Source organism: Rhizobium sp. YTUHZ045 (assembly GCF_051124255.1).
Classification (GTDB): domain Bacteria; phylum Pseudomonadota; class Alphaproteobacteria; order Rhizobiales; family Rhizobiaceae; genus Rhizobium.
In genome coordinates this window covers 55,936-111,165 of sequence record NZ_CP101432.1, presented here as the reverse complement: position 1 = coordinate 111,165, position 55,230 = coordinate 55,936, and the positions used below count along the sequence as shown (strand labels likewise).

55 protein-coding genes, 1 tRNA gene and 2 pseudogenes (1 of these 58 only partly in view) are annotated in these 55,230 nt (G+C 62.3%); 23 read left to right on the top strand and 35 right to left on the bottom strand.

Annotated features, from left to right (window positions below):
• The first annotated feature begins 531 nt into the window (after positions 1-531).
• The gene (gene otsA / locus NMA58_RS00560; RefSeq protein WP_434711962.1) at positions 532-1,947 is read left to right on the top strand and encodes an alpha,alpha-trehalose-phosphate synthase (UDP-forming); all 1,416 of its coding nucleotides are present in this window, start codon (positions 532-534) and stop codon (positions 1,945-1,947) included.
• A 260-nt stretch (positions 1,948-2,207) separates the two neighbouring features.
• Here the strand turns inward: otsA and NMA58_RS00555 are convergent, their stop codons facing one another.
• From NMA58_RS00555 to NMA58_RS00545, 3 genes are all read right to left on the bottom strand, one after another.
• A complete protein-coding gene (locus NMA58_RS00555; protein ID WP_430961074.1) occupies positions 2,208-3,134 on the bottom strand; it encodes a carbohydrate kinase family protein in 927 nt (308 codons plus the stop codon).
• 62 nt (positions 3,135-3,196) lie between these two features.
• A complete protein-coding gene (locus NMA58_RS00550) occupies positions 3,197-3,886 on the bottom strand; it encodes an orotate phosphoribosyltransferase (RefSeq protein ID WP_085776794.1) in 690 nt (229 codons plus the stop codon).
• Positions 3,887-3,955: 69 nt separating this feature from the next.
• Positions 3,956-4,612: a TetR family transcriptional regulator gene (locus NMA58_RS00545; protein WP_430961076.1), complete on the bottom strand. Its 657-nt coding sequence runs from the start codon at positions 4,610-4,612 to the stop codon at positions 3,956-3,958.
• 96 nt (positions 4,613-4,708) lie between these two features.
• Between NMA58_RS00545 and NMA58_RS00540 the strand changes: the two genes are divergently transcribed.
• Complete coding sequence (locus NMA58_RS00540) at positions 4,709-5,191, top strand: DUF1772 domain-containing protein (RefSeq protein WP_430961077.1); 483 nt, start codon at positions 4,709-4,711, stop codon at positions 5,189-5,191.
• A gap of 95 nt (positions 5,192-5,286) precedes the next feature.
• Here the strand turns inward: NMA58_RS00540 and NMA58_RS00535 are convergent, their stop codons facing one another.
• The 6 genes from NMA58_RS00535 to NMA58_RS00510 form a co-directional block, all read right to left on the bottom strand.
• Entirely contained in the window at positions 5,287-6,465 is a 1,179-nt protein-coding gene (locus tag NMA58_RS00535) for a GGDEF domain-containing protein (RefSeq protein WP_434711961.1), read from the bottom strand.
• 185 nt (positions 6,466-6,650) lie between these two features.
• On the bottom strand, positions 6,651-7,691 hold the full coding sequence (gene pyrC / locus NMA58_RS00530; RefSeq protein ID WP_434711960.1) for a dihydroorotase: 1,041 nt from the start codon (positions 7,689-7,691) through the stop codon (positions 6,651-6,653).
• Positions 7,692-7,859: 168 nt separating this feature from the next.
• Positions 7,860-8,492 (bottom strand): nucleoside triphosphate hydrolase, encoded by a 633-nt coding sequence (locus NMA58_RS00525; protein WP_434711959.1) that lies wholly within the window; start codon positions 8,490-8,492, stop codon positions 7,860-7,862.
• A complete protein-coding gene (locus NMA58_RS00520; protein ID WP_064707825.1) occupies positions 8,489-9,271 on the bottom strand; it encodes an ATP-binding cassette domain-containing protein in 783 nt (260 codons plus the stop codon). Before NMA58_RS00520 ends, NMA58_RS00525 begins: the two co-directional genes overlap by 4 nt.
• A gap of 2 nt (positions 9,272-9,273) precedes the next feature.
• Positions 9,274-10,338, bottom strand: coding sequence for an ABC transporter permease (locus NMA58_RS00515; protein ID WP_085776788.1), 1,065 nt, complete (start codon positions 10,336-10,338; stop codon positions 9,274-9,276).
• 151 nt (positions 10,339-10,489) lie between these two features.
• Entirely contained in the window at positions 10,490-11,509 is a 1,020-nt protein-coding gene (locus tag NMA58_RS00510) for a sugar ABC transporter substrate-binding protein (protein WP_085776787.1), read from the bottom strand.
• Between the two features lie 312 nt (positions 11,510-11,821).
• On the opposite strand from NMA58_RS00510, the gene NMA58_RS00505 reads away from it, so the two are divergent.
• Positions 11,822-13,069, top strand: coding sequence for an ROK family transcriptional regulator (locus tag NMA58_RS00505; protein WP_434711958.1), 1,248 nt, complete (start codon positions 11,822-11,824; stop codon positions 13,067-13,069).
• The gene (locus NMA58_RS00500) at positions 13,053-13,526 is read left to right on the top strand and encodes an RbsD/FucU family protein (RefSeq protein WP_434711957.1); all 474 of its coding nucleotides are present in this window, start codon (positions 13,053-13,055) and stop codon (positions 13,524-13,526) included. The genes NMA58_RS00505 and NMA58_RS00500 overlap by 17 nt, the downstream gene beginning before the upstream one ends.
• Before the next feature lie 18 nt (positions 13,527-13,544).
• On the opposite strand, the gene NMA58_RS00495 is transcribed toward NMA58_RS00500, so the two are convergent.
• Together NMA58_RS00495 and NMA58_RS00490 are read right to left on the bottom strand one after the other, a co-directional pair.
• On the bottom strand, positions 13,545-14,027 hold the full coding sequence (locus NMA58_RS00495; protein WP_097599390.1) for a RidA family protein: 483 nt from the start codon (positions 14,025-14,027) through the stop codon (positions 13,545-13,547).
• Between the two features lie 92 nt (positions 14,028-14,119).
• A complete protein-coding gene (locus NMA58_RS00490; protein ID WP_430958269.1) occupies positions 14,120-14,554 on the bottom strand; it encodes a cupin domain-containing protein in 435 nt (144 codons plus the stop codon).
• Positions 14,555-14,670: 116 nt separating this feature from the next.
• On the opposite strand from NMA58_RS00490, the gene NMA58_RS00485 reads away from it, so the two are divergent.
• Both NMA58_RS00485 and NMA58_RS00480 read left to right on the top strand, forming a co-directional pair.
• Complete coding sequence (locus tag NMA58_RS00485) at positions 14,671-16,203, top strand: winged helix-turn-helix domain-containing tetratricopeptide repeat protein (RefSeq protein WP_434711956.1); 1,533 nt, start codon at positions 14,671-14,673, stop codon at positions 16,201-16,203.
• Between the two features lie 88 nt (positions 16,204-16,291).
• A complete protein-coding gene (locus tag NMA58_RS00480; RefSeq protein WP_183706621.1) occupies positions 16,292-16,648 on the top strand; it encodes a nuclear transport factor 2 family protein in 357 nt (118 codons plus the stop codon).
• A 161-nt stretch (positions 16,649-16,809) separates the two neighbouring features.
• Here the strand turns inward: NMA58_RS00480 and NMA58_RS00475 are convergent, their stop codons facing one another.
• Positions 16,810-16,998: a hypothetical protein gene (locus tag NMA58_RS00475; RefSeq protein WP_434711955.1), complete on the bottom strand. Its 189-nt coding sequence runs from the start codon at positions 16,996-16,998 to the stop codon at positions 16,810-16,812.
• 32 nt (positions 16,999-17,030) lie between these two features.
• Here NMA58_RS00475 and NMA58_RS00470 point away from each other — a divergent pair, with 32 nt between their 5' ends.
• Positions 17,031-18,578 (top strand): putative bifunctional diguanylate cyclase/phosphodiesterase, encoded by a 1,548-nt coding sequence (locus NMA58_RS00470; RefSeq protein ID WP_434711954.1) that lies wholly within the window; start codon positions 17,031-17,033, stop codon positions 18,576-18,578.
• 192 nt (positions 18,579-18,770) lie between these two features.
• Here the strand turns inward: NMA58_RS00470 and NMA58_RS00465 are convergent, their stop codons facing one another.
• From NMA58_RS00465 to NMA58_RS00430, 8 genes and pseudogenes are all read right to left on the bottom strand, one after another.
• On the bottom strand, positions 18,771-19,808 hold the full coding sequence (locus NMA58_RS00465; protein ID WP_434711953.1) for a 4-hydroxyproline epimerase: 1,038 nt from the start codon (positions 19,806-19,808) through the stop codon (positions 18,771-18,773).
• Between the two features lie 136 nt (positions 19,809-19,944).
• Entirely contained in the window at positions 19,945-21,195 is a 1,251-nt protein-coding gene (locus NMA58_RS00460) for an NAD(P)/FAD-dependent oxidoreductase (protein ID WP_434711952.1), read from the bottom strand.
• 81 nt (positions 21,196-21,276) lie between these two features.
• Positions 21,277-22,554: an alpha/beta hydrolase gene (locus NMA58_RS00455; RefSeq protein WP_183706618.1), complete on the bottom strand. Its 1,278-nt coding sequence runs from the start codon at positions 22,552-22,554 to the stop codon at positions 21,277-21,279.
• 619 nt (positions 22,555-23,173) lie between these two features.
• Positions 23,174-24,055, bottom strand: coding sequence for an aldo/keto reductase (locus tag NMA58_RS00450; protein WP_097599398.1), 882 nt, complete (start codon positions 24,053-24,055; stop codon positions 23,174-23,176).
• 325 nt (positions 24,056-24,380) lie between these two features.
• Positions 24,381-25,043, bottom strand: coding sequence for a class I SAM-dependent methyltransferase (locus NMA58_RS00445; RefSeq protein WP_434711951.1), 663 nt, complete (start codon positions 25,041-25,043; stop codon positions 24,381-24,383).
• A 249-nt stretch (positions 25,044-25,292) separates the two neighbouring features.
• On the bottom strand, positions 25,293-25,592 hold the full coding sequence (locus tag NMA58_RS00440) for a hypothetical protein (protein WP_434711950.1): 300 nt from the start codon (positions 25,590-25,592) through the stop codon (positions 25,293-25,295).
• A gap of 152 nt (positions 25,593-25,744) precedes the next feature.
• A pseudogene (locus NMA58_RS00435) lies at positions 25,745-26,116 on the bottom strand (cell surface protein).
• 189 nt (positions 26,117-26,305) lie between these two features.
• Entirely contained in the window at positions 26,306-26,626 is a 321-nt protein-coding gene (locus NMA58_RS00430) for a hypothetical protein (protein WP_434711949.1), read from the bottom strand.
• Positions 26,627-26,771: 145 nt separating this feature from the next.
• Here NMA58_RS00430 and NMA58_RS00425 point away from each other — a divergent pair, with 145 nt between their 5' ends.
• Both NMA58_RS00425 and NMA58_RS00420 read left to right on the top strand, forming a co-directional pair.
• Positions 26,772-27,188 carry a hypothetical protein gene (locus NMA58_RS00425; RefSeq protein WP_430958259.1) on the top strand — a complete coding sequence of 139 codons (417 nt, stop codon included), beginning with the start codon at positions 26,772-26,774 and terminating at the stop codon, positions 27,186-27,188.
• A gap of 217 nt (positions 27,189-27,405) precedes the next feature.
• The gene (locus NMA58_RS00420; protein ID WP_430958258.1) at positions 27,406-27,651 is read left to right on the top strand and encodes a DUF982 domain-containing protein; all 246 of its coding nucleotides are present in this window, start codon (positions 27,406-27,408) and stop codon (positions 27,649-27,651) included.
• A gap of 388 nt (positions 27,652-28,039) precedes the next feature.
• Here NMA58_RS00420 and NMA58_RS00415 read toward each other — a convergent pair whose 3' ends face one another.
• Positions 28,040-28,288 carry an amino acid transporter gene (locus tag NMA58_RS00415; protein WP_434711948.1) on the bottom strand — a complete coding sequence of 83 codons (249 nt, stop codon included), beginning with the start codon at positions 28,286-28,288 and terminating at the stop codon, positions 28,040-28,042.
• A 168-nt stretch (positions 28,289-28,456) separates the two neighbouring features.
• Here NMA58_RS00415 and NMA58_RS00410 point away from each other — a divergent pair, with 168 nt between their 5' ends.
• Entirely contained in the window at positions 28,457-29,647 is a 1,191-nt protein-coding gene (locus NMA58_RS00410) for a helix-turn-helix domain-containing protein (protein WP_434711947.1), read from the top strand.
• A gap of 43 nt (positions 29,648-29,690) precedes the next feature.
• Here the strand turns inward: NMA58_RS00410 and NMA58_RS00405 are convergent.
• The 3 genes from NMA58_RS00405 to NMA58_RS00395 all read right to left on the bottom strand — a co-directional run bounded on the left by NMA58_RS00405 (position 29,691) and on the right by NMA58_RS00395 (position 33,741).
• A tRNA-Arg gene (locus tag NMA58_RS00405) sits at positions 29,691-29,767 on the bottom strand.
• A gap of 122 nt (positions 29,768-29,889) precedes the next feature.
• Positions 29,890-31,407, bottom strand: a complete 1,518-nt coding sequence (locus NMA58_RS00400) for an ATP-binding protein (protein ID WP_434711946.1) — start codon at positions 31,405-31,407, stop codon at positions 29,890-29,892.
• A gap of 336 nt (positions 31,408-31,743) precedes the next feature.
• Entirely contained in the window at positions 31,744-33,741 is a 1,998-nt protein-coding gene (locus NMA58_RS00395) for a methyl-accepting chemotaxis protein (protein ID WP_434711945.1), read from the bottom strand.
• A 416-nt stretch (positions 33,742-34,157) separates the two neighbouring features.
• Between NMA58_RS00395 and rpmH the strand changes: the two genes are divergently transcribed.
• The 4 genes from rpmH to yihA all read left to right on the top strand — a co-directional run bounded on the left by rpmH (position 34,158) and on the right by yihA (position 37,302).
• Positions 34,158-34,292 (top strand): 50S ribosomal protein L34, encoded by a 135-nt coding sequence (gene rpmH, locus NMA58_RS00390; protein WP_008524438.1) that lies wholly within the window; start codon positions 34,158-34,160, stop codon positions 34,290-34,292.
• A 21-nt stretch (positions 34,293-34,313) separates the two neighbouring features.
• Positions 34,314-34,715: a ribonuclease P protein component gene (gene rnpA / locus NMA58_RS00385; RefSeq protein ID WP_434711944.1), complete on the top strand. Its 402-nt coding sequence runs from the start codon at positions 34,314-34,316 to the stop codon at positions 34,713-34,715.
• The gene (gene yidC, locus NMA58_RS00380) at positions 34,715-36,508 is read left to right on the top strand and encodes a membrane protein insertase YidC (protein ID WP_434711943.1); all 1,794 of its coding nucleotides are present in this window, start codon (positions 34,715-34,717) and stop codon (positions 36,506-36,508) included. Before rnpA ends, yidC begins: the two co-directional genes overlap by 1 nt.
• A gap of 140 nt (positions 36,509-36,648) precedes the next feature.
• Positions 36,649-37,302 carry a ribosome biogenesis GTP-binding protein YihA/YsxC gene (yihA, locus tag NMA58_RS00375; RefSeq protein ID WP_434711942.1) on the top strand — a complete coding sequence of 218 codons (654 nt, stop codon included), beginning with the start codon at positions 36,649-36,651 and terminating at the stop codon, positions 37,300-37,302.
• Positions 37,303-37,462: 160 nt separating this feature from the next.
• On the opposite strand, the gene NMA58_RS00370 is transcribed toward yihA, so the two are convergent.
• Together NMA58_RS00370 and NMA58_RS00365 are read right to left on the bottom strand one after the other, a co-directional pair.
• Positions 37,463-38,182, bottom strand: a complete 720-nt coding sequence (locus tag NMA58_RS00370) for an anti-sigma factor (protein ID WP_434711941.1) — start codon at positions 38,180-38,182, stop codon at positions 37,463-37,465.
• Positions 38,179-38,713, bottom strand: a pseudogene (locus NMA58_RS00365) (sigma-70 family RNA polymerase sigma factor). Before NMA58_RS00365 ends, NMA58_RS00370 begins: the two are co-directional and overlap by 4 nt.
• 145 nt (positions 38,714-38,858) lie before the next feature.
• On the opposite strand from NMA58_RS00365, the gene argB reads away from it, so the two are divergent.
• The 3 genes from argB (at position 38,859) to NMA58_RS00350 (ending at position 41,920) form a co-directional block, all read left to right on the top strand.
• Positions 38,859-39,746 carry an acetylglutamate kinase gene (gene argB, locus NMA58_RS00360; RefSeq protein WP_011423809.1) on the top strand — a complete coding sequence of 296 codons (888 nt, stop codon included), beginning with the start codon at positions 38,859-38,861 and terminating at the stop codon, positions 39,744-39,746.
• Between the two features lie 544 nt (positions 39,747-40,290).
• Positions 40,291-40,662 carry a VOC family protein gene (locus NMA58_RS00355; RefSeq protein ID WP_285191869.1) on the top strand — a complete coding sequence of 124 codons (372 nt, stop codon included), beginning with the start codon at positions 40,291-40,293 and terminating at the stop codon, positions 40,660-40,662.
• A gap of 109 nt (positions 40,663-40,771) precedes the next feature.
• Entirely contained in the window at positions 40,772-41,920 is a 1,149-nt protein-coding gene (locus NMA58_RS00350) for an alpha-hydroxy acid oxidase (RefSeq protein WP_221127696.1), read from the top strand.
• 64 nt (positions 41,921-41,984) lie between these two features.
• Here the strand turns inward: NMA58_RS00350 and NMA58_RS00345 are convergent, their stop codons facing one another.
• Entirely contained in the window at positions 41,985-42,755 is a 771-nt protein-coding gene (locus NMA58_RS00345; protein WP_183700480.1) for an isocitrate lyase/PEP mutase family protein, read from the bottom strand.
• Complete coding sequence (locus NMA58_RS00340; RefSeq protein ID WP_183700482.1) at positions 42,752-43,825, bottom strand: bifunctional transcriptional activator/DNA repair enzyme AdaA; 1,074 nt, start codon at positions 43,823-43,825, stop codon at positions 42,752-42,754. Before NMA58_RS00340 ends, NMA58_RS00345 begins: the two co-directional genes overlap by 4 nt.
• Positions 43,826-43,929: 104 nt before the next feature.
• Between NMA58_RS00340 and NMA58_RS00335 the strand changes: the two genes are divergently transcribed.
• Positions 43,930-44,646, top strand: coding sequence for a pyrimidine 5'-nucleotidase (locus NMA58_RS00335; RefSeq protein WP_085776758.1), 717 nt, complete (start codon positions 43,930-43,932; stop codon positions 44,644-44,646).
• Positions 44,647-44,754: 108 nt separating this feature from the next.
• Positions 44,755-45,372 (top strand): calcium-binding protein, encoded by a 618-nt coding sequence (locus tag NMA58_RS00330; RefSeq protein ID WP_221127693.1) that lies wholly within the window; start codon positions 44,755-44,757, stop codon positions 45,370-45,372.
• Positions 45,373-45,428: 56 nt separating this feature from the next.
• On the opposite strand, the gene NMA58_RS00325 is transcribed toward NMA58_RS00330, so the two are convergent.
• Positions 45,429-46,310, bottom strand: coding sequence for an LOG family protein (locus NMA58_RS00325; RefSeq protein WP_221127692.1), 882 nt, complete (start codon positions 46,308-46,310; stop codon positions 45,429-45,431).
• Positions 46,311-46,504: 194 nt separating this feature from the next.
• Here NMA58_RS00325 and dapD point away from each other — a divergent pair, with 194 nt between their 5' ends.
• The 3 genes from dapD to NMA58_RS00310 all read left to right on the top strand — a co-directional run bounded on the left by dapD (position 46,505) and on the right by NMA58_RS00310 (position 49,243).
• The gene (gene dapD, locus NMA58_RS00320; RefSeq protein ID WP_097599424.1) at positions 46,505-47,365 is read left to right on the top strand and encodes a 2,3,4,5-tetrahydropyridine-2,6-dicarboxylate N-succinyltransferase; all 861 of its coding nucleotides are present in this window, start codon (positions 46,505-46,507) and stop codon (positions 47,363-47,365) included.
• A gap of 101 nt (positions 47,366-47,466) precedes the next feature.
• Positions 47,467-48,660 carry a succinyl-diaminopimelate desuccinylase gene (gene dapE / locus NMA58_RS00315; RefSeq protein WP_434713469.1) on the top strand — a complete coding sequence of 398 codons (1,194 nt, stop codon included), beginning with the start codon at positions 47,467-47,469 and terminating at the stop codon, positions 48,658-48,660.
• Positions 48,647-49,243, top strand: a complete 597-nt coding sequence (locus tag NMA58_RS00310; protein WP_085776754.1) for a hypothetical protein — start codon at positions 48,647-48,649, stop codon at positions 49,241-49,243. The genes dapE and NMA58_RS00310 overlap by 14 nt, the downstream gene beginning before the upstream one ends.
• 21 nt (positions 49,244-49,264) lie before the next feature.
• Here NMA58_RS00310 and truA read toward each other — a convergent pair whose 3' ends face one another.
• The 6 genes from truA to NMA58_RS00280 form a co-directional block, all read right to left on the bottom strand.
• Positions 49,265-50,062, bottom strand: coding sequence for a tRNA pseudouridine(38-40) synthase TruA (truA, locus tag NMA58_RS00305; protein WP_183700488.1), 798 nt, complete (start codon positions 50,060-50,062; stop codon positions 49,265-49,267).
• The gene (gene fmt, locus NMA58_RS00300; protein WP_434711940.1) at positions 50,062-50,997 is read right to left on the bottom strand and encodes a methionyl-tRNA formyltransferase; all 936 of its coding nucleotides are present in this window, start codon (positions 50,995-50,997) and stop codon (positions 50,062-50,064) included. The genes truA and fmt overlap by 1 nt, the downstream gene beginning before the upstream one ends.
• Before the next feature lie 20 nt (positions 50,998-51,017).
• Positions 51,018-51,440: a type II toxin-antitoxin system VapC family toxin gene (locus NMA58_RS00295; RefSeq protein WP_183700490.1), complete on the bottom strand. Its 423-nt coding sequence runs from the start codon at positions 51,438-51,440 to the stop codon at positions 51,018-51,020.
• The gene (locus tag NMA58_RS00290) at positions 51,437-51,721 is read right to left on the bottom strand and encodes a plasmid stabilization protein (RefSeq protein WP_434711939.1); all 285 of its coding nucleotides are present in this window, start codon (positions 51,719-51,721) and stop codon (positions 51,437-51,439) included. Before NMA58_RS00290 ends, NMA58_RS00295 begins: the two co-directional genes overlap by 4 nt.
• A 62-nt stretch (positions 51,722-51,783) precedes the next feature.
• The gene (gene def / locus NMA58_RS00285; RefSeq protein WP_430958244.1) at positions 51,784-52,299 is read right to left on the bottom strand and encodes a peptide deformylase; all 516 of its coding nucleotides are present in this window, start codon (positions 52,297-52,299) and stop codon (positions 51,784-51,786) included.
• A gap of 98 nt (positions 52,300-52,397) precedes the next feature.
• Positions 52,398-53,894: a methyl-accepting chemotaxis protein gene (locus tag NMA58_RS00280; RefSeq protein ID WP_434711938.1), complete on the bottom strand. Its 1,497-nt coding sequence runs from the start codon at positions 53,892-53,894 to the stop codon at positions 52,398-52,400.
• Between the two features lie 181 nt (positions 53,895-54,075).
• Between NMA58_RS00280 and NMA58_RS00275 the strand changes: the two genes are divergently transcribed.
• A protein-coding gene (locus NMA58_RS00275; protein ID WP_434711937.1) for a DNA recombination protein RmuC crosses the window boundary here: on the top strand, positions 54,076-55,230 show its 5' portion. It continues 69 nt past the right edge of the window; only the first 1,155 of its 1,224 coding nucleotides appear in the window; its start codon is at positions 54,076-54,078; its stop codon lies beyond the right edge, outside the window.

Genomic DNA, 55,230 nt, shown 5'->3' with positions numbered 1-55,230 from the left:
AACCCTCTCCCCGTAAACGGGGCGAGGGGACGTGCCCTGTGAAAACTGGGTGGGGGACGGAGAGGTCGCGGCATGTTCCCTTCTCCCCGCGGGCGGGGGTCCGAAGGACGGGTCGAGACCCGTGGCTCGACCCCGGTCGGTGCCGGCAGGCGGATGAGGGGCGGCCGCCAGATCGTCAAAATGGCCGCAAATGATTAGATTGATTTCGGCGGGCTTGGCGCCGCTGCCCTGCAAAAACCGGATTGAATGTTCTACTAATAGAAAATTGTAGAAAGAATTCTTTCAATTCGCCGCCATCGCCCTAGATTCAAGCAAAATCTGTGCGCATGGTACTTCCGACGACATGACCTATCAAACCGGGGACGATACCCCGTTCCACTGTTTCCGCTGGTCTATACCCCGGGCAATTCGCATCCGGATCTGCTCTTTTGATGGCGGCGCCTGCCCTGCATTAGCCTTGCCCCGCCCCGGAGGCTCCCCGGCACCCTGGCACAGAGCGTTTTCCCGATCCATCTTTGCTAAAGGAAGCTCATGAGCCGTCTTATCGTCGTTTCCAATCGTGTTCCCATGCCGGCCAAGGATGGGAGTGCTGCGGCCGGTGGCCTCGCCGTCGCGCTGCAGGCAGCCCTGCAGGCGCGCGGCGGCATCTGGATGGGATGGTCGGGAGAGTCGAGCGGAGACAGGGAGCCCAGCGCGCTGTCGCTGCTGCAGAAGGGCAACATTACCTATGCGCTGACCGATCTCACCGACACCGACGTCGAGGAATATTACCGCGGCTTTGCAAACCGCGTTCTCTGGCCGATCTGTCATTACCGCCTCGATCTCGCCGAATATGGCCGAAAGGAGATGGCCGGCTATTTCCGCGTCAACCGCTTTTTCGCGCATCGACTGGCGCCGATGATCCAGCCGGACGACGTCATCTGGGTTCATGATTACCATCTCATCCCGCTGGCCGCCGAACTGCGGCAAATGGGGCTGAAGAACCGGATCGGCTTCTTCCTGCACATTCCCTGGCCGCCCGCCGATATTCTCGTCACCATGCCGGTCCATGAAGAAATCATGCGCGGCCTTTCTCATTACGACCTCGTTGGCTTCCAGACCGACTACGACCTGCAGAACTTCGCCGGTTACCTGAGACGGGAGGGCATCGGCGACGACCTCGGAAACGGATTGTTCGATTCGCACGGGCGGATCTTCAAGGCCGGTGCCTATCCGATCGGCATCGAGACCGCAGCCTTCGCCGAATTCGCAGAGCGAGCCGCAGACAATGTCATGGTGCAGAAGACCCGGCGCAGCATCGAAGGCCGCGACATGATCATCGGGGTCGATCGCCTCGATTATTCGAAGGGCATTATCCAGCGTCTGGAAGCGTACGAACGCTTCCTCACCAGCAATCCGGCCTATCAGAACAAGGTCACCTATCTGCAGGTCACGCCGAAATCGCGATCGGAAGTCCCCGAATACGAGCACATGCAGAAAATGGTCGCCGAACAGGCCGGCCGCGTGAACGGCGCGATCGGAACGGTCGACTGGGTGCCGATCCGCTATGTCAACCGATCGATCAGCCGCACCGTGCTCGCCGGTCTCTACCGCCTGGCGACGATCGGGCTCGTCACGCCGTTGCGCGACGGCATGAACCTCGTCGCCAAGGAATATGTCGCCGCCCAGGATCCGGATCGCCCGGGCGTCCTGGTGTTATCGCGCTTTGCCGGCGCGGCACGGGAGCTGAAGGGGGCGCTGCTGGTCAATCCCTACGATGTCGAGGGCACGGCCAATGCGCTTGCCAGAGGGCTAGCCATGTCGCTCGAGGAGCGCCGCGACCGCTGGAGCATGATGATGGAACATCTGCTCTCTCACGACGTCTCGCTCTGGTGCGAAACCTTCCTGCGGGACCTGATGACCGCTCCAGAGCTCGGCGGTAGCGTGGCTCCCCAGGCAGCCTCCTGATCGATCCGCATCCGCATGAAGGCCTCGACGCAAGGGCTGGCTGCGGCGCTGGCGAAGCGTTAAAAATGCTCCTCACCCTAACCCTCTCCCCGTAAACGGGGCGAGGGGGACGTGCCACACGCAATGTCGGCGGCGGAACGGAGAGGTCGCGACTATCCCCCTTCGCCCCGCAAGCAGGGGTCCGAAGGACGGGTCGAGACACGTGGCTCGACCTCGGTCGATGCCGGCAGGCGGATGAGGGGCTGATGCTCGCTTAAGCCTTAAAGCCCGATCTCATGCGCCCAGGGCGGATTGGCGCCGGCGCGGGAAACGGTGACGGCGGCGGCCTTGGCGCCGAGCGTCAGGGCGTTGCGCACCGCCTGTTCATCGAGCGAGGCGACCCGCTCTTTGGTCAGCAGATTATCCCTCTTCAGCGAGGCAAGCACGCCGGCGTCGAAGGTATCACCGGCGCCGACCGTGTCGACAACGGCAACGCGCTCGCTCGGCACCGTCACCTTGCGATCCCTGGTGTAACCCGAGGCGCCTTCCGCGCCCTTGGTGATGACGACGAGCTTGGCGCCCTCAGCCAGCCAGTGGGCGGCGAGCGCGTCATGGTCGCCTGAAAGACCGAACCAGTCGAGATCCTCGTCGGAGAACTTGACGATGTCGGACTTTGCCGCCATGCGCCGGATGCGGGCCATATGAGCCTGCTTGTCCTTGATGAAGCCCGGGCGGATGTTGGGGTCGAGCGAAATGACGCGGCGGGCCGCTTCCCGGTCGAGCAGTGCTTCGTAGGTTTCGCCGCAGGGGCTCGGGATCAGGCTGATCGCGCCGAAATGCAAGGCTTCGCAATCATCGCCGAGAACAGGCAGGTCGGCCTCGGTGATCATCCGGCCGGCTGTGCCCTCATCGTAGAAGGCATAGGTCGCCTGGCCGCTGACCAGCTTGACGAATGCGATCGTCGAAGGGCGCGGGGTGATGGCGCATGGGCTGTAATCGACATTGCTCGCCTTCAGTGTCGCCAGCAGGATTTCTCCCATCATGTCGTCGGCGATGCCGGTGAAGAAGGCGGTGGGAATGCCGAGGCGGCCGAGCGCGATGGCGGTATTGAAGATCGCGCCGCCGGCATAGGGCGCAAAGCCCTTCTCACCAAGGGTGGTGTCCCTCGGCAGCATGTCGATCAGGGCTTCGCCGCAGCACAAAATCATCGGATTCCTCCCAACAGCATTTCTATCTTCATCAAGCGCTTAAGTGAGCTTTTGTCAACCGATTAGAGCGAAAGCTCACTCACTCCACCATTCCTCGCCGACCACGCCAATGGCGCATCGAGAAAGGCCTCGACCTCTGCAAGCGTCTTGTCGTCGAAAAGCTTCTCTGCCCTGGCAACCGCAAGGACGCTGCGCCAGGTGGCGATGTGATGCAGCCTCACCTTGCCGTCGGCAAAACGCTGATCGCCGAAAATGCCGTAGAAGAACAGCGCGATACCGTGATCGACGATGCCGCCGGCGGCGCGAATGGCGTCGATGAACTTGAACATGCTGCCGCCGGCCGTCGTCAGGTCCTCGATGACGAGCACGCGCGAACCTTCGGGCATATTGCCTTCGATCTGGGCGTTGCGGCCGTGGCCCTTCGGCTGCTTGCGGACGTAGATCATCGGCAGGCCGAGGCGATCTGCGAGCAGGGCAGCGAAGGGAATGCCGGCGGTCTCGCCGCCGGCGATGCAATCGAACTGCTCGAAACCGGCATCGCGCAGCAGAGTGCTGGCGGCAAAATCCATCACCGTCGAACGGATGCGCGGATAGGACAGGAGCTTACGGCAATCGATATAGACCGGGCTCGCCATGCCGGAGGAGAGCTTGTAAGGCTGAGCCGCATTGAAATGCACCGCTTTGATCTCCCAGAGCATCTTGGCCACCAATTCGGCCATCAGGGCGCGGTCGGGAAATGCGGTCTGGATCATCGGGCTCTCCTTCGGTTTTGCGTCTCCGGCAATAGCAGCAAGCGCCCACCGTTTCCAGACGCAGGCGATCTATTCCAGCAAGAGACGGCCGATATCGGGTCCCTGCATCTTCTTGAACAAGGCAATCGTCCGGTCGCCCTCCTCTGCATCCAGCGAGACGGCATAACGCACGGCGGCGGCAAGCAGCTGCATCGTCAACCGGGCGATCGCCTGAAGTTCGCTGCGGTCCCGATCCGGCCAGAGGCGCACGAGCACGGCGAGAAATGCCTGGGTATGGAATTCCATGTCTTCGGCATCGACCTGCTGCAGCAGCTTGTCGGTGTGGGTCGCATGCCAGATATCGCGCATCACGGGCTCGCGGCGGAAGAACGCATAATATTCGTCGACGATGTTGGCGAGCGCGGCCGGCAGGGCGGCGGCGTCGACGACCTTCGCCAGTTCCGCCTCGACACAGCGCCTGCCCTCTTCGTTGAAGCGCTCGGCCAACGTCCGGATAATCGCGCTCTTGTCGGGGAAATACTGGTAGAGGGCGCCGAAGGAAAGGCCAGCCTTTTCAACGATCCCGCTCATCTTCAGGCCGTCGCTGCCATGGCTTTCGATCAGTTCGGCGGCGACGGCGAGGATTTTTTCGAAACGCTCGCGGCCGCGCTGCTGGCGCGGGATGCGGCGCGGCTGGCCGCCACGGTCCTGCTGGCGTCTGCGCGTTGCGCGTTTCTGCTCCGACATCGGCTCTCCTTCACGTTGACAAACAAAATAAGAGAGTTTATCTCATATGGCAAATCCGAGAGTCTCTCTTATTTCATTCCCGCAAGGAGCTTCGGCATGCAGATCGTCCTCATCCTTTCCCTCGTCGCCGCGGCGATCGGCAGCGGCCTCGTCGCCGGCATCTTCTTCGCCTTCTCGACCTTCATCATGACCGCCTTCTCACGCATCCCGGCCGAACAGGGCATTGCGGCGATGAACTCGATCAATGTGACGATCGTCCGCTCGCCCTTCATGGGCCTCTTCGTGCCGACGGCGATCCTCTGCCTCGTCATCGCCGTCCTCGCGGTGATCGACTGGCGCGGCGGCGCGTCCGCGCTGATGCTGGCGGGTGCAGCCATTTATGTGTTTGCCTCCTTCCTCTCGACGATCATCGTCAACGTGCCGATGAACGACGCCCTGGAAAAGGTCAGCGGCAGCGGGGCGGCGGCGGTGGCGCTCTGGACCTCCTATGTCAGGGATTGGACGTGGTGGAACCATGTGCGAACCGTGGCCTCGCTGCTCGCCTCGGCCGCTTTCGTGCGGGCGCTGATGATGGTTTGAGCAGCAGGCGCCCACACTCAAGAGAGCCCCTGAGGTGCCCCGCAGGGGCCTCGAAGGACGAGGCGGCATGCCGGCGTCTGCCGAGCAGTCGGGAATCAAGATGCGGTGCGCGACACCTCGGCCGGAACTGCAGTGAGATAGCCGGCAAGCTCGACCCGGTTGCGGCCGCCGCGCTTGGCGGCGTAGAGCGCCTTGTCGGCGGCGCTCAGCATGGCGTCGAAATCGAGCGGCGTCGACCGGCCGGGCGCAACGCCGACGCTCACTGTGCATCTCAACACCTCACCGTCGATTGGAATCTCTCGCGCCTCGAAGGCCCTGCGGATCCGCTCAGCCGTCAGTTCTGCCCGGCCGGGCATGATCTCCTTCAGCACTAGCGCGAATTCCTCACCGCCGAGCCTCGCGGCGGTATCGCCTGAGCGGCAATGGGCGGTCAGTTCCTCGGCGAAGACGGTGATCACGCAGTCGCCGCTCGCATGGCCATAGCGGTCGTTGACCGATTTGAAATGATCGATATCGAAGAGGATGACGGCGGCGGTGGTGCCCATCGGGCGCGTGCCATACTGATCGAAGACGGCGCGGCGGTTGAGCAGGCCTGTCAGCGGATCGGTGATCGCCTCGAGACGATGGCGGGCGGCGAGCCGCCATTGATGCAGCGCCAGCGACAGCGCGCCGATCCCGGTCATGCCGGCGATGCAGACGGCGAGGCTCAGATCCTCCGCCCAGTTGCTCGGCGCCTTGCCGAGCACCAGCTTTCCATCGGCGATCAACACGGCGGCGCAGAGAACGAAGGAGATTGCCGTCAGCGTATAGAGTGCCGCAATGCCGAGGAGCGGCGCCGGCGCTTCGGCGCGGGCGAGCCAATATTGCCGAGCGGTAGTAAACAGCAGCAGGGCGATGGCGAGATTGTCGGCGATGAAGGCGAGGCCGTCATAGCCGGAAACCATCGGGAGGATTGAGAAGGCCATCGCCGCCAGCGCCCGGCTGGCGATGGCAAGGATTGACAGGCGACCTGACAGGAACTGTTTGCCCGCGCCCCAGATGGTGGCAAAGCCGGCATGGAACAGCACGAAACTGCCAATGGCGAAGCCTATATCAGGCCTGCTCACATAGGCGCTGTAGATAAAAATGCCGCTGACAACGAGGACGAGACCGATGGTGGCGGTGAGCAGCACGGTTTCGGTCCGGCGCACAAGCCAACTGCCCATCAGGGTTACGGCCAGGCAGGCCGCGGAGACGCCGAGCGCCAACAGAAGGGAGTTGTAGTCAAGCATCATGCTTCTTCAGTCTCCGCAGCGGTGTCGCGCCGGACGATCGGCAGCTATGGGGTCCGCGAAGAGGAATGTCTTATGCATCCGTTAACAAATGATGCACCGCACAATGAAAATGTTACGCGCCTAACGTCACCACAGCACTTAAAATGAATTTTCTATTTAAAATAGAAAACGCAGCAGGCGAGTCCCTAGACCAACACCTGCCAATGAAGGGGAAACATAGGATCGAAAACCGTCACCGGACCGGCGCCGGTTTCTATCTTAGCGGGAAAGAGAACCGGCTCTGCCTGCTTGGAAAGCGTGATGCGTTCCTCGTTCGGCAACAGCCCATACCAGGCCGGTCCGTTCAGCGAGGCGAAAGCTTCAAGCCTGTCGAGAGCGCCTTCCTCCTCGAAGACATGCGCAAGACAGCTCATCGTATTGATCGAGGTGTAGATGCCGGCGCAGCCGCAGGCGCATTCCTTCAGCGGATCGACATGCGGGGCAGAATCGGTGCCGAGGAAGAAGCGGGCGTCGCCGCTTACGGCGGCTGCGCGCAGCGCCAGCCGATGGTTCTCGCGCTTGGCGACCGGCAGGCAGTAATAATGGGGGCGGATGCCGCCGACGAGGATGGCGTTGCGGTTGATGATCAGGTGGTGGGTGGTGATCGAGCCGGCGAGATTTGATTTGGCCGCCTTGATGTAATCGATGCCGTCTGACGTCGTCACATGCTCCATCGTCACCTTCAGCTCGGGCAAGGCCCGGCGCAGCGGATCGAGCACGGTGTCGATGAAGACGGCCTCGCGATCGAAAATATCGACGTCGGGCTTCGTCACCTCGCCATGGACGCAGAGCGGCAGGCCGATCTCAGCCATGCGCTCGAGCACCGGCATCGCCTTCTCCATGTCGCGCACCCCCCCATGCGAATTGGTCGTGGCGCCGGCGGGATAAAGCTTGACGGCGGTGATGAGGCCGCTCTTTGCACCCTCCGCCACATCGTCGGGGCTGGTATGTTCTGTGAGATAAAGCGTCATCAGCGGCTGGAAACGGTGGCCGTCCGGCAGCGCCTTGAGGATGCGCTCGCGATAGGCCTTCGCATCCGCTGACGTGACGACCGGCGGCACCAGATTGGGCATGATGATGGCGCGGGCGAAGGTGCGGCTCGTATCGGCGATCACGCCTTCCAGCATGGCGCCGTCGCGCAGATGCAGGTGCCAGTCGTCGGGACGGCGGATGGTGATCGATTGCATGGCAGGCCTCCGAAGCGATGCGTCTGCCGCCTCGATAGCACTAAAGCGCGGCGGGTCAAACCGGCTTCATGCGACGCCGTTTCGCCCTTTATGCAAATCCTGATCCCGGAGCCGTTCAATACGTCCGGGCGGCATGCATCATACATCAAATGAACAATCGCGTCGGCGTCACGCCAGCGCAATCTCCAGCGTCACGTCGGCTGGGCGACGGTTTTCGAGGATCAGCCGGCCGTTCGGCAGGTCGTTGCCGTAGACTTTGGCGCTGGCGGCTTCTTCGCTGAGATTGTAACCGCGCCAGCGCGCCCAGAGCCGCTCTTCGAGAACCTCCATCGGCGGCGCCAGCATGATCGAAAAATCGAAGATGCCGTCGAGTTCGGCCCATTTACCCTGTGTGAAGAGCAGATAATTGCCCTCGACGATGATGAAGCGGTCCTCGGGATCGATTGGTCTGGCGGAAGCGATGGCGAGTTCGCGGGAGCGGTCGAAGACCGGCGCCAGAACCTCCTGGTCGGCCCGGCGGACGGCGCGGATGATATCGAGGAAGCCTCTGACATCGAAAGTTTCCGGAATGCCCTTGCGCGCCAAAAGGCCGCGTTCGATGAGGATGGCATTGTCCATGTGGAAGCCGTCCATCGGCAGGACTGCGGCGCTTTCGCCTTTGGCTTTCAGCGCCGCCGCCAGATTGTCGGCCATGGTTGACTTGCCCGCCCCCGGCGGCCCGGCGACGGCAATCAGGAAACGTTTGGCATCGCCGGCGCGGGAAAGCACCTCGCCGGCGATGTCGTCGATGCGCAGGCTCATGCCGCAACGGGCTCCGTCGGCACCGCCTTGGCGCCGGTCATGAAGGCGACGGCGTCGGACATGGTGTATTCCTTCGGATTGATCACCGTCAGCCGCCGGCCGAGACGGTGGATATGGATCCGGTCGGCGACCTCGAAGACATGCGGCATGTTGTGCGAGATCAGCACGATCGGCAGGCCGCGGGCGCGCACGTCGAGGATGAGTTCCAGCACGCGCCGGCTTTCCTTGACGCCGAGGGCGGCCGTCGGTTCGTCCATGATGATGACCTTCGAGCCGAAGGCTGCGGCGCGGGCGACGGCGACACCCTGGCGCTGGCCGCCGGACAGCGTTTCCACCGCCTGGTTGATGTTCTGGATGGTCATCAGCCCGAGTTCCGACAGCTTGTTGCGCGCCAGCTTTTCCATGGCCGGACGGTCGAGCATGCGGAACAGCGAGCCGAGCGGGCCCTTCTTGCGGATCTCTCGGCCGAGGAACATGTTGTCGGCGATCGATAGCGCCGGCGACAGAGCAAGGTTCTGGTAGACGGTTTCGATGCCGGCTTCGCGCGCCTCCATCGGCGAGCGGAAATGCACCTGCCGGCCTTCGAGCGTGATCACGCCCTCGTCAGGGGTGACCGCGCCTGAAATCGCCTTGATCAGCGACGACTTGCCGGCGCCGTTATCGCCGATGACGGCAAGGATTTCACCCGGATAGAGGTCGAAATCGGCATTGTCGAGCGCGGTCACGCGTCCATAACGCTTTACGAGGCCGCGGGCGGTGAGAATGGGTTCGACAGCCATGGTCATACCGAAACCTTTCTGATCCACTGATCAATGGCGACGGCGGCAATGATCAGCACGCCGGTCAGGAGGACTTTCCATTGCGGATCGGCACCGAGCATGTTGAGGCCCATCGACACGACGCCGACGATCATGGCCCCGAACAGCGTGCCGAGAATGGAACCGCGGCCGCCGAAGAGCGAGATGCCGCCGATCACGGTCGCTGTGATCGCCTGGAGGTTATAGTCGGTCACCGCCGAGGACGGGGAGATTGAGCCGTTGCGGCCGATCGACACCCAGGCGGCGAAGGCGGCGATGACGCCCGACAGCGTATAGACGGTGAGCAGCACCCTCTTCGTCTGGATACCGGAGAGCTTCGCCGCTTCCGGATCGTCGCCGACCGCATAGACATGCCGGCCCCAGGCGGTGTGATTGAGGATGTACCAGAACAGGAGGACGAGCAGCACCATGGCGATGACGCCGAGGGTGAGCACGGCGCTGCCGACCTTGAAGCTCGCGGCGAAAAGATGCAGCAGCGGCGCCTGTTCGTCGACATCGGTGTCGCGGATCGTCTCATTGGCGGAATAGATGAAATTCGTCGCCATAACGATATTCCAGGTGCCGAGCGTGACGATAAAGGGCGGCAGCTTCATGAAGGCGACGAGGAAGCCGTTCAGCAGTCCGCACAGGCCGCCGACCAGCAGGCCTCCGATCACCGCTATCGGCGTCGGGATGCCGTAGGTGATGGCGACATTGCCCATGATGACGGCTGAAATCACCATGATGACGCCGATCGACAGATCGATGCCGGCCGTCAGGATGACCAGCGTCTGGGCGGCGCCGAGAATGCCGACGATGGCGATCTGCTGCAGGATCAGCGTCAATGTGTATGACGAGAAGAAACGCCCGCCGAGCGCTATTCCGAAGATGATGATCGCCAGTACGAGTACGATCAGCGGCACGGCGGCCGGTGTCGAGTGCAGAAAGTGCTGGGCGCGCTTGATCAGCGGGACGCCCTGGTGCTCGAAGGAGGCGACGTTCTTGTCGCTGCCGTCGAGGACGCGTTCGAATTCCTGTGCTCCGGTCATGGTTCCTCCTCCGCATCCGCGCGCCGAACCCGCGCGGAGGCCGTCACCCCTGTTGATCCGTTCGTTGCTTAGCCGGTGGGCGACGGCACATCGTCCGTCTAAAACGGCCGGGGATCAAGCCCCGGCCGGTGCGCCTTCAATCAAGCGGGGCTCAGCCCCAGCACTTGTCCGTGCCTTCTTTGGTGTCGATCGACTTGAGGCCGGGGACCGGCTTGTCGGTAACGAGCGAGACGCCGGTATCGAAGAAGGACTTGCCTTCGGTCGGCTTCGGCTTTTCACCCGAGTCGGCGAACTTCTTGATCGCCTCGATGCCGAGCGACGCCATCAGCAGCGGATATTGCTGCGAGGTGGCGCCGATGACGCCTTCCTTGACCGACTTGACGCCCGGGCAGCCGCCGTCGACCGAGACGATCAGCACGTTCTTTTCCATGCCGACGGCCTTCAGCGCCTGATAGGCGCCGACAGCGGCCGGCTCGTTGATCGTGTGGATGACGTTGATGCTCGGATCCTTCTGCAGAAGGTTTTCCATGGCCTTGCGGCCGCCTTCTTCATTGCCGTTCGTCACGTCATGGCCGACAATGCGCTTGTCGTCTTCGTCGCCGATCTTGTCCGGGTTCTTCGGGTCGATGCCGAAGCCCATCATGAAGCCCTGGTCGCGCAGAACGTCGACCGTCGGCTGCGACGGCGTCAGGTCGAGGAAGCCGACCTTGGCGTCCTTGGCCTTGTCGCCGAGCGTTTCCTTGGCCCACTGACCGATCAGTTTGCCGGCGAGCAGGTTGTCGGTGGCGAAGGTGGCGTCGGCGGCATCGGCTGGCTCGAGCGGCGTGTCGAGCGCGATCACCAGCAGGCCGGCGTCGCGGGCCTTCTTGACAGCCGGCACGATGCCCTTGGTATCGGAGGCCGTCAGCAGAATACCCTTTGCGCCGTCGGCGATGCAGCTTTCAATCGCTGCGACCTGGCTTTCGCTGTCACCGTCGATCTTGCCGGCATAGGACTTCAGCGAGACGCCGAGTTCCTTGGCCTTGGCCGTCGCACCTTCCTTCATCTTGACGAAGAAGGGGTTGGTGTCGGTCTTGGTGATGAGGCAGGCGGAAACGTCAGCCGCCATCGCCGGAGCAGAAAAAGCGACACCGAGCGCGAGCGCGCCAAAAGCGAGAACTGATTTCTTCATGAACTCCTCCCAGAGTTTGCCGGCGCCGCCCTGCGGGCCGGAATTTTCAAAATATGACACTTCGCTCAGTCGCTGTCGCTCCAAAGCCGTCGGTGTCCTTGACGATGGCAATTAAGAGCGAAAGAAATCCGCTTGTCAATAAATAAATCCAATTGAATTATTAATTCGATGTGGCATGCTCGATGGAATTAGGGTGTCCAGCGCCGTGTCTCCGGCGCGCAGGGGACGCCCTACCGCTTTGAGCCGCTGCAGGTTTCTTAAATCGTCTCTGATGGGGAAAATGCAGGAGGCGAACGCTCGGGAGGAGCGGCCATGTCGTCTTTGGAAGGACCGGAACACACGCCGGTCCCGCCGCCGATTCTAAATCCGGCCGGCGGTGCGAACCAGGTCAGGGTGCGAGCCTATAACGAGCGGCTCGTGCTGTCGCTGGTGCGCCTCTACGGCGCGTTGTCGAAGGCCGATATCGCGCGCCGCAGCGGGCTTTCGGCCCAGACCGTCTCGGTCATCATGCGGGTGCTGGAAAAGGAAGGGCTGCTGTCGCGCGGCGCGCCTGTGCGCGGCCGGGTCGGCCAGCCATCGATCCCGATGCATCTCAATCCCGACGCCGTCTATTCCTTCGGCCTGAAGATCGGCCGGCGCAGCGCCGATCTGGTGCTGATGGATTTCGTCGGCCGCATCCGGATGCAGCTGCACCGGACCTATGCCTATCCGCTGCCGCATGAAATCCTTGCCTTCGTCACCTCGGGCATCCGCGAGATCGAAGACAAGCTCGACGAAAGGCAGCGCGGCCGCGTCGCCGGCCTCGGCATCGCCGCGCCTTTCGAACTCTGGAACTGGGCCGATGAGGTGGGAGCGCCTCCGGGCGCCATGGAAGTCTGGCGCGATGTCGACCTGCAGGCCGATATCGCCGCGCGCGTCTCCCATCCCGTTTTCCTGCAGAACGATGCGACCAGCGCCTGCGGCGCGGAACTCGTCTTCGGCGTCGGCCCCTCTTATCCCGACTTCGTCTATTTCTTCATCGGCTCCTTCATCGGCGGCGGCATCGTCCTGAATTCGGCGATCTTTTCCGGCCGCACCGGCACGGCGGGCGCGATCGGGCCGCTGCCCGTGCGCGACAGGAACGGCGAAACCAAGCAGCTGCTCGAAATCGCCTCGATCTTCGTCTTGGAAAACATGCTGCGCGAGCGCGGTATCGATCCCGAACCGCTGTGGTATTCCGCGGACGACTGGGTGGATTTCGGCGAGCCGATGGAGGCGTGGATCCAGGACAGCGCCAAGGCGCTCGCCCAGGCGATCGTCGCCGCCGCCTCGATCGTCGATTTCAGCGCAGCCGTCATCGACGGCGGCTTTCCCCATTGGGTGCGCAGCCGCATCGTGCAGGCGACGATCGACGAAGCCGCCAAGCTCGACCTGCAGGGCGTCGTCATGCCCGAAATTATCGAGGGCGCGGTCGGCGCGCAGGCACGCGCCATCGGCGGCGCCAGCCTGCCGATCTTTTCGCGCTATCTCACCGACCAGAACGTACTCTTCAAGGAGGTAGACCATGCTGAAGGGACTTGATCCGCTCTTGAGCCCGGAATTGCTCGCAACACTTCGGGCCATGGGCCATGGCGACGAAATCGCCATCGTCGACGGCAATTATCCCGGCGTCGAACATGCGCGCCGGCTGATCCGGCTCGACGGCCACCATCTCATCCCTGTGCTCAATGCCGTGCTCAGCGTGCTGCCGATCGACGATTTCGTGCCGGAAGCGATCTTCCGCTCGACCGTCAAGGCCGAGCGCGACAAGCTCGATCCGGTGCATGAGGAGATGATCGACTGCTGCGCCCGTCACGAACCGCACCGGCAGGTGGTGCCGCTGATCGGCCAGGATTTCTACGGTCGGGTGCGGGCCGCCCATGCGCTGATCCAGACCAGCGAGCCCAGGCTCTATGCCAACATCATCCTGCGCAAGGGCGTGATCTATCCGAAGGAGGCAGGCGCTCAGCCGGGCGAGGTCGATCCGTTCGTCTACTAAAGGGTCGGTGCGCTTCCGTCACCCGTCGATTTCGACTTCCGCTTCGCAGTTTACCGGCGCATTCAAGGGGATGGCCATGCCGATGGACGAGCGGGCGTGGGCGCCGACGTCAGGCCCGTACAGCTCGAGGATCAGATCGGAATAGCCGTTGGTGACCAGCGGCGTCTCGTTGAAGCCAGGAGCGACGTTGACCATGGCGAAGACGCGAAGCCATGCCGTGACCCGATCGAGGTCCCCGACGGCCCGCTTGAGACTGGCGAGATGGGCGAGCGCAACGAGCCGCGCCGACGCGTAACCCTCCTCCGGCGAAACCTCGGCGCCAACCTTGCCAAGCGGATTTGCCAATGTTCCGTCGCGGTTGCATGCGACGTGGCCCGAGATGTAGGCGCGGGTGCCGCGCAGGCGAACCCAGGTGAAGGGCAAGCGCAGTCCGTCGCGAACCTTCAAAGGCTCGGGCAACTCCAGCCCCATTCCGGCCAGCCGTTGTTCGATAATGGCCATAATGCACCTCTCGGTGTGATTGGAGCATGCCGCGCCAAAGCCTGAGGCGGCTTTGCGCCGGGAACCGCCGGACAGTTCCGAAGCGACATGCATCACGGTACGATCTCGTCGAGCTCCGGCATCAGAACGACGCTTTCATTCGCGGCTGCGTCGTTGCGGGCGCCGAGGAATTCGGCGTCTTCGCTGCAGCGGTTGACGGCGACATGCGGAACGCCGGCCGGAATAAACAGGTAATCGCCGGGGCGGACCGTTTCGCACCGTTCAAGTGCTGCCCCCGACCAGATCTCGATCTCCCGACCTGCGATCATCAAGAGAGCCGTCTCGTGTCCCTCATGGCGATGGGCGCCGGTTCGCCGCCCCGCGGGCAGCGAAATCGTCCCGAGCCACAGCATGGTTGACCCAGCGCTTTCAGCTGAGACGCCGGAGCAATAGACCGATCCCTGCCTGGCGACATGACTGCCGCCGGCGCAGACGACCTTGGCGAGGAATGCTTCAGACTCTTTCGGTTGCGCTGCTTCCTTGATCATCGCTCTCACCACTTCGACCACTGCGATGGAGCCACTCTGCGCGCTCAGCCGCCGCAAGTCCTGAAGCGAAGCCGAAAAATTCCGAAAAGCTGCGAAATCGGCGTATCATTCCCGCCATGAAACCCCCACACCTTGTATTCGGCCGCTTCGAATTCATTGCCGAGAACGGATGCCTGCTCCGCGACAACATGCCTGTCGCCATCGGCGCCCGCGGCGCCAACCTGCTTGGCGTTCTGCTGTCGGCAAAGGGGGGTGTGGTCTCGAAGCCGGAATTGATGGATGCGGTCTGGCCGGGATTGGCCGTCGAGGAAAGCAATCTTTCCGTTCAGATTGCTGCCCTTCGCAAGCTCCTCGGACCTACATTGGACGGAAGCGAATGGATCGTCACGGTTCCACGGGTGGGGTACAGATTTTCGGGTCCGGTGGAGAGGCGGAGCGAGACAGCCGAGAGCGGCTGGCACGCACAAACCGGGTCGATGCCCGCGATCGCCGTCCTGCCGTTCGAAAATCTCGGCGGCGATGTGGAGAGACAGTATCTGGCCGAAGGCATTGCCGACGACCTGATCATGGCGCTCGCCCGGCTCAGATGGTTCCGCGTCGCCTCACGCGGGGCAAGCTTCGCCAGGAGGAATGGTTCCGGGGACCCGAGGTCTGTCGCGCTGGAACTCGGGGTCGATTTTCTGGTGGAGGGAGCCATCCGGTATACCGGCGATCGGATCCGGATATCGGTGCACCTCGCGGACGCCCCGAAGGGCGCCACCGTCTGGTCCGAGCATTACGATCTTCGACTGGCCGAGCTATTTGCCGTGCAGGACGCCATTGCCGAGCGGATCGCAGCAGCGATCGAGCCCGAACTGCTGTTGCGCCACGGGCTTCCGATCGCTCCGCACACCGGCAACATCACTGCCTGGGATCTCGTGCGGCAAGGCATGTTCCAGTTTCACAAGGTGACGCAACCCACCCACCTTCTCGCACGGCGCTTCTTCCGCGAGGCCGCCGAGCTCGATCCCATGCTTCCGGAGGCGCAGATCTGGCGGGCGCGGGTCAATGCCGGCCTCATCGCCTACGGCTGGACGGAAAACCCCGCCGCAGACGGGAAGGAAGGACTGGATGCGGCGCTGCGGGCGATCTATCTCGATGCGCGCAACCCCTATTCGCACTACGGGCTGGCGATCGTCTCGGCCTATACGGGCAGGGCCGAGCAGGCGATCCTGGCGGCGGAACGATCCATCGAACTCGGTTCGAGCTTCGCCCTGGGGCATCTCGTCCTCGGCATGGCTCGGCTTTTTTCGGGCGACGCTGCCGGGGCGCGCAAGCCATTGGCGCACGGCCTCGAGCTCAATCCGCACGATCCGCAGAACGGCGTCTGGTTCAGCCTGCTGATGCTGGCATTGTTTTTTTCCGGCGACGTCGAGGGCGCGCTCGATACCGGACGCCGGGCGCTGAAAGCGCGGCCCGACTGGCCGGCGCTGCTGCGCATCCAGGCATGCTGCCACGCGGCCGCGGGACACCGCCAGCAGGCTCACCGCCTTGCTGCCGCGGCACGCGATCTTCCCGAAGCTGCCGGCGATGCACTTGCTCCGTTCAGAGATAGCAACACGGAATGGACGGCCCGCCTGAACGCGCTGCTGCGGGAGGCAGAGCTTTGAAACTCGTTGACGCCCGGAGCAATGACCGAAATGGTTCGTCGCGAAGCGGGGCTCGATCGCAACCCCGCACCTCTGCAAGGAGAAAGCAATGGACGACGATATCAAAATTCTCCAGCACATCTACGAGCGCTTCAACGAACGCGACATAGACGCCGTGCTGGCAGCGCTGGCCGAGGATGTCGTCTGGGCCAACGGCATGGATGGCGGCCACGTCCATGGGCGCGAGGCGGTGCGGGAATATTGGACGCGTCAGTGGTCGATGATCGATCCCCACGTCCAGCCGGTCGGTTTTCACCGGACGGCGGACGGCGCAATCATTGCCGACGTCCGGCAGTCGGTCCGTGACCTGCAAGGCCAACCGCTCGAAGGAGAGAAGACGATCGGGCACGTATTCCGGTTTCGAGACGGCAAGGTGGTCCGCTTCGACATTCGGGATGCCGCCTGAATTCGGCGAGCCGGGTCACCTCCTCTTCCCGGCGGCCTTTGAGGGTCAAGATGTAGCACGTCGATCTCCGCATCGAGCGCACTGAGCTGAATCCAATTTGCGATGAAGATATCCGTTGCGCGCAGCGAAACGCCCAAAACCTTCGCCGCGGAAACGCACCATTAATCTTCGAAGACCACACTGAAATCCGGATTTACGAATGCCCGCAGTCTGCCAGTGATCGAATTGCCGATGCCCTTGGCTCCACCCTTGAGTCGTGGCGGTCTTCGGCGCCGTCGATGCCGGCATTCGGCGGCCGGGTCGTCGATCGGAATAAGGTCGGGGACGATGCGGTCTTCCGAGATGGCCATGATGGCTCTTCACACACCAGGAGCCTGTTCATATGCCTCGCGTCCGACCCACCAGACCGCAGATGGAGATCCTGGCCTGGCTCTCGTGCTTCCTGCTTCTCTTCTGCTTGTCCTGGCGCTTCCAATGGCATGAGGGGCTGGATGAGTTCATCGAAAAGCATCATGACTTTCCACTGGACCACGCGCTGCTTGCCCTCAATATGTCCGGCTTTCTCGGGCTGATCTACTCGGCGCTGAGAATCCGGGATCTCTCGATAGAGGTTGACCGCAGGCTGCAGGCCGAAAAGAACGTGGACTGGATTGCCTGTCACGATACGCTAACCGAACTACCTAACCGCAGATTTCTGGAATCCGTCTGCGCGCAGTCGATGATCGATCAACGGGCGCAGGAAAGCTATGCCGTGTTCAGCATCGATCTCGACGGCTTCAAGAAGATCAACGACCTCCTCGGGCACGATCACGGCGATGCGGTGTTGAAGGCCGTCGCTCAGCGGCTTTCTTCCCTCTTTCCGCGTGATCACATTTTCCGCCTTGGCGGCGACGAGTTCGTCGTTCTGGCGCGGCGCACCGGAAATGCCGATCTCGTCGCTTTGGGAAACCGCATCGTGAGCGCGATCAGCAAGCCCTTCACATTCAATGGCGTCGCCGTCGATCTTGGCGCCAGTGTCGGCCTCGCGCTCCACCCTGAAAACGGCGACGATCTAAGCCAGGTCATTCGCCATTCGGACTGTGCGATGTATGTGGCGAAAAAGCAGGGGCGCAATCTGGTGAAGTCCTTTGTCCCTTCGATGCAAGAGGAGCTGGCGAAGCGGATCCGGGTGGAAGCGGATCTGCGAGCCGCCATCAAGAATGCTGAGATCGTCCCGTATTACCAACCTCTCGTCGACCTGAAGACGAAGGAGATTATCGGTTTCGAAGCGCTGGCGCGCTGGAAGACGGCATCCGGCGAATTCATCCCGCCGAACGAGTTCATCCCCGTGGCGGAAGAGGCCGGTCTGATCGTCGACCTGACGGACCAACTGCTGCGCCACGCCTGTGGCGATGCGCTTTCCTGGCCAAATCATCTGGTCCTGTCGTTCAACCTGTCTCCGATCCAGCTGAGCGACCGATTGCTGGGCCTCAGGATTCTGAAGATATTGGGCGATGTCGGTCTGCCCGCGCATAGGATCGAGCTGGAGGTGACGGAGAGCGCCATCATCCAGGATGCCGCCACCGCCCGGATTGTCCTCGACGATCTGGTGAACGCCGGCGTCCGGATTGCTCTCGACGACTTCGGTACGGGCTATTCCAGCCTCTCGCAGCTCTCCAACTACCGGTTCGACAAGATCAAGATCGACAGGAGTTTCGTCGCTTCATTCGAAACGAACGACAAGCAGGACAAGGTGATCAAGGCTATTATCGCTCTCGGCGCGGGCCTGGGCGTGACGATAACGGCCGAAGGCATCGAAGAGGAAAGCCAACTTCAACGGCTTCAGGATCTCGGCTGCGACATCGGCCAAGGCTACCTGCTTGGCAGGCCGGCACCGGCCGAGAGCCTTGCCGCAGACCAGATCAGCGCCAGGATAGCCCAACGTCGCTGATAGGCGGCAAAGAGGGTTCTCTTTCCGGTGGCAAGTTGAGACAAGAAGTTCTCGCTTGCCAACGGCTCTTTCGGGACATCGGTGATGGAGGGTGGCATGCGGCCCCGCCAGACCCGCTCCGTATCGCTGGCACGGGCTAGACCCTGGCGCAAACCGTCTGGAGCCACCGCACATTCGGCACCGCTCGAACGGTCAAATCTCCCCTGCCGACGGCCCCCAGACATCCGTCAAAGCGAAGCCGCCGGGATGTGGGTCGAAGGGATCGAGCGCGACCTGGGTGAGGCCGAAGGTGAAGCCGCGGCCGGTGATGGTGGGGATGACCGCCGGGCGGCCGGCGACTTCGGTGACTGCCTGCAGGCCGACCTCGAACTCCGAGCCGATGATCGACTTCGAGGTGAAGGTGTCGCCGACCTTGGCCTTGCCGCGGGCATGAAGGGTGGCGAGATTGGCGGAATTGCCGGTGCCGCAGGGCGAGCGATCGGCGCGGCCCGGCCACATGGTGGTGCAGGTTCGCACCGTGCCATCGGCCTCGGTGTCGCGGAACATCACATAGGCGACGCCCGAGATTGCCGGAATTTCGGGGTGGACGACCTTGATGTCGCGATTGATCAGCTCTTTCAGGATCATGCCGGCCTGAACGAGGCCGGCCGCATTGGCCTTCTCGATCGTCAGATTGATCTGGCCGACATCGACGAGGGCATAGAAGATGCCGCCATAGCAGAGATCAGCCTTGATCTTCCCCCAATGCGGCGTGTCGATCTCGACGTCGAGCTCATGGACGAAGGAGGGCACCATGGTGAGCCTGACCTTCTCGCAGCGCCCGTCATGGCAGGTCGCCGTCGCCTTGACGAGGCCGGCGGCGGTCTCCAGCGTCACGATCGTCTCAGGCTCCTTCATCTCGACGATGCCGGATTCGAGAAGCGCCGTCGTCACGCAGATCGAATTCGAACCGGAGCTGGCATGTGCCTGATCGGGCTGCAGGATGATGAAGGCGGCGTCGGCGTCGGGGTGCCTTGCCGGCAGCAGCAGGTTGACCGAGCCGATCGGTGCACCGCGCGGCTCCAGGCAGAGAAAGCGGCGGAGCTCGTCGCCTTTCGGATCGGTGTTCAGCCAGTGCAGCTGTGCGGCGATGGTTTCGCCGGGAATCTTCGGAACGCCGCCGATCGCGACGCGGCCGATCTCGCCCTCGGCATGAACGTCCAGCAGCTGTATCGTGCGCTTCCATCTCATCTCGAAACTCCAGTTCGGGCGTGACGGCTGACGCCGCCGACTCGGTTCCAACTTTGTTTTAATGCAATTCCCGGCAAAATCGCGTTCCGCTTTGCCTGGGAAAACCGCTTCACACTTTTCCTGGAATTGCTCTCAATCAGTATCGGTCTATGCGGAACGGGGTCATATCGACCGACGGTTTTGCTCTGCTCACCATATCGCCGATCAACCGCGCTGTCGTTGCGGCATATGTCAAGCCGAGATGGCCATGACCGGTCGCATAGAAAACCCCCGGCATTTTCGAGGACGGCGAAATGATGGGGATCGTATCGGGCAAGGCCGGGCGATGGCCCATCCACTCCGTCGCCTCCTCGACCTTCAGACCCGGAAGCGCCCGCTGGGCGTGCCGCACCAGCACGCGCGGACGGCGGAAATCGGGCGCGGCGTCGAGGCCGGCCAGTTCGACATTGCCGCCGACGCGGATGCCGCCGGCCGTCGGGGTCACCATAAAGGCGCGATGAGGCCAGATCACTGAATAGCGCATTGAAATGCCCGGCTTCATGATCTGCGTGTGATAGCCGCGCTCGGTCTCGAGCGGAATCGGTTCGCCGAGTTTTGCGGCGAGGAAACGGGTGTGGACGCCGGCGGCGAGCACCACGAAAGCGGCCTCGATCCGACGTCCGTCATCGAGGGCGACGACGACCGTGCCATCGCCCTTGCGCTCGATGTTGCTCACAGCGCCGGAGGCGAAGGCTGCGCCCGCGGCGATGGCTGCGTCAGTCAGCCTGACGACCAGCCTATAGGGATCGCGGATCGACTTGTTGTCCGGCAGCAGCACGGCCTTGGCGATGACAGGCGAAAGGGCCGGCTCATGATATTGGATGGCGCCATTGCTCAAGACCTCGAATTCGCGGCCGTAGCGCTGCATCATGGCAAGATGGCCACGGTCTGCGGCAAATTCCGCCTCGGTCTCGTAAATGGCGAGACAGCCTTCCTCCGTCATCAGCTCGGACGCGCCGATCGCCTGCAGCATCTCCCTGAAATCGCCGAGCGCCCGCAGCGACAGGCTCATGCCGGCATCCTCGATTTCCCGGAGCCGCGAAGGCCGGCCGGCCGCGAGGAAGCGCAGGAACCAGGGCAGCATCCGCGCGGCATAGGACGGCCGCAGCCAGACCGGGCCTTCGGTGTCGAGCAGCCAGCCGGGAATCTTCTTCCAGGTCGACGGGCCGGAGCCGGCGGCGAAATCGAGCGCGATGCTCGCCATATTGCCGAAAGAGGTGCCGCGCCCGGGCTCACCCTTATCGATCAGCGTGACCTGAAATCCGCGCCGCTGCAAATCGAAAGCGATCGAGGCGCCGATCACGCCTGCGCCCACGACGACCACCTTCTTCTTCGTCTCATCCGTCATGCGATCAACCCACCTGCACGGCAGACAGCATTGCCGTTCGCCAACCTGATATATCAGATCGGCGGTGCTGCCTACGAATTTTTACCGGCTTTCGGGCAGGCCGGCGCCGACGCTGTCGCCGACCGAACCGACGGTATTGTCCATCGACTGGCCGAGCCGCTTCAGCTGCGCATCGTAATTGCGCCGGGTGCGCGGATCGAAGATCGCGATCGGCGTGCTGACGGCGACGCTGACGGCACTTCCGGCGGTCTGGGCAGCCCCCATCGCCACCGCACCGACCGCCTCGCCGAGACCGACATTGGAATCGGTGATCGTCTGGCCGGCGATCAGCCGGTCGCCGATCAGCTTCACCACTTCAGGGCTTTCGGCGAATTTCCCGTGGTTCAGCCTGTCGCCACCCTTGAGCTTGGTGAGATCGAGCACGGTGATGCCGGCCGCCTCCAGCTTGCTGCGATAGGGCTCGGCGGAGGGATCGATCTGGCCGAGCCGGTCGACATTGCCGGAGATGCGCCGCGACAGCGCCAGCGCCCGATCATCCCTGGAGACGAAGATGGTGAAATGCGGCTTATCCTTGCCGAGGCTCATGAACTGACGGCCGAAGACGTCGACGTCGAGATCAGGCGATGCAAGGATGACATTGTTGATCTTCGACGCGACCTGACCGTTGCGAATCGCCATCTGCCGGAGTGCTTCGACGGTCAGCCAGGTGCCCATCGAATGAGCCATGACGGTGACGTCGCCGACGGCCGGATTGGCGGCGGTGCGAGTCAGCAGCTCCTCCAGCGCATCGCGGGAATAGTTGGTGCTTTCCTTGTCGTAATTATAATCGAAGATGCTGGCGCGCGACGGCCAGGTGAAGACGACGGGGGCGACGTCGGCACGCGAATCGTGGACGATCTGCGCGAAGCGATAGACCGCGTCCTCATAGCGGTTGTTGAAGCCGTGCACGAAGACGAGCACGCGGCGGCTCTTCGGCATATGGCTCTTCAGCCAGCTCTCGCCTGCCCGCTCGCCCTCGAGCGGATCGACGGAAACGGTGACGAAGTCACGGAGCGGATCGGCCGGCAGCCGCTTCGGCCATTGCACCTGACCGATCTTGCGATTGGCTTCCGGCGGGATCGAGACATCGACGGCGTTGACGGCGAGCCCGGTGCCGCGTTCGCCGGAGAAAAGCACGGCCGGATTGTCATCGGCAGCGCGCGTCGTCGCCACCAGGAGATCGACCTTCGACGTGCCCGGCGGCACGGCGCCGGCCGCCTGCATCACCCCGACCGGCCTGCCGCCGCAGCCGGCGAGCACCATCGTTGCAATCAGAAGCCCTGCCAGAGCCGCACGCGTGCCGCGCCATTTGCCGATCATGACCAAACTCCAACCGGTTCACGCGCCGGACGGACGGCACATGTTCAAATAGTCCGGCGAAGGCTGTCGAGTCAAACCGCACGCGGAAAGCAGGCCCGTGCGAAATGGTATTGGGGAAAAAGAAAAGAGCCTGGCGCGGGAGGAGGTGCGCCAGGCTCTTGATCCTGACCGACAACTGGGAGGAGGAGTGCTGTCGGTCCGATGTAAGAGCGCTTGGGAGGAGGAGTGCGCTGCTTACGAAGATAGTGATACCCCATTCATTTGATCGGGAACAGCGAAATTACCGCAATGCAGCAATGCACTAAGCGCAATGCTTGCCCAGAAAATGACAGGCGGACGCCTCATTTTGCAGCATGTTTGACCGGCTGGTCAAAATTTTGACTAAAGATCGGTCAGCGGCGGCAGCCCCTTCCGGCTGCCGCCACATTCTCCCCGCGGGCAAAGGGAATATGCCGCGACCTCTCCGTCCCTCGCCAACCTCTTGCAGGGCACGTCCCCTCGCCCCGTTTTACGGGGGTCTGCAGGACGGGTCGAGACCAGTGGCTCGCCCAGGTAAGGGTTAGGGTGAGGGGCGGCCATGCGGCGAAACGCAGCCGCCGCCGCAAGCTTGCATTGCCCCTCAAGCCGCCTTGAAGACCTTCCGGCCCTCGGCGTCCAGCGCCGCGAATTCCTCATCCGACAGCGTGATGTCCACCGCCGCGACGTTTTCTTCCAAGTGCTTGACCTTTGACGTGCCGGGAATCGGCAGCATCACCGGGCTGCGCTTCAGCACCCAGGCGAGCGCGATCTGGCTGGGGGCGGCATTGTGCTTCCTGGCGATCGTATCAAGCAGCGAGCCTGATTGGGCGAGATCGCCGGCGGCGAGCGGATACCACGGGATGAAGCCGATATTGTGCTTTGCGCAATAATCGAGCACGTCTTCACTGGTGCGATCGACCAGATTGTAGCGGTTCTGGACGGTGGCGACCTTGAAGTGCTTCGAGGCCGCCTCGATTTCGGCGACGGAGACTTCGCTCAGACCCGCATGGCGGATGAGGCCGGCATCGAGCAGCGACCGGATCGCGTCGAACTGCTCCTTGGCCGGCACCTTCGGATCGATGCGGTGAAGCTGCCACAGGTCGATCTGCTCGACGCCGAGATTGCGCAGGCTCTTATGCGCCTGCTGGATCAGATATTCCGGGCGGCCGACGGGCAGCCAGATGTCGGGACCGTGGCGGGTCAGGCCGCCCTTGGTGGCGATGACGGATCCGGCGCCATAGGGATGCAGCGCCTCCTTGATCAGCCACTCGGAGACATCGGGGCCGTAGGAATCGGCCGTATCGATGAAATTGACGCCAAGCTCCGGCAGGCGCTTCAGCGTCCGGATGGACTCGGCATGGTCGTCGGGCTCACCCCAGATTCCTTTACCGGTAACGCGCATGGCGCCGAAACCGAGACGATTGACCTCGATCTCGCCGCCGATCCTGAAGGTGCCTGACTTGGCTGCGTTGTGACTGGACATGATCTTTCCTCTCTTGGTCAATAAAATCGTTCAATGTCGTTGAATTGGCCGAAGCCGCTCGCTTCACCGGCGCGGGGATGCCGAACTGGCGAAGATGGTTTCGGTTCTGAATGTCTGCCGTGTCTGGTGATGCCCGGCATGGTGATGACCCGGCCGCCGCGGCGATATCGGACATGCGGCCGCTGCGACGCTTGCAGATATAGGACGGCTCCGCGGGGATAACAGGGAGAGGCCGAAACATCGTCCCTCGACCGGCTGCCGCATGCGGGGATATATCGGCCGGGCTGCGTCGAAGCCTGTCGCTTCCGCTCAGCCGGTGCCGCGTTCAGCCGGCCGATTCGCCGGAAAAGGCGGCCACTTCGATCTCCGCGTCACGGAATCTCAGACGTTCGCGCGAGAGTTCCAGCGGCTTGCGGCGCGAGATCCGGTAGACGGAGGCCGGCGGCAGGTTGCGAACCGTACCGCCGATGCGCACCGCCTTCAGGCCGAGGCGGTCGAGGATCGGCCGCGGCACCGGACAGCGCGGACCATAGGTAAATTGATAGACCGCCCCGCCCGGGCGCATATAGGTGAAGACGCCGGCAAGGATCGAGGCGATCTTGCGCGGCGACATGGACAGAAGCGGCAGGCCGCTAATGACGGCGCCGACCGGTTCTCCCTCGAAAATATCGGCCTGGGCAAGGTGGGCTGCGTCCATTTGCAATATCCGCGCCGCCGGGAACCGCGCCTGCAGCGCATCGATGAATTCCGGCCCGTATTCGATCAGCGTCAGATCCGCCTCGCTGATGCCGCGGGCGAGCAGCGCCCGGGTGAAGACGCCCGTGCCCGGGCCGAGCTCGATGATCGGCCCATCGAGCTCCGCAATTTCGCTGGTCATGATCCTGGCAAGGGAATCACCCGATGGCGCGATGGCGGCCACCCGAAGCGGATTGCTGATCCAGGAGCGGAAAAAATGCAGGAAATCCGAGCATGCAGCCTTTGCGGTCATGACTGTCCCACCTGTCTGAAATTCAATTGATTATGAATGCGACCATCGCGGCCAGCATGGCAATTCCAAGGCAGAGACGTCAATCGCCCTTGTGAGCCGGCATTTCCCACCTCTTTTCCTATCGGCGTCCGGCATTTTTTGCATCTGCGGCGGCTTTGACATAGCGAGCGCCGTCCTCTGCGGTGAAAAAGGGCGGCCGGGAAACCGCCCCTCACCGCGGCGGCCTAGTCGCCACCGCAAAGCGCCCGGTTAATAGTTGCAGCCGGAGCTGCTCGTCGGGTTGAAGCCGAGTTTGCAATCCATGTTCAGCGGCTTCTTCGGGTTCATCATGTAGGGCGAGGCCATGCCCTTCGGGCTGCCTTCATCAATCGAACCGGTCGTGCTCCTGTCGTGCTGCACGCGGGTCTCATCCTGGACAACCTGCTGCTTGACCGAGCCCTGCTGCGTCGCGCTCGACTGGAGGGGTGCCGCTTGCGCTGCGAAGGCGGAAAGGCCGAGCATCGCACCGAGGGCTGCGGCCGCCAGGCCGCTCTTGAACGTCGTGATCATTGTCGTCTCCTTGGGAGGATCAGTTGAATTTACGCCGAGGAGTTAGGAAGCGGATCTGTCACAATCTACCGCATCGCAACAGAGGTCACGAACATGTGAGCGGCGCCCGAAACAGGAAAAAGGCGGCTCGCGCCGCCCTTTCATTTGCCGGCTCAATAGCCGTTATCGCAGGGCATGCTGCCGGGACCGGTCGATCCTGAAAACGTAGGGTTGCACATTGTCGGAGCCGCCGGTCTGTTCACCGGCTGGCGGATGATGGAGCCGGTGGCGCCGGCCTCGACACCGAAAGCGGCAAGCGGATACCAGTAGCCATCGGAGTGACGGCGGGTGCCGGGGCGCTCCGTTCGGAAGCCGCGATAGCCATGCCAAAGACCGGGATGCGGCTTATACTGCACGGTTTATACGTAGGAAATATCGGGCGGCCGCACCGTTTGAAGGGGAGCGGCTTCAGCTTGGCCGATCGGCGCGAGGACGAGAGGCACGCTGAGCGCGACGGCGGAACGGACAAGATTGAACATCTTCATGATAAACCCTCCTTCGTGGATTTATCCCGGGAAAATGCCTGTCCCAAGTGCGCAGTTCCGCGCGCACGCACAGTTTCCAAAACTCGTGATTGCAGGCGATCCCGCGTGAGTTTTTCGCGAGAAAACGTGAAAGTCGCGACAGCAAGAATGGCGCGAGGGGCGCTGGCTAAGAATGCGAATTCTCTGTTCTCAATTCGCGTATAAAGCCCGGTAACCCTGGGCGGACAGGCAGGCGACATATTGGCGATGGGCAGCGGCGCGCGCCGTCGTTTCCTCTTCCAGCGCATCGGCCTCGGCATAGCCGGTCAACTGGGCGCGCAGATGATACTGCTTCTTCGCCTCGTCATACATCGCGTTGCCGTCGGTTACGCAGATGCCTTGGGCGACGGCAGGCGGATTGACCGGCACGCCGATAGGCAAAAGCACGGGCGCGTTCGCATGGTCGACACAGCCGGCAAGGGCGGCCATCGTCGCCGCCGCGCCCAGAGCCCGAAAACTTCCCATCGCCATGCATTCCCCCGGCTGAAACGCCTCAAACATCGTTAGGCTCGCGGATACACGAGCAAGGTTGCGCGAAACTAGGCGTGCCGGCAGCAGGCAACCACGCCACTAGAGCTTTTCCGGGTTAGATGGTTGCAACGGTGAGCAATCTAGAATGCGAAAGAGTGGCATGAGGGAGAAGGGCGCGATGGTCTACGGCCAGCGGCTGATGGCATTGATTTCAATCTTGCTGGGGAGCGCCGTCCAGGCTTTTCCCTGCGATCAGCCAATCATGATATCGAATTGGTCGCTCTGCGCGATCGCCAATGTGAGCGACGAGGGTGGCCAGGCTGATTGGAAAGCCGTGCCTGCATGGACTCGTCAGAAAGCCATAAGCGCGTATTTCGGAAACGAGCCGCGGCTGCTAGCAAACCATGGACTCTGCAATGCCAAGTTTCAACGCGTCGTGCTCTGCCTGCCGGGATGGGACATGGGCGACCCGGATGAGTGCTCCTATCTGATTTGCAGCGGCTATTACTCATCCATGTCCGGGAAGAAAGACAGGGAAGACTTTGAGAAAGAGTTCAACTAGGCGATCTTTCGATACTTTTCGCTTTCCTCCATTGGGACTGAGAATCAAGCGGCGAAAAGAAGCGACTGCCGAAAAATAGGCGAGCCGAGTATGCCGGTGTTTCACGAGCAGCTCACTGCTCCAGAGAACATCTTGTTCAGGCGGCCACCTCGCCACGCCGACTGAATTGTCTTATGTGAGCAGGCGGCAGAGAATACGCAGTGGAGATCCTGCAATCATGCAAACCCTATGGAAGAAGCCGGTGACGCTTGCCCTTGAAGGCCCGGATCAGTGGGTGGTCATCCAGACGACCCAGGCCGCAACATGGGCGCTGATCGAAGATTGGCCGACAGAAGAGGGCCCTGCGCTCGACAGAGCGTGTGCGGTTTGCGCCGATGTCATATCCGGCAAACGGAGCCGGGAGGAGGCGCGGCAGGCGTTCATCGAAGCTGCGATCGAAGCCCGGATCCCCATCAAGGAATGAGCGACATGCCCCGGTCTAGCATTCTCGCGGCCAACCTTCCCGCCGCTTCGAGCGCATTCCCGGAGAAGCCGCCGAAGCGCCCGCGCGACAGATGGTCAATGTCCATTAGCTGCAGCGCGCCGATGAAGGCGACGGGATCAGGCCAGCAGAGCAATTCGTTGGCTTGGTCAGATCGTGAAAAGCTCGTGGGTGCGATAGGCTGGAAATGATTTAGGCCAGCCAGGCACTTTCGCACTGGACAGGCCCGCAAGCCCTTTCGGGAGGTTTCTGTTGCGTCGGTGCGCGGAACCCGATCAAAGTTTGTGATGGTTGACGAGATAGACCGCCGTTCCGGCGATGATCAATCCGGCGATAGGCATCAGGAGCAGCGAAATCATTTCCATCGTCGTCATGGCTTCATCCTTTTGAGAACCGTGCTTGCCGAGTAATGTAATGTACATGCGGTCAAAAAACAAACGATGCTGACCAGCATCAGGAAAAGGGTCGGGCCGCCGGAATTATACAGGCTGGAAAATACAGGGGCCAGGCCACCGACCGCAAACACCGAAATGCCGATGCCGTTCAGGAAGGTCGCAAGCAACTTCAGCCGCTCATTATGGATGGTAACTGCCAGTTTGTCGAAGTCGGATTCGGTCATGGATATCTGCTGATGAAGTGACGGACAGAGGCGGGAAACGCCTATGATATTCGGAACCGATTTTCCAAAACAGGAGGTATCAAATGAAGGGTGCCCGGCCTGAGAGATAGGTGACGTTTTGTACCGGAGACATGGGTAACACTTTTCGCTTTTTTGCGGGAGGTGTTGATGCCGTGGAGAGAGACTTCGGTCATGGATGAGCGTCTTCGATTTGTCGCCCGGTTGCTGGAGGGCGAAGGGATGAGCGAGGTTTGCCGGGAGTTCGGGATCTCGCGCAAGACCGGCTACAAGATCTTCAATCGCTACAAGGAGGACGGGCTGGAGGCCCTGACGGACCGGTCTCTGCGACCGGTGCGCTATGCCAACCAGTTGCCCGAGCCGGTCGAGGCGATGATCGTGCGATGCAAGAAGGACAAGCCGCACTGGGGCGCGCGCAAGATCCGCGAGCTCCTGGTCCGCCGTCTGGCCGGCGACGTGCGCATCCCAGCCAGAAGCACGGTGCACGCGGTGCTCGACCGGTACGGCCTTGTGAGCCAGGCCCGCAAGAGGAACCGGGCGAACAAGGCCGTGGGCACGACGCTCTCGACAGCCATCGGACCCAACGATCTTTGGTGCGCCGACTTCAAGGGCGAGTTCAAGCTGGGCGACGGCAGATATTGTTACCCCCTGACGATCACCGACCAGGCTTCGCGCTATCTCCTGTGCTGCGAGGCCTTCGAGACGACCCGCGAACGCGGCGTCTTCGGTGCGTTCCGGCGAGTCTTTGCCGAGCGTGGGCTTCCGCTTGCCATTCGTTCCGACAACGGCCTGCCGTTTGCCAGCCCGAACGGGCTCTACAATCTCTCGAAACTGTCGGTCTGGTGGCTCAGACTCGGCGTCGCCTTCGAACGCATTCGCCCCGGCCACCCGCAGGAGAATGGCCGCCATGAACGCATGCATCTGACGCTGAAGAAGGAAGCCACCCGTCCGCCGGGACGCAATATTCTCCAGCAGCAAATGCGCTTCGACGCATTCGTCAGCGAGTTCAACACCGAAAGACCGCATGAGGCCCTGTCGATGAAGGTCCCAGCCGATGTCTACAAGGCTTCGCCGCGACCCTATGAGGGGCTGCCCGAGATCAGCTATCCCTTCCATGACCGCGATGCCATCGTCACCAACTGCGGCCGTCTGTGCATCCATCGCAAGAAGATCAACATCTCAACCGTCATGGCCGGTCAGAGGCTCGGCCTCAAGGAGGTCGACGACGGCATTTGGCTCGTCAGCTTCATGCACTATGATCTCGGATATATCGATCTGGAGCAGAGGACTTTACAAACCATCGACAACCCGTTCGGCACGAGGTTGTCACCCATGTCTTAGGGACAATCTGTTACCTATGTCTCCGGGTCGGACAGGGAAAGAATGGCGCACCCGAAGAGATTCGAACTCCTGACCCCCAGATTCGTAGTCTGGTGCTCTATCCAGCTGAGCTACGGGTGCGTGGCAGAAGCGGCGGCGCCGCTTGCGTGGGCGATCCTCTAAAGGGTCCTTTCGGACATTGCAAGAGCATTTCTGAAAAAATCGCTCTTTGTCTGCAACGGCCACGCTCCGGCGAAATCCCGTCACTTCTCACCCTGTGTCCGATTGCGGTAATCATCCAGTGAAACCGGGCGATCGGGGATCTCGATGCGGAACTGGGTGCCGACCGTCGGCTTTTCCACCAGCGCGATCGTGCCGCCATGGGCGAGCACCAATTCGCGGGCGATGGTCAGGCCGAGGCCGGTGCCGCCGGAACGGGCCGAGCCGCGAAAGGCGGCAAACAGGTTCTGGCGCGCCTTCAGCGGCATGCCGGGACCGGTATCGTCCACCGTGATGCTGACGACGCTGCCGACACGCTGGGCGGAAACGGTGATGCGCCTGATGGCGCCGGGGCCGCCCTCGCCCGGCGAAGTCAGCGCCTGCAGGGCGTTGCGGCAGAGATTGTGAATGACCCGGAACAGTTGCTCGCCGTCGGCATCGACCTCGAGATCGGCAGCGAACTGCTCGACAAACTCGATGCCGCTTTGCGGATCGATCGCCAGCATATCCTTGACGTCCTGTGTCAGTCCCAGCAGCCGAACATGGCGGCGGCGCGGCGCCGATTCGCTCGCCTTGCCGTAGGACAGCACCTCCGTCGTATAACCGACCGCGCGGTCGATGGTGCGCAGCAGCTTCGGCGCGAAGCTCTTGACCATCGGATCATCGACATCGACGAGCCGGTCCGACATCAGCTGCGCGGAAGCCAGAATATTGCGCATATCGTGATTGATCTTTGAAACGGCGAGGCCAAGAGCGGCAAGGTTCTTCTGCTGCTTCAGCGTCTTCTGCAGCTCCATCTGCATCGAGGTGAGATTGCGGCCGGCCACCGCCAGCTCGTCCCGGCCGCCGTCGCCGATATAGATGTGGGCCGGATTCTCGGGATCGGAGGAGAATTGCTGCATGCTGCCGGTCAGCCGGCGAATCGGGCCGATAAGAATGCGGTTGATCGCAAAGAAGATCAGCGTCGCGGTGAAAAGCGAGATCAGCACGGAAAGCAGCAGCACGTTGCGGGAATAGGCGAACATCGCCGTGCGCAGCGGCCGATCCTTCATGACAACCTCGACGCCGACTTTGTTATCACCGACCGGGCCGTAGACGCGGATCATCCTGCTGCCGCCGAAGACCAGGGTGTCGAGCGCGTCGCGGATCGCCGTCAGCGGCGGCACGTCGGTGAGGTCGTAGGATTCGTCGACGGAGGTCGGCATGTCAGTCGTTGCCAGCAGCCGCGAAGTGCCTTCCTTGCGCAGTACGATCGCCTTGGTGCCGGTCGCCTCCAGCGTTTCCTTCTGCAGGGCGCGCGGCAGCTCGATCGGCTGCAGCCCGTCGATGACGATGGCGGCGGCGGCGGCCGTGTTCAGCCTGTCCTGCAGCCAGCGCATCCGCATGCTGGCGACGGAGGGAAAGAAAATCAGGATCTCGGCGAGCATGATGAAGACAACGGTGAGCCAGAGCAGCTTGCCCGAAAGCCCGCCGAACAAGCCGGATGGGCACCGCCCCTTGGCAGCCTCGCCGGCCGCCGGGATGTCGGCCGAAGGATCTTTGCCCTGGTCTCGAACCGGCATGGTCATTTCACCCGATCGGCAGCGCTCGCCGCCCTCACTTGGGTTCTTATATTAGACCAAGACGCTCCGCTTTCAAATCTTTGCGAGCAGCGTCACCTCGTCACAAAGAAGTGCTGCCGGAGGCGGCGTCGTGATTCGTTATGTTGGTGCAATTGCTCTCTGGTTGGTGCGACGGGCGGCCCCTCATCCGCCTGCCGGCACCTTCTCCCGTAAACGGGGCGAAGGGACATGCCGCACGGGCCTCCTCCATCTCGACGTCGCGCTTGGCACGTCCCCTCGCCCCGTTTTACGGGGAGAGGGTTAGTGTGAGGGGCAGCTACCGGGCGTTGGGAAGTCTCAGAACTCTTCCCAGCTCTGCTCGGCTGCGGCCGCATTGCCGCCGAAGGCTCGGGCGACTTTGGCGATCGCGCGGCGGGCGGGTGAGGCGACCGGCTGCCTGTGCGGCTCGTTGCGTACAAGCGCCACGGGCGCCACCGCATCCGAAAGCTTGAAGCGGGCAATGAGGTGCACCAGCCCGTTGGCTTCGGCTGAAAGCCGGTGCGTGGCGGCAGAGGTTTCTTCCACCATTGCAGCATTCTGCTGGGTCACCTGATCCATCTGGTTGACGGCGGTATTGACCTCCTTGAGACCGGTCGACTGTTCGACCGCGGCCGTGGCGATCGAATGGATATGGTCGTTGATGGCGATGACGCGGGTGCCGATTTCCGACAGCGCCTCACCGGTCGCCTGGACGAGTTTGACGCCGACCTGCACCTCATCGCCCGATTTGGTGATCAGTGCCTTGATGTCCTTGGCGGCGGTCGCCGAACGCTGGGCGAGTTCACGCACTTCCTGCGCGACCACCGCGAAGCCCTTGCCGGCCTCGCCGGCGCGGGCGGCCTCGACCCCGGCGTTCAGCGCCAGGAGGTTGGTCTGGAAGGCGATCTCATCGATCACGTTGATAATCTGGCTGATTTCGCGCGAGGCCTGCTCGATGCGGCCCATGGCCTCGACGGCGTTGCGGACGACGACGCCGGAGCGGCCGGCATTTTCCTTGGCTTCTGAAACCATGACGGTCGCTTCATGCGCCCGCTCGGTGGAGTTCTGGACGACGGCTGTGATCTCGTCGAGCGCGGCGGAGGTCTGTTCGAGGGCCGCCGCCTGCTGCTCAGTGCGCTTCGACAGGTCGTCACTGGCATTGCGCAGCTCGGATGTGTTGCCGTTCATCGCTTCGGTCGTCTCGCGCACTTCGCGCATCGTCGCCTGCAGCGTTACGAAGCTGTTGTTGACGTTCTGCTGCAGCTCGGCGAAGGCGCCCTGGAAATTGCCGTTCATCGTCTGGGTCAGATCGCCTTCGGCAAGGCTTGCGATGACGCGGCGGGTCTCGCCGATCCCGGCATCGACGCTCGACAGCAGCGTGTTGATATTGCCGGCGAACTGGTTGAGGTTCTCGTCCTGATAGTCCTTGTCGATGCGATGGCTGAAATCGCCGGCCGCAGCCGCGGCCACGACGACCGACATGCTCGACTGCAGATCGTCGCTCTTGGCGCGCATCGCCGCCTCCTGAGCGTTCAGGCGCTTGACGGCAAGGCCGTTCTCCTTGAAGACCGCGACCGCGGCGGCCATCTCGCCGATTTCGTCCTTGCGGCCGGCAAAGGGAACCTCGGCGTCGAAATTGCCGTTAGCGACCTCCTTGATCGCGTGGGTGACGCGCTTGATTGGTCGGCTCAGATGGCTGGTGCCGATATAAAAGCCCATGCCGATGCCGACCGCGATGCCGATGCCGGTAATGCTGAGCACGAGCATCAGGACCCAGGAGCGGAAACTTTCGATCTCGGCGTTGACGGCCTCGAGCGCCGCCTTGTCGGTAGCGACGACCGCATCGATTTCAGCCTGAAAGGCCTTGCGATTGGCGCGATTGGCCTCGTTATTGCCCTGCTGGCTGGCGGCCTCGGGCCCGACCTCGGTGCCGAGGCGAGCCGTTTCCGTGCGGAAGGTGCGAAATTCAGCGGCGCGGGAGACGAGCTTGGCGAAGTTGGCCTTCTCGCTTTCGGGAACGAGCGGCGCCCAGCCGGCGATGACCTTGTCGATCTCATCGAGAGCGGCCGTGATGCCCTTGGCGAAGTTCGGCGTATCCTTGATCGTCTTCGCCGCATAGATGCCGCGCGACTCCATGACGACAGCGGTGACGAAACGGTTGAGGCGCTCGCCGGCATAGGCGCGTGCGGCGGCCTGTTCGTAGGCCGTCAGGTTACGGCTGTATTCGCGCATGGCGGACAATGCCGTCGCGCCGATCAGAAGCGCCACCGCACCCATCACGCAAACCAGCAAATTAATTTTCCCGCGGATCTTCAATGCAGTGCCTCCTAGCTACCCCAAACTGCCTGGAAAGCAAATTCCCAGCCGATGAGCCGACTATCGACGAAATTCATTAAAGTTGGATTTCTAATATTTACGATTATGACCACTGAAAATAAGCCATGCCGACGCCTGCCCAGGCTCAACTCACTGAAATTTATGACTTTCTTCCCCAATGGCGACAAAGTACAACCTTCTGGGGCAAAGAAAGCTTGTTAATACTTGTGTGCGAAACCGCGGGCCGGTCAGCAGTAACCGTGAAATGATCTGGTATAATTGACTTTGGCGGGCTTCATCCGTATAAGCCGCCGCACGTCCGGTCACCTAAGGCCTTCATGGCCCGTCCGTTCGAAAACAACGCTCCTTGCATCATGCAAATTCAAGAAGGGCCGCACTCCGCGGTGTTTAAATAAATGAAGCGTACCTACCAACCATCCAAGCTTGTTCGCAAGCGTCGCCACGGCTTCCGTGCGCGCATGTCCACGAAGGGTGGCCGCAAGGTCATCGCTGCCCGCCGCGCGCAGGGCCGCAAGCGTCTCTCGGCTTAAGGCCGGGTTGCCCGATAAGAGATGGCGGGCGAATTGACGACCAGTGAGAAGAAACACGCTGTCGGGCGGCTGAAGAGCCGCCCGCAGTTTCTTGCCGTGCGCGAGGGCGAAAAACGCCGGGGAGGACTCTTCCTTCTGGAAGTCCTCGACCGGAAGGACCCCGACAGCCAGGCCCGCGTCGGTTTTACAGTCACCAAAAAACATGGCAACGCGGTCGAGCGGAACCGCATGCGCCGCCGCCTGAAAGAGGCGGTGCGGCTTCATGCGGGGTTTGCAATGAAGCCCGGACACGACTATGTGGTTGTCGCGCGCAGGGACGTGCTCGACGCGTCCTTCCAGGAATTGGCCGCGGAATTGAAATCCCGCGTGGAAACCAGGCCGAAACACCGGCGCCCCGGAGACGGACGCCCCAGGAACCTATGATGGAAAACAACCGCAATTATTTCATTGCGATCGCTCTCTCGGTGCTGATCGTCCTCGGCTGGCAGTTTCTCTATATGAATCCGCGCATCGAAGCCCAGCGCAAGGCGCAGGAAGCCCAGAAGGCGCAACAGCAGACCGAGCAGACGCAGCAGCCCGCGGCAGGCGGCCAGGCACCGGCCCAGACGACCGGCGCGGCCCCGTCCGGCCAGGCGGCCGCGACGGCGACGCGCGAGCAGGCGCTCGAAAAGACCCCGCGTATCGCCATCGACACCCCTGCCCTTTCCGGCTCGATCAACCTTGCCGGCGCCCGGCTCGACGACCTGAAGCTCAAGGGCTATCACGAGACCGTCGACGACTCGAGCCCGACCATCACGCTGTTCAGCCCGGCCGAAACCAAGGATGGTTACTTCACCGAGCTCGGCTATATCGGCAGCGCCGCGACCGGTGCGGTCCCCGGTCCCTCGACGCTGTGGACAGCGCCGGAGGGCGCCAAGCTCACCGAGAAGGCGCCGGTGACGCTCTCCTATACCAATGACAAGGGCCTGACCTTCACCCGCACGATCTCCGTCGACGACCGCTACATGTTCACCGTCGCCGACAAGGTTCAGAATTCGGGCCAGGCTCCTGCCTCGCTTTCCTCCTACGGCCGCGTGACGCGTTACAACAAGCCGACGACCCCCTCCGTCTACGTGCTGCACGAAGGTTTTATCGGCGTCATCGGCGACGACGGCCTGATCGAAAGCAAATATAGCGCCGTGGAGAAGGAAGCCGTGGCCCCGGCGAAATCCACCGGCGGTTGGCTCGGCATTACCGACAAATACTGGGCGGCGACGATCGTACCGCCGCAGACGTCAGCCTATGAGGCGCACTTCTCCTATTTTTCCGACGGTCAGCCGCGTTATCAGGCCGACTATAAGGACGATGCCTTCAGCGTTGCGCCGGGCCAGACGGTCGAGCTCAAGAACCTCGTCTTTGCCGGCGCCAAGGAAGTGCCCGTCATCGACGGCTACGAGGCCTCCTATTCGATCCCGAAGTTCGACCGGCTGATCGACTGGGGCTGGTTCTATTTCATCACCAAGCCGATGTTCAAGCTGATGGACTTCTTCTATCGCTTCTTCGGCAATTTCGGCGTGGCGATCCTCTGCACCACGATCGTCGTCAAGGCGCTGTTCTTCCCGCTCGCCAGCAAGCAGTACGCCTCGATGGCGAACATGAAGCGCATGCAGCCGAAGATGGAGGAGCTGAAGGCGAAATTCGGCGACGACCGCATGGGGCTGCAGCAGGCGATGATGCAGCTCTACAAGGAAGAGAAGATCAACCCGATCGCCGGCTGCTGGCCGGTGGCGCTGCAGATCCCGATCTTCTTTTCGCTCTACAAGGTGATCTATATCACCATCGAGATGCGGCACGCGCCCTTCTTCGGCTGGATCAAGGACCTTTCAGCGCCCGATCCGACGACGATCGTCAACCTGTTCGGCCTGCTGCCCTTCGAGGCGCCGACCTTCCTGCATCTCGGCGTCTGGCCGCTGATCATGGGCGTCACCATGTTCCTGCAGATGCGCATGAACCCGACGCCGCCCGACCCGACGCAGGCGATGATCTTCAACTGGATGCCGCTGGTGTTCATGTTCATGCTGGCAAGCTTCCCGGCCGGCCTCGTCATCTACTGGGCCTGGAACAACACGCTGTCGGTGATCCAGCAGTCGGTGATCATGAAGCGCCACGGCGTGAAGATCGAACTCTTCGACAATCTGAAGGGCCTGTTCCGACGAAAGACGGCACCGTCGAAATGATGCTTTCAAGCCCCGCTTCGGCGGGGCTTTTCATTTCCGGCCAACTTGTGAAGCAAGACGCTGCCCGCCTGAAAGCTTGACATCCGCCGCCAAAACCACGAAGCCGACAGAAGACTGAACCCGGAGATTGCCGAGCCCGCATGCCCGAAAACGAAAAGCCACTGTTCGGCCAGCCATGGATTTTTATCCGCGGCGTCCCGTCGCTCAACTTCCTGCCGCCGGAAGGACCGCCGGAAGTGGCCTTTGCCGGACGCTCGAACGTCGGAAAATCGTCCCTCATCAATGCGCTGGTCGGTCAGAAAGGTCTGGCGCGCACCTCGAACACACCGGGGCGCACGCAGGAACTCAACTACTTTGTACCGGACGGATATTCCGGCGAAGCGGGCGACCTGCCGCCGACAGCGATCGTCGACATGCCGGGTTATGGCTATGCGCAGGCGCCGAAGGAACAGGTCGACAAGTGGACGAAGCTCGTCTTCGATTACCTGCGCGGCCGCGCGACGCTGAAGCGCGTCTACGTGCTGATCGACAGCCGCCATGGCATCAAGAAGAACGACGAGGAGGTTCTGACCCTGCTCGACAAGGCGGCCGTCTCGTACCAGGTGGTGCTGACCAAGACCGACAAGATCAAGGCGCCGGCCGTGCCGAAGCTTCTGGCCGACACGGCGGAAAAGATCCGCAAGCGCCCGGCCGCCTATCCCTACGTGCTGTACACCTCGTCCGAAAAAGGTGACGGGCTCGATGACCTGCGCCAGGCGATCGCCGAAACCGTCGGCATTGCAGGTTGGAAATAAAAGCGGCGCTCCGCAGAGCCCCCGATGCCTCTGCCGATACGGATAGTTTTACATCGTCGGCAACAGCACTTTATCGACGACGTGGACGACGCCCTCGTCCTTGTCCTTGTCCTTGATTATCTTGGCGACGGTCCTGGCCATCGCATCGCGCGAGGCATCGTTATGGCCGGTGCACCTTGCCGCTCGCAATGACCGGACCGGTCACCTGTCCGCTCGGCGAGCCGCCGAAAGGCTCTAGGCTGACGGCAAGGGTTGCGCCATCGGCGACAATATTGCGCAGATCGGCGGGAATGACGAGTTCGCCGCTTTCGCCGGGCTGGAAGATGCCGAGCGATTTCGGCGCGCCGCTGCCCGGCACCAGCCAGAGTTCGAGCGATTTCTCCTCCGGCTTGCCGGCGGCAACCGGCACGATCTTCAGTCGGCCGCTCTGGATCTCATAGGAGGCGCGGAGATTGATCGCGTTGTTTTGGCCCGAAAGTTCGGCCACCAGCGGTGCCGGCCCCTGCGGCTGCGGCACAAGGCCGGAGGCGAAGATGACGGCACTGACGGCGACGACGATGCAGGCGAACGCCAATGAGCGCCAGAAGACCGCCGAATTCCACAGCCCCTGCGAAAAGGATGCGGGTTTTCCGGCCTCGCCGAACAGCCGGGACTCGATCTGCTTGAAGGTTTCCCGGCTCGGCGCGACGCCGTCATATTCGTCGTTGAAGGCGGAGAGGTTGGTTTCCCAACGGCTGACGATCGCCGCAAATATCCGATCGCGGCGCATGCGCTCTTCCACCACCCGGCGATCCTGCTGCGATAGGACGCCCAAGACATATTCACCGGCGAGGACCTCGTCGCGGGAGCGGTTTCCCTTGCTTTTGTCGGGCGATGTCATCGTTCCATGCACTCTCTCAGTTTCAAGAGGCTGCGCCTGAGCCAGGTCCGCATCGTGTTCAGCGGAACGCCGAACTGATCCGCCAGTTCCTGATAGCTCAGCCCTTCGACATAAGCCCGTTTCACGGCGACCGCACGATCAGCTTCCAACTCTTCCATGCAGGTGTCAATCCGCCTTCCTTCATCCTTCGTCACCGTCTATCTTTGCGGGTCGGGTTCGGAAGCGGCAAGATCGTAAACGCTCTCGAGTTCGTAGGTGACGGGCTTGCGCGCACGCCGCAGATCGATCGACCGGTTGCGGGCAATTGCGGCCAGCCACGCCGAGGACGATCCCGCGGCTGCCTGGAAGCTTCGAGCGCGTTGCCAGAGCTGATATAGACTTCCTGCAGGCATCCTCGGCCTTCGTGCGGTCCTTCAAGATGCGCAGGCAGATTGCGAAAAGTTTCGGTGCAGTCTGGTTGTGGAGGACAGCGAATGCCAGGCGATCGAGCGCGACGCGGCCGATCAGGTCCTTGATCTCATCGCCTTGCATGCGTTCCCCATATCGTGCCTCGCTCAGCCGGCGGGTCCAACTCCTTTGGCTCCGTGCCACATACGAAAAACTATTGCGGTCTGGATTATTCCCTCTGTCAGAAACTTGCGATAAAAGGCCCGCGATCAACTCCTGCGGGGTCCCCATGAACGAGTCCGAAAGCGAAATCCAGGCACGTCTTCTCGCCCAGGCGCTGCCTTTCATGCAGCGTTATGAAAACAAGACGATCGTGGTGAAGTACGGCGGCCATGCGATGGGCAATCCCGAGCTCGGCAAGGCCTTTGCCAGCGATATCGCGCTTCTGAAGCAGTCGGGCGTCAACCCGATCGTCGTCCACGGCGGCGGCCCGCAGATCGGCGCGATGCTGACCAAGATGGGCATCGAATCGAAATTCGAAGGCGGGCTTCGCGTCACCGACCAGAAGACGGTCGAGATCGTCGAGATGGTGCTCGCCGGCTCGATCAACAAGGAGATCGTCGCGCTGATCAATCAGACCGGCGAATGGGCGATCGGCCTTTGCGGCAAGGACGGCAACATGGTCTTCGCCGAAAAGGCGCGCAAGACCATCAAGGACCCGGATTCCAACATCGAGCGGGTGCTCGATCTCGGCTTCGTCGGTGAAGTGGTGGAGGTCGACCGCACGCTGCTCGATCTGCTCGCCCGCTCCGAGATGATACCGGTCATCGCGCCGGTGGCGCCGGGCCGCGACGGCGCGACCTACAATATCAACGCCGACACTTTCGCCGGCGCCATTGCCGGCGCGCTCAACGCCACCCGCCTGCTGTTTTTGACCGACGTTCCCGGTGTGCTCGACAAGAAGGGTCAGCTCATCAAGGAACTTTCAGTCGCCGAAGCGCATGCGCTGATCGCCGACGGCACGATCTCGGGCGGCATGATCCCGAAGGTCGAGACCTGCATCGATGCGATCAAGGCCGGCGTGCAGGGGGTCGTCATCCTGAACGGCAAGACCGCCCATTCCGTCCTGCTCGAGATCTTCACCGAGCACGGCATCGGAACGCTGATCGTGCCCTGATCAAGGACTCTGCGCCCTTCAGCGGAACGAGGGCGCATCTTCCTCACGCCGGCGCACCGCCTGCCCAACTCTACGCTCCTCCCGCGCTCCCTTATCCGGTGACCCGACGGCATAGGATTTGCCGGAGCAAGGTTGCGTAGCCTCTGCATCAGCCGCGTCAGAGGATAAGCGCAAAACCCCAAGAGAGCCTCACCCTGAGGCGCCCCGCAGGGGCCTCGAAGGGCGGGGCGGGTGCTCGGACGTTTGATGAATGAAAGGAGCGGCGTTGGCGCATGTCCTTCGAGGCTCCGGCCTTCGGCCTGCGCGCCTCAGAGTCTGTGAATCTTTTGGATTTCGTCGTTTTCAAGAGAGCTAAGTCATTGATTTAACGCGCATTGAAAAATTGGAAAATCGATAGATTCACAGGCTCTCAGGATGAGGGACGTTGGAGGATGCCGCGCCGAAGCAAAGAGGTGTTGAAGGATCGCATCCCATGCAATAACTGGCATTGAAGCGTGGCAAGGCAGAGCCAATGCGGGTGCGCCCTCAGCAGAGGATATGGATCATGCGCCTCAATCAGGTGACCGTTACGATGCCTGACCTCGATGCGGGCTGGCATTTCTACTGCGTCCTCGGTCTTCGCCCCGTTGTCGATGCGCGTCCCCGGTATGCGCGTTTCGTCTGCCCCGATGGGGACAGCACTTTTTCGCTTCACCAGGGCGAGAAAGGCGGCGGCGGGACGACGGTCTATTTCGAGTGCGAGGATCTGGACGAAACGGTCGCCAAGCTTAGCGCAGCCGGACTTCGCTTCGCAAGCGGGCCGGAGGACAAGAGCTGGCTGTGGCGTGAGGCGGAGCTGTTCGATCCCGGCGGCAACCGCGTCGTTCTCTATTTCGCCGGATCCAACCGCGTCGATCCGCCATGGCGGGTGGGATGAGCGGCCAATCTTCGCGCCGAGAGATCGCAAATCGTACAATGAAGCCTTGGCAAGATTTCGAATCGTGCTTTAGGTTGCGCCCCGAAAACCAAACGGCTCGAGCAAAAAGATGCGCCTTACAGACTGCTATAACTTCCACGATTTCCGGCGCATGGCCAAGCGGCGTCTTCCAGGGCCGATCTTCGACTATATCGACGGCGCCGCCGATGACGAGGTGACGTATCGGCGCAATACCGCGGCCTTCGACAATTGTGATCTGGTGCCCGATGTTCTCAAAGGGGTGGCCGATGTCGATATGTCGGTGACGGTCATGGGGCAGAAGCTCGCCATGCCGGTCTATTGCTCGCCGACGGCGTTGCAGCGGCTGTTTCACCACCAGGGGGAACGGGCGGTCGCGGCGGCAGCGGCGAAATACGGCACGATGTTCGGCGTCTCCTCACTCGGCACGATCAGCCTGGAGGAGGCCAGGCTGATCAGCGACGGACCTCAGGTCTACCAGTTCTATTTCCATAAGGACCGCGGGCTGAACCACGAAATGATGGCGCGGGCGAAAACGGCGGGCGTGCAGGCGATGATGCTGACGGTCGACAGCATCACCGGCGGCAACCGCGAGCGCGACAAGCGCACGGGTTTTTCCATTCCCTTCAAGCTCAATCTCGCCGGCATGATGCAGTTTGCGATCAAGCCCTCCTGGGCGATCGGCTGGCTGACGCATGAGGGTTTCCGGCTGCCGCAGCTCGAAAACCATGTCAAGATGGATGGCGGCGCGCTGTCGATCAGTCGCTATTTCACCGAAATGCTCGATCCCTCCATGTCGTGGAACGACGTGGCCGACATGGTACAGGCCTGGGGTGGGCAATTCTGCCTGAAGGGCATTATGTCGGTGGAGGACGCCAAGCGCGCGGTCGAGATCGGCTGCACCGGCATCGTGCTGTCCAACCATGGCGGCCGCCAGCTCGACGGCTCGCGCAGCGCCTTCGATCAGCTGGCCGAGATCGTCGATGCCGTCGGCGACCGGATCGACGTCATGATGGATGGCGGCGTTCAGCGGGGAACGCATGTTCTCAAAGCGCTGTCGCTGGGGGCCAAGGCCGTCGGGCTCGGCCGTTACTACCTCTTCCCGCTGGCAGCGGCCGGCCAGCCGGGCGTGGAGCGGGCGCTGGAGACGATGCGCACCGAGCTCGAGCGTGACATGAAGCTGATGGGCTGCACCTCGGTCGACCAGCTGACGCGGCGCAATCTGCGCTTCCGTTCCTGAGCGGCGCAGCATGTGATTACGGGCCGCAGCGTTTCATGCGGATGCGGCCCCCGCCGCAGCCCGCTCAGAGTAGGCTGTAGATCGCCGCGGCCTCCTGCTTCAGCTTTTCCATCATCGACCGGTATGGTCCCGGGCCGTAGCTGATGCGGCCGACGCCGAGCTTTGCCAATGTTTTCACGTCAGGCGCGCCCGTCCGCATCATGATGTTGACCGGCAGCGACGAGGCTGCGCAGATCTTTTCGATCAAGGCGGGATCGATCAGGCCCGGAACGAAGAAGCCGCTGCCGCCGGCCGCGGCGTAGGCCCTGCCCCGCTCGATCGCCTCATCCACCAGGCCGGTATGTTTGGAGAGGTCGCTCTCGGCCAGGAAGAGGTCGGTACGGGCATTGACGAAGAAAGGCATGTCTTTGCTGTCGGCCATGGCGCGAATGGCGCGGATGCGGGCCGCCTGGCTTTCGACCGGATAGAGCCCCTCGCCCGCAACCACCCGATCCTCGAAATTGATGCCGATGACGCCGACCTCCATCAGCTTGGCGACATTGGCGGCCGCACCCTGAGGGTCTGCCGAATAAGCCCCTTCGAAATCGACCGAAAGCGGCAGGTCGACGGCATCGGTGATGGATTTCGCCGTCTCTACAAGCACCGACATCGGCAGTTTCTCGCCGTCGGCAAAGCCATGAGCTGCGGCAACCGACCAGCTTCCGGTGGCAAGCGCCTTGGCGCCGGCATCGGCGACGGCCTTCGCCGTCCCAGCATCCCAGATATTGTAGAGGACGATCGGGTCGCCCTTCTTGTGAAGCGCGCCGAATGCCTTGGCCTTTTCAGTCCGGTTCATGCTGTCTCCTCCATCCTTGTCTCCATGCTGATCTTCTCTTCGTGGCGCAGCAGCCATTGCTTGCGCCAGAGGCCGCCGCCGTAGCCGGTCAGCGAGCCGTCCGCACCGAGGATACGATGACAGGGCACGATGATGGCAAGCTGGTTGGCGCCATTGGCGCGGCCGACTGCCCGTACGACCTCCGGCCTTTCCATCTCCCTGGCGAGATCGCCATAGGCGCGCGTCTGCCCGACCGGGATCTCCATCAGCTTTGCCCAGACATGCTTTTCGAAGGGCGTGCCGCCAAGCGCCAGAGGCGTCCTGAAGACGGTCAACCGGCCTTCGAAATAATCGCGGATCTCCCCCTCGATCTGATCTATCGCGGGGGTGCGGCCGATTGCGAGGGAGGAGCGAACGCGCTTCTGCAGCGCTTCGAGTTCGCTCAGTAGCGCCTTGCGATCGTGAAATTCGAGAAGATGCAGACGCGTCTTGTCGGCGACCGCGATCATCGGCCCGAGCGGCGTATCGAACCAGTCGGCAAAAAGCAGTTCGCGATTCTGCGAGAGTGCCGGCGCCTTGCCGACGAGCCGCTGGAACGCCGCCCGGAAACCGCTCGGAGATTCGTACCCCGCGTCGATCTGGGCATCGATGACACGCGCCCCATCCGCCAGCTGCCGGGCCGCTTCGCCGAGCCTGATATAACGGACGATGTCATGGAAGGTCATGCCGAGCGCCCGCTTGAAGGCGCGCCGCACGGTCGAGGGATCATGGCCGCGGCGCACGAGCTCCTCCTCGCTCCAGCGAACCTCCGGCTCGTCGTCGAGTGCGGCAAGCAACAGATCGACGACCGGCTCCCTGCCCGGTTGCTCCAACGGCCTGCAGCGCCGGCAGGGGCGGAAGCCGGAATGCATGCAGGCGGCGATTGTCTCGAAGAACAGCGTATTTTCCCGCTTCGGCTTGCGCGCCGGACAGGTCAGACGGCAGAAGATGCCTGTCGTCTTGACGCAGACATAGGCCTGGCCCTCATACTCGGCGCTGCGCGCGATCAGGGCATCATAGAGCGTGTCATCGTCGGGGCGTTCGAAAAGCATGACCGCTTTCTAACATCCCTGGCCTGCCGCGTCCGCCGAAAATCGGGCGTCTATTTTTTCTCTGTCGATTTCCTTGGGCGACCAGCCGTGCCATAAGGGCGGCCATGACCAAGATCGACCGTACGCCTGAAAAAGCCGATTTCGAACACGTGACAGATTGGGTGTTCGATCTCGACAACACGCTCTATCCCCATCACATCAATCTCTTCGCGCAGATCGACAAGAACATGACCGCCTATGTCGCGGCGCTGTTGCAGATGGAGCGGGAAGAAGCGCGCAAGCTGCAGAAGCAGTATTATCTCGACCACGGCACGACGCTGCAGGGCCTGATGATCCATCACGGCATCGATCCGAACGACTTCCTCGAAAAGGCGCATGCGATCGACTATTCGGCGCTGACGCCGCAGCCGGAACTCGGCGAAGCGATCAAGGCGCTGCCGGGGCGCAAGTTCATCTTTACCAACGGCAGCGTCAAACATGCAGAGATGACCGCCGGAGCGCTCGGTATCCTCGAGCATTTCGACGATATTTTCGACATCGTCGCCGCCGAGTACGTGCCGAAGCCGGCGCAGGCGACCTATGACAAGTTTGCGGCGCTGAAGCGGGTCGAAACGAACAAGGCGGCGATGTTCGAGGATCTGCCGCGCAATCTGACGGTACCGAAGGCGCTCGGCATGCAAACCGTGCTGCTTGTGCCGCGCAACCTGGAAGAAACGGTTGTCGAATGGTGGGAAAAGACCAGCGGCGACGAGGATCACATCGATTTCGTCACCGACGACCTCGTCGCGTTTCTCGGCAAGGTGACCAGATCCGGCGGCTGACCGCCAGGTTACGAAAGTTTCACACAGCTTACCGATGTTTAACTGGGTCTTTCAGGCCCGCTGCCATAGCTTCTTTCGTGAGGGGACACCTTACGAAAGGGAAACACGATGTACCGCAACAAGCTGATACTGGCAGCGCTCTCCTCCGTCCTAATCTTCGGCGCTGCAACCGGCGCAAGCTTTGCCGCGCCGGGCGACGGGCCGCGCCCGCATCATACCGGCATGGACCGCCCGGGCCGCGACGCCTTCCTCGAAATCACCTATGTCCGCATGCTCAAGCAGTTCGACGCGAACAAGGATGGAAAGGTCTCCAAGGAGGAGGCGACGAGCGGCCTCGACAAGATTTTCGCGGCGATCGACACCAACAATGACGGGTCGCTGACGCCCGGCGAAATCCGGCAGTACCGGCAGACGCAGCTGCAGGCGATGAGAGATCAGCACAAACAGGACGCCGGCGACGAGAAGGACGCGAATGCCGCGCCCGACATGCCGGACAGCGAATCCGGGCAGCGGCCGCGCGACGGCCATGACGGTCATCGCTGGATGCGCCATGGCGGCAATATCATGCGCGCTTCGATGATCATGCATCGGATCGACACCGACGAGAACGGGCAGATTTCCAAACAGGAGGCCGTGGCCGCCTTCGACAAGCTGTTCACGCGCATGGACCGCAACAAGGATGGCGTCATCTCGATCGACGACATGCCGGATCGGCCGCTGCTGTAAGCGCGGACGAACCGTTGCCCCTGCTCTTTCCCCATCCGACGGGGAAAGAGCATATCTCAGAGACTCTGGCCCGGTTCGCGGTGTTCGTAGAACTCCTGGACGATCTTCCACGCGGCGTCAGCCGTGTCGACGAAGCTTATCAGCTTGACGTCATCCGGCGCGATCGTGCCGAATTCCGCCAGGGCGTCGAAATTGATGATGCGGCGCCAGAAGGCCTCGCCGAAAAGGATCAGCGGCAGACGCTCCATGCGGCCGGTCTGGATCAGCGTCAGACATTCGAAGAATTCATCGAGCGTTCCGAAACCGCCGGGGAAGACCGCGATCGCCTTGGCGCGCACCATGAAATGCATCTTGCGAATGGCGAAATAGTGAAAATTGAAGCTGAGTTCGGGCGTGACATAGACGTTCGGAGCCTGCTCGTGCGGCAGCACGATGTTGAGACCGATCGACGGCGCGCCTTCGTCGGCCGCACCGCGATTGCCGGCCTCCATGACGCCGGGGCCGCCGCCGGTCACGATGACATATTCCTGAAAGTCGAAGCCCGCCGAATATTTCGAGCAGAGACGGGCAAATTTGCGCGCCTCGTCATAATAGACGGAGGCCGCCTCCAGATTGGCGCGCTGGATCTCGTTGCGCGCCGCCCAGGCACTCTGGCCGGGAGCGGGAATGCGGGCGCCGCCGAACATGACGACGGTCGACCGGATGCCGCGCTCGGTCAGCATCATCTCCGTCTTCAGCAGTTCCAGTTGCAGGCGGATCGGCCGCAACTCCTCACGGCAGAGGAAATCCTCGTCGACATAGGCTAGGCGATAGGCCGGCGACAGCGTCTGCGGCGTCTTCGGCACGGCCTCGGCGCGCTGCCTGTCGGTCGAGCTGCTCTTCAACGGGTCCCATACGCCGTCCTTGCGCCTAGAACCGCCGTTTCGTCCCTTCGCCATGTCGAAATGCCTTTCAGTATTGCCGGCCGTGAAACCGGATATGTCGCTATAACGCCTTGAATCCAGGTATGATCTTGTTCGAAAAATCATTCCGTTCTACGCGTGCATGCTGTAGAGCAGGACAAACCCACGCCGATCGCATGTCCGGAGACTCCGCCGTCTCCACGATAAACATCGAAGTTTAAGGAATTCTCATGAGCGCCACCGACCTCGCATCCCTGGAAAAGACCATCGAAGCGGCCTTCGACAATCGCGATAATGTGAACGTCTCGACGAAGGGCGAGGTCCGCGATGCGGTCGAAGCGGCGCTCGATCTGCTCGATTCCGGCAAGGCCCGCGTGGCGACCCGCGGCGCCGATGGCGCCTGGACGGTCAATCAGTGGCTGAAGAAGGCGGTGCTCTTGTCCTTCCGCCTCAACGACATGGAAGTGGTCAAGGGCGGCTCGGGCAATTCCGTCTGGTGGGACAAGGTCCCCTCGAAGTTCGAGAACTGGGGCGAAACCCAGTTCCGCGCCGCGGGCTTCCGCGCCGTTCCGAACTGCGTCGTGCGCCGCTCGGCTTATATCGCCCCGAATGCGATCCTGATGCCCTCCTTCGTCAATCTCGGCGCCTATGTCGGCGAAGGCACGATGGTCGACACCTGGGCGACGGTCGGCTCCTGCGCGCAGATCGGCAAACATGTGCATCTGTCCGGCGGCGTCGGCATCGGCGGCGTGCTCGAACCGATGCAGGCCGGCCCGACCATCATCGAAGACAATTGCTTCATCGGCGCCCGTTCCGAAGTGGTCGAAGGCTGCATCATCCGCGAAGGCTCGGTGCTCGGCATGGGCGTCTATATCGGCAAGTCGACCAAAATTGTCGACCGCGCCACCGGCGAGGTGATGTACGGCGAAGTGCCGCCCTATTCCGTCGTCGTCGCCGGCTCGATGGCCTCGGCCAACGCGACGATGGCAAACGGCCAGCCGGCGCCGCATCTCTACTGCGCCGTCATCGTCAAGCGCGTCGACGAACAGACCCGCTCCAAGACTGGTATCAACGAGCTGCTTCGCGATTGATGACATCGGGAGATTGATCCGGTAAACAGACGGCGTCTTTTTGCGCGAGGCGGCCCCGCCTTGCCATGTCTTTGCCATTGCCGCTGGATAATTCGACCGCCATGACCGTTACCGATCCCGTCGCCAATCTGCAGACGCTGATTCGCTGCCCCTCCGTCACACCAGCCGAAGGCGGCGCGCTGACGGCCCTCGCGGCGATGCTTGCGCCGCTTGGCTTCAAAGTCGACAAAGTGAGAGCGAGCGAAGAGGGAACGCCCGATATCGAGAACCTTTATGCCCGCCTCGGCAGCAACGGCCCGCACTTGATGTTTGCCGGCCATACCGATGTCGTGCCGGTTGGCGATGAAGCCGCCTGGACGCACCCGCCTTTTGCCGCGGAGATATCAAAGGGCGAACTCTTCGGCCGCGGCGCCGTCGACATGAAGGGCGGCATCGCCTGTTTCGTCGCCGCCGTTGCCCGCCACATCGAAAAGAACGGGCCGCCTGCCGGCTCACTCTCTTTCCTGATTACCGGCGACGAAGAGGGCCCGGCGATCAACGGCACGATCAAACTGCTGCAATGGGCGGCGGAGCGCGGCGAACGCTGGGACGCCTGCCTTGTCGGAGAACCGACCAATCCGGACCGGCTCGGTGACATGATCAAGATCGGCCGGCGCGGCTCGCTATCGGGCAGGATCATCGTACATGGCGTTCAGGGCCATGCCGCTTACCCGCACCTCGCCGACAATGCGGTGCGCGGTATACTGCAGCTGACGCAGGCGCTGATGGATCCGCCTTTCGATGGCGGCACCGACGATTTCCAGCCGTCGAACCTCGAAGTGACGACGGTCGATGTCGGCAATCCTGCGACGAACGTCATTCCGGCAAAGGCATCGGCAAGCTTCAATATCCGCTTCAACGACAGCTGGACCGTCGAGACGCTGCGCGCCGAAATCCTGCGCCGGCTCGAAGCCGCCGCCGGCCATGGCCAGCTGCGTCCGGGCCGCGAGCCAGTCAAATACGATATCGTCTGGGCGGACCGGCCGAGCCATGTCTTCCTGACCCGCAACAACGCCCTGATTGCTTCGCTGTCGTCTGCCGTCGAAAGCGTCGTCGGCCGGTCACCGGCGCTTTCTACCACCGGCGGCACGTCGGATGCGCGCTTCATCAAGGATTATTGCCCGGTCGTCGAGTTCGGCCTGGTCGGCCAGACGATGCACATGGTCGACGAGCGCGTCACTGTTGCCGATCTGGAGACGCTGACGGCGATCTACGAGACCTTCATCGACCGCTGGTTCGCCCATGCCGGGTCTTAGAGAAGTTCAGTACTACCTGGCCGGCCTCTGGCTGCTGATCCGGATGGATCCGCGCGGCTTCCGCTTCCTCGATCTGTCGGAGCGCGGCGTCAACCGGTCGTTCTGGGCGATGGCCTGGTGCCTGCCGCCGATGGGTATTTCCTGGCTCTGGTGGCGACAGGCCTTCCTGCGGTCGATGCCGCCGGAGGCCGATGTCGATCTTGCCTTCTACATCAGGCTCGGCCTTGTCGAGGTCGCCAACTGGTTCGTGCCGCTGGTCTTTGCCGGGCTGCTGCTGCTTGCCTTCCGCATGGGCGAGCGCTTCGCCCCCGTCGTCGTCAGCGTCAACTGGCTCGGCGTGCCGCTCTCCTATATCAACGGTCTGCTGCTGGCGCTGGTGTTCTTCCTGCCCGGCACGGTCGGCCTCGTCTCGCTGCTGCTGCTCGCCTTCATGCTGGCGCAGGTCTTCGCTTTGGCGCGCATTCTCAGAATGATCTGCCACGATCACGCGCTGATGGTCGGGGCGCTGACGCTGGTGCTGCTGGTGCCATCGATGATCCTTTCGGAATATCTGCAGCACTTTCTCGGCATCTACCCCGCCTGACCAGCCTCGGCGGCGGCGGCTTTACGACGGATCGTCGTTTTCGTCGCTCGGCCTTCGCCGGTCGGTGATCACCTCGGGATAATCCACCTGCATGAAATAGAGGCCTTCCGGCGGCGCCACCGGGCCGCAAGCCTTGCGATCCTGCGCCTCCAGCGCGGCCTGGACATCTTCAGGCGTCCATTTGCCTTCACCGGCGAGCTTCAGCGTGCCGGCGAAGGAACGGATCTGGTTGTGGAGGAAGCTCTGCGCCGTGGCGCGGATCTCGATCAATTCGCCATTTCGCGTCACGTCAAGCCGGTCGAGCGTGCGCACCGGGCTGTTCGCCTGACAATGGGCGGAGCGAAAGGTGGAGAAATCGTGCCGGCCGACCAGCCGCTGAGCGGCGGCGTGCATGACCTCGTGATCGAGCGTCTTCGGCACCCACCAGGCCTTGCCGGCCTCGAGCGCCAGCGGCGCCCGGCGGCTGACGATGCGGTAGAGATAATGGCGCCGCAGCGCCGAAAAGCGGGCATCGAAGAAGTCGGGAACGGCCTCGACGTCGAGAATAGAGACACGCTCGCCGGCAAGCCGCAGATGCGCGTTCAAGGCATTTTGCAGCTTGTAGGGCGACCAACTCTTGGAAAGATCGGCATGGATCACCTGTCCCATGGCGTGGACGCCGGAATCGGTGCGGCCGGCGCCGCGGATCGACACGGTCTCGCCGGTCAGCGACAATACCGCCGCCTCGATCGCGCCCTGCACCGAGGGTCCGTTCTCCTGCCGCTGCCAGCCGACATAGGGGCCGCCGTCATATTCGACAGTCATGCGGAAACGCGGCATCAGGAAAGCCTCGTGCCGGCACCGAGCGGCGTGCCTCGGAGGAAATCCGCCGCGGCCAGCGGCTTGCCGCCGGACTTCTGCAGCCGTGTCAACCGCACGGCGCCGGAAGCGCAGGCGACGACGAGATCGTCGGTCAGCAGCTCTCCGGCAGCGCCCTGCCCGTCGGACAGTTCGGATCCCAGCACTTTGACCCGCTCCGGCCTGCCGCCGATCTCTAGCTCGAACCAGGCGCCGGGAAACGGCGCCAGGCCGCGGATATGGTTGTGCACATCACGGGCGTTTCTTGCAAAATCGATGCGCGTCTCAGCCTTGTCGATCTTGGCGGCGTACAGCACGCCCTCCTCCCGCTGCGGCGTCAGCGGCAGGTCGTTCATCTCAAGCTTCACCATGGCTTCCGCCATCGCCTTGGCGCCGACCTGCATCAGCCGGTCGTGCAATTCGCCCGCCGTCATGTTCGGGCCGATCTCGACTTCGCGGGTCAGCGCGACCGCGCCGGTGTCGAGCCCCTTGTCCATCTTCATCACCATCATGCCGGTCTTGTCGTCGCCGGCCATGATCGCCCGCTGGATCGGCGCAGCACCGCGCCAGCGCGGCAGCAGCGAAGCATGACCGTTGTAACAGCCCTCGCGGGTGCCGTTCAAAACGGCCTCCGGCAACAGCAGTCCGTAGGCGACGACGACGCCGACATCGGCCTTGAAGGCGGCAAACCGCTCGCGCTCCTCGGCATCTTTGAAATTGACCGGCGTGAAGACGGGAAGACCGAGCAGTTCGGCCGCCTGATGCACCGGCGATTTCTGCAGATCGAGCCCGCGGCGTCCACCCGGCCGCGGCGGCTGTGTGTAGACGGCGACGATTTTGTGGCCGGCGTCGACGAGCAAGCGCAAGGTCGGAACCGAGAACTCAGGCGTTCCCATAAAGATGATGCGAAGAGACATTTTATCTCGCCAGTTGAGGATCAGCCGTCTTCAAACGGGTTTATGAGCTTGAGATCAAGCCCCTCGAAATCTCTGGTGTTGCGGGTGGCAAGCGTCGCACCGTTTACAAGGCAAATGGCGGCAATCATGGCATCCTGAACCGAAATTGGCCGTCCCACGCTTTCGCGTCTTGCGCGCAGACGGCCCGTTGCCATTGCCGCTTCCAAATCCCAACCGACGATACGGTCACGAAATTGGCCCTTCACCAAATTCTCTATGGCACGGAAGAAGCGGTCCGATCCTGTCTTCAACAGAACCCTTTCAGCGCTATAAATCTGCTCCATCAACCCGACGGCGCAAAGCCAGATCCGCGAACCATCCTGCCGCTGCAACCAGGTCTTCACTTTTTCATCTGGCAGTAACTTTGCGAATTCCGATACTACATTCGTATCCAGAACGATCATTCGATATCCTCGAACGGCCGACCGAAATCCTTTTTCCGCGCGGCCTCGACTTCTTTCATGACTGCGACAATTTCGTCGTCCACCGCGTTTTCGCTTACGAACGCGGCGCGTATCGCTTCATATGCCGACATAGGCTCAGGCTTGGCCTCGGCTTTTCTTTGAAGCGCTTCCCGCAAAAGCTCCTCGGCCTCATCAGAAAGGCTGTTCCCACTCCGTTGGGCCGCTTCCGCGATGTCTCGCTTCATTGCGTCGGAAATATTTCGGATCGGAAGGTCGCCCACTCAAAGCCTCCCTTATGATATCAATGATATCATAATGCCGTTGAAGCCCATTTCAATCGTCGTCAGAGGGCCTTGGACTTTGCCGCCTTGGTGAACTTCTTGATCACCATCTCCCGCTTCAGCCGCGAGATATGGTCGATGAAGAGCACGCCGTTCAAGTGATCGATCTCGTGCTGCAGGCAGGTGGCAAGCAGCCCGTCGGCTTCCACCATCTGTTCCCTGCCGTCGCGGTCGAGGTATTTGACCGAGACGACAGCCGGGCGCTCGACCTCGGCATAATAGTCCGGAATCGACAAGCAGCCTTCCTCATAGACCGAGCGCTCGTCGGACGATTTGACGATCTCCGGATTGATGAAGACCTGCGGCTGCTTTTCCTCGCCCTCGCGGGAGACGTCAATGACCAGCATGCGGCGCGGCACGCCGATCTGGATTGCGGCGAGGCCGATGCCCGGCGCGTCGTACATGGTTTCCAGCATGTCGTCGGCAAGGCGCTGCAGGTCGGAATCCACACGCTCGATCGGCTTGGAGAGCTGACGGAGAACAGGGTCGGGAAGAATGATGAGTGGCTTGATGGTCATGGGCGTTCCCATAACCCATCTTTTCCCGCTATGGAATTATCCGCCGGGCGGGGAAGACGCTTTTTTGCATCCCCGCCCGGAATTTCGCCATATTTGAGTCAGGCCGCCCGGCGGGCAGCGGCGACGGCGTGGCCTTCCGGCCGAGCACGGAAGCGGCGCAGCAGCTCGATCAGCTGGTCCACCTCGTCCATGAGGCGACGGGTTTCCGCCGACGTGCGCTCGACCATGCCGGAATTCTGCTGGGTGATCTCGCCCATGCTGCGGATCGCCACGCTGACCTCGTTGACGCCGGTCGCCTGATCGCGGGCGGCGGCGGCGATATCGGCGACGAAGCGGTTGATGATGTCGATGCGGCTGATCATATCGTTCAGCGCCTCGCCGGTGCTTGAGACGATGCCGACACCCTCGTTGACCTGAGTCGAACTCTGCGAGATCAGGTTCTTGATCTCCTTGGCAGCATCGGCCGTGCGCTGGGCGAGCTGGCGGACTTCCTGGGCGACGACGGCAAAACCCTTGCCGGCATCGCCGGCACGGGCCGCCTCGACGCCGGCGTTCAGCGCCAGAAGATTGGTCTGGAAGGCGATCTCGTCGATGACGCCGATAATTTTGGAAATCTCCGTCGAGGATTTCTCGATGCCGGCCATCGCCGAGACGGCGCTGGTAACGAGTTCGCCCGAATTCTTCGCCTTCTGCTGCGTCTCGCGTACGGCGTCGGAAGCCTTCTCGGCATTGGCGGCGGTCTGGCCGACGCTGACGGAAAGCTGCTGCAGGGCAGCCGAGCTCTCCTCGACGCCGGCCGCCTGCTGGGCAGTGCGCAATGCGAGATCGTTGGTCGCATTGGAGATGACGTCGGCGCCATTCATGATATGGCCCGACGTGTCGCGCACCGATGTGAAGGACTGGCGCAACGCCTTGACGGCACGGTTGTAATGCTCGGCCATCTGCCGAAAATTGCCGGGCAGGTCGGATGGCAGAGTGGCCTCGAGATCGCCGCTCGACAGCGCCTCCAGACCGCGGCGCAGTTGCTCCAGCGCCATCGCCTGATCGGCCTCGGCCTGGGCACGCTGCTCTTCCAGAGCCTGGCGCTTGGCTTCAAGCGTCTCGAGGTAGACCGAGATCGAATAATCCATGTCGAGCATGCCGGCCTTGATGACCGCCGACAGCTTCTCGGCGAGCAATTTGCCCTGCTGGCGCGCAAAGACCGACGGCCACTGCTTCTCCATGATGCCCTTGACGAGCTCGGACAGAACCAGGGCATAGCCGCCGACATACCAGCGCGGCTCCAGCCCGATGCGGGCGTGCGTGCGCCCGACCGCGGTCACGCCGTCGACATAGGTATCGTCGAAGGCGCCGCCTGCAAGCTTGCCCCAATGATCCTGCTGCCGCTTCTTGGCATGAGCGACATCGTTCTTGTCGGCGAAAAAGCCTGAGACGGCGGGGGTCTTGGCGATCTTGGCATAGAACTTGTCGAGGGCACCGCCGATTAGCTCTGATATGACGGGGCTGAGATCCCGTATCGACCGGCGCGCCGCCTCGTCCAGTTCGATGAAATCGAGGCGCTGCCTGAGTGCACTGTCGGTCTGCTGGGATGTCATGGAAATCTCTGTACTTGGCGCAACGGCGCTGGAGGGAATTCTGCGGCACAGATTTTGGCGAATATGGTTGAGCAATGGTTAAATCGGCGGCGATTTTCTGCATCGGTGAGGAAAAAGGCGACAGAGGATTTCGTTCACGTTTTGATCTATGTATTGCCGCAGCTTCTGTTATGGTTGCGGCATGACCGTTCATTCCGAATCGCTCGCCCTCTCCAACGCCTCGCTGAGCCCGGCCATGCTGGCGCTTGCCGGCGGCGTTTTTGTCGCCTTCGTGCTTCTGGTGATCATCCTTCTCTTGCGCAGCGCCAGCCTCCGCCGCGAGCAGGCGGAGGAGGCGAGCCTGCGGGCTGGCGAAAGCGAGGCGCGCATGGCCGAGCTTTTGAAGATCCAGGCGGAGATGCAGGGCCGCATCACGGCCATGGCCGAGGTTTTTGGCGCGCGTCAGAGCGAGCTCAACCAGGCAATCAGCCAGCGTCTCGACGGCATGTCGCAGCGCGTCAGCTCGACGATCACCGAGCAGACGAAATCGACGCATGAGAACCTGCAGCGCCTGCAGGAGCGGCTGGCGGTCATCGATGCCGCGCAGAACAATATCCAGACGCTCGCCAAGGACGTGGTCGGACTGCAGGCGATTCTCTCGAACAAGCAGACGCGCGGCGCCTTCGGCCAGTCACGGATGGAGACGATCGTCGCGGACGGCCTGCCGATGGGCGCCTATGCATTCCAGCAGACGCTCTCGAACGGTTCGCGGCCGGACTGCACGATCCGCATGCCAAACGGCGCGCCGCCGCTCGTCATCGATGCGAAGTTCCCGCTCGAAGCCTGGAACGCCATCCGCGACGCAGCCAGCCCCGAGGCCGGCAAGATCGCCAGCCAGCAGTTCCGCCGCGACATGGAGATTCATATCCGGGATATTTCAGAGAAATATCTGATTCAGGGGGAAACCCAGGAGACGGCTTTTCTCTTCGTGCCGTCGGAATCGATCTTCGCGGAGATCCATGAGAACTTCGAGGCCCTGGTGCAGAAGGCACACCGCGCGCGCATCGTTATCGTCTCGCCATCGCTGCTGATGCTGTCGATCCAGGTCATCCAGGCGGTGCTGAAAGACCAGCGCATGCGGGCGCAAGCGCATCTGATCCAGGGCGAGGTGGCGCTCCTGATGGACGATCTCGGCCGCCTCGACGAGCGGGTGCGCAAGCTGCAGGGCCATTTCGCCATGGCGCAGAAAGACATCGACATGGTGGTCACGTCAGCCGACAAGCTCACCAAACGCGGCGCCAAGATCGAGGCGCTGGAATTCGAGGCAGGCGGCGACGCAAAGCCTGCCGGCGACGGC

Excerpts from the sequence above, each read along its gene's own strand:
- NMA58_RS00535 (WP_434711961.1), bottom strand. The coding sequence starts at position 6,465 with ATGATGCTTGACTACAACTCCCTTCTGTTGGCGCTCGGCGTCTCCGCG.
- NMA58_RS00460 (WP_434711952.1), bottom strand. The coding sequence starts at position 21,195 with ATGACGGATGAGACGAAGAAGAAGGTGGTCGTCGTGGGCGCAGGCGTG.
- NMA58_RS00480 (WP_183706621.1), top strand. The coding sequence starts at position 16,292 with ATGGACGACGATATCAAAATTCTCCAGCACATCTACGAGCGCTTCAAC.
- NMA58_RS00370 (WP_434711941.1), bottom strand. The coding sequence starts at position 38,182 with ATGACATCGCCCGACAAAAGCAAGGGAAACCGCTCCCGCGACGAGGTC.
- argB (WP_011423809.1), top strand. The coding sequence starts at position 38,859 with ATGAACGAGTCCGAAAGCGAAATCCAGGCACGTCTTCTCGCCCAGGCG.
- otsA (WP_434711962.1), top strand. The coding sequence starts at position 532 with ATGAGCCGTCTTATCGTCGTTTCCAATCGTGTTCCCATGCCGGCCAAG.
- NMA58_RS00545 (WP_430961076.1), bottom strand. The coding sequence starts at position 4,612 with ATGTCGGAGCAGAAACGCGCAACGCGCAGACGCCAGCAGGACCGTGGC.
- NMA58_RS00510 (WP_085776787.1), bottom strand. The coding sequence starts at position 11,509 with ATGAAGAAATCAGTTCTCGCTTTTGGCGCGCTCGCGCTCGGTGTCGCT.
- NMA58_RS00490 (WP_430958269.1), bottom strand. The coding sequence starts at position 14,554 with ATGATCAAGGAAGCAGCGCAACCGAAAGAGTCTGAAGCATTCCTCGCC.
- NMA58_RS00455 (WP_183706618.1), bottom strand. The coding sequence starts at position 22,554 with ATGATCGGCAAATGGCGCGGCACGCGTGCGGCTCTGGCAGGGCTTCTG.
- NMA58_RS00420 (WP_430958258.1), top strand. The coding sequence starts at position 27,406 with ATGCAAACCCTATGGAAGAAGCCGGTGACGCTTGCCCTTGAAGGCCCG.
- NMA58_RS00280 (WP_434711938.1), bottom strand. The coding sequence starts at position 53,894 with ATGACATCCCAGCAGACCGACAGTGCACTCAGGCAGCGCCTCGATTTC.
- dapE (WP_434713469.1), top strand. The coding sequence starts at position 47,467 with ATGACCGTTACCGATCCCGTCGCCAATCTGCAGACGCTGATTCGCTGC.
- NMA58_RS00500 (WP_434711957.1), top strand. The coding sequence starts at position 13,053 with ATGCTGAAGGGACTTGATCCGCTCTTGAGCCCGGAATTGCTCGCAACA.
- NMA58_RS00540 (WP_430961077.1), top strand. The coding sequence starts at position 4,709 with ATGCAGATCGTCCTCATCCTTTCCCTCGTCGCCGCGGCGATCGGCAGC.
- NMA58_RS00400 (WP_434711946.1), bottom strand. The coding sequence starts at position 31,407 with ATGCCGGTTCGAGACCAGGGCAAAGATCCTTCGGCCGACATCCCGGCG.
- NMA58_RS00330 (WP_221127693.1), top strand. The coding sequence starts at position 44,755 with ATGTACCGCAACAAGCTGATACTGGCAGCGCTCTCCTCCGTCCTAATC.
- NMA58_RS00470 (WP_434711954.1), top strand. The coding sequence starts at position 17,031 with ATGCCTCGCGTCCGACCCACCAGACCGCAGATGGAGATCCTGGCCTGG.
- NMA58_RS00520 (WP_064707825.1), bottom strand. The coding sequence starts at position 9,271 with ATGGCTGTCGAACCCATTCTCACCGCCCGCGGCCTCGTAAAGCGTTAT.
- NMA58_RS00425 (WP_430958259.1), top strand. The coding sequence starts at position 26,772 with ATGCGAAAGAGTGGCATGAGGGAGAAGGGCGCGATGGTCTACGGCCAG.
- NMA58_RS00515 (WP_085776788.1), bottom strand. The coding sequence starts at position 10,338 with ATGACCGGAGCACAGGAATTCGAACGCGTCCTCGACGGCAGCGACAAG.
- NMA58_RS00475 (WP_434711955.1), bottom strand. The coding sequence starts at position 16,998 with ATGGCCATCTCGGAAGACCGCATCGTCCCCGACCTTATTCCGATCGAC.
- NMA58_RS00355 (WP_285191869.1), top strand. The coding sequence starts at position 40,291 with ATGCGCCTCAATCAGGTGACCGTTACGATGCCTGACCTCGATGCGGGC.
- NMA58_RS00445 (WP_434711951.1), bottom strand. The coding sequence starts at position 25,043 with ATGACCGCAAAGGCTGCATGCTCGGATTTCCTGCATTTTTTCCGCTCC.
- NMA58_RS00345 (WP_183700480.1), bottom strand. The coding sequence starts at position 42,755 with ATGAACCGGACTGAAAAGGCCAAGGCATTCGGCGCGCTTCACAAGAAG.
- NMA58_RS00505 (WP_434711958.1), top strand. The coding sequence starts at position 11,822 with ATGTCGTCTTTGGAAGGACCGGAACACACGCCGGTCCCGCCGCCGATT.
- truA (WP_183700488.1), bottom strand. The coding sequence starts at position 50,062 with ATGCCGCGTTTCCGCATGACTGTCGAATATGACGGCGGCCCCTATGTC.
- NMA58_RS00465 (WP_434711953.1), bottom strand. The coding sequence starts at position 19,808 with ATGAGATGGAAGCGCACGATACAGCTGCTGGACGTTCATGCCGAGGGC.
- NMA58_RS00555 (WP_430961074.1), bottom strand. The coding sequence starts at position 3,134 with ATGATTTTGTGCTGCGGCGAAGCCCTGATCGACATGCTGCCGAGGGAC.
- NMA58_RS00495 (WP_097599390.1), bottom strand. The coding sequence starts at position 14,027 with ATGGCCATTATCGAACAACGGCTGGCCGGAATGGGGCTGGAGTTGCCC.
- NMA58_RS00415 (WP_434711948.1), bottom strand. The coding sequence starts at position 28,288 with ATGACCGAATCCGACTTCGACAAACTGGCAGTTACCATCCATAATGAG.
- NMA58_RS00410 (WP_434711947.1), top strand. The coding sequence starts at position 28,457 with ATGCCGTGGAGAGAGACTTCGGTCATGGATGAGCGTCTTCGATTTGTC.
- NMA58_RS00335 (WP_085776758.1), top strand. The coding sequence starts at position 43,930 with ATGACCAAGATCGACCGTACGCCTGAAAAAGCCGATTTCGAACACGTG.
- pyrC (WP_434711960.1), bottom strand. The coding sequence starts at position 7,691 with ATGCAATCGATCACCATCCGCCGTCCCGACGACTGGCACCTGCATCTG.
- NMA58_RS00550 (WP_085776794.1), bottom strand. The coding sequence starts at position 3,886 with ATGATCCAGACCGCATTTCCCGACCGCGCCCTGATGGCCGAATTGGTG.
- rnpA (WP_434711944.1), top strand. The coding sequence starts at position 34,314 with ATGGCGGGCGAATTGACGACCAGTGAGAAGAAACACGCTGTCGGGCGG.
- def (WP_430958244.1), bottom strand. The coding sequence starts at position 52,299 with ATGACCATCAAGCCACTCATCATTCTTCCCGACCCTGTTCTCCGTCAG.
- NMA58_RS00340 (WP_183700482.1), bottom strand. The coding sequence starts at position 43,825 with ATGCTTTTCGAACGCCCCGACGATGACACGCTCTATGATGCCCTGATC.
- yidC (WP_434711943.1), top strand. The coding sequence starts at position 34,715 with ATGGAAAACAACCGCAATTATTTCATTGCGATCGCTCTCTCGGTGCTG.
- fmt (WP_434711940.1), bottom strand. The coding sequence starts at position 50,997 with ATGTCTCTTCGCATCATCTTTATGGGAACGCCTGAGTTCTCGGTTCCG.
- NMA58_RS00325 (WP_221127692.1), bottom strand. The coding sequence starts at position 46,310 with ATGGCGAAGGGACGAAACGGCGGTTCTAGGCGCAAGGACGGCGTATGG.
- dapD (WP_097599424.1), top strand. The coding sequence starts at position 46,505 with ATGAGCGCCACCGACCTCGCATCCCTGGAAAAGACCATCGAAGCGGCC.
- rpmH (WP_008524438.1), top strand. The coding sequence starts at position 34,158 with ATGAAGCGTACCTACCAACCATCCAAGCTTGTTCGCAAGCGTCGCCAC.
- NMA58_RS00430 (WP_434711949.1), bottom strand. The coding sequence starts at position 26,626 with ATGGCGATGGGAAGTTTTCGGGCTCTGGGCGCGGCGGCGACGATGGCC.
- NMA58_RS00295 (WP_183700490.1), bottom strand. The coding sequence starts at position 51,440 with ATGATCGTTCTGGATACGAATGTAGTATCGGAATTCGCAAAGTTACTG.
- NMA58_RS00350 (WP_221127696.1), top strand. The coding sequence starts at position 40,772 with ATGCGCCTTACAGACTGCTATAACTTCCACGATTTCCGGCGCATGGCC.
- NMA58_RS00310 (WP_085776754.1), top strand. The coding sequence starts at position 48,647 with ATGCCGGGTCTTAGAGAAGTTCAGTACTACCTGGCCGGCCTCTGGCTG.
- NMA58_RS00525 (WP_434711959.1), bottom strand. The coding sequence starts at position 8,492 with ATGAGCCTGCGCATCGACGACATCGCCGGCGAGGTGCTTTCCCGCGCC.
- NMA58_RS00440 (WP_434711950.1), bottom strand. The coding sequence starts at position 25,592 with ATGATCACGACGTTCAAGAGCGGCCTGGCGGCCGCAGCCCTCGGTGCG.
- yihA (WP_434711942.1), top strand. The coding sequence starts at position 36,649 with ATGCCCGAAAACGAAAAGCCACTGTTCGGCCAGCCATGGATTTTTATC.
- NMA58_RS00485 (WP_434711956.1), top strand. The coding sequence starts at position 14,671 with ATGAAACCCCCACACCTTGTATTCGGCCGCTTCGAATTCATTGCCGAG.
- NMA58_RS00450 (WP_097599398.1), bottom strand. The coding sequence starts at position 24,055 with ATGTCCAGTCACAACGCAGCCAAGTCAGGCACCTTCAGGATCGGCGGC.